Origin of the sequence: Ruegeria faecimaris, from assembly GCF_900182615.1 — a bacterium.
Classification (GTDB): domain Bacteria; phylum Pseudomonadota; class Alphaproteobacteria; order Rhodobacterales; family Rhodobacteraceae; genus Ruegeria; species Ruegeria faecimaris.
Genome location: NZ_FXTE01000015.1, coordinates 1 through 55,939 on the forward strand (window position 1 = coordinate 1; position 55,939 = coordinate 55,939).

Consider the following 55,939-nt stretch of genomic DNA (forward strand, 5'->3'; position numbering starts at 1 on the left):
GCCCACCGTCTCTCCAGTGTGTCCGGCCGTCTCTCCAACCCGTCCCACCGTCTCTCCAGTGTGTCACAAGCGCCTCAGCAGCGCCGGTGAAGGGGGTTCTAAGCATTACAAACATACACCGCAAGCAGAAAATTCCCGAAACTCTCGAAAATCTTCAAAACAATTATTTACTGAAATAAAACAAATGCTTACAAATAGAACCGCGCCCAAATACGGCGACCAACCGCCAAGATGCGTACGAAAAATTGTGTTTCGCACAGGCTTGCTGGCAGACTCAGGCCGAGTCGGGCGGAATCGCACCTCGGAATCGGCTCATCAGGGTCGAGATCGGTAGGCGCAAAGCAAGCAAAGCCAAAATCACGGACAAATAGATCAAGGGTTCGATCTGAAATCCTTTGGCCTGCATTACATAATGCACGCCCCCCAGAACTGCTGCCGGATAGACCAAACGCTGAAGCGCGCGCCAGCCCGGGCCAAGCTGCCGTACTGAAAAGTTGTTCGACGTCACGGCCAGTGGCAGCGTCAGAACAAATGCCGCCATACCCACAGTTATATAGGGGCGCTTCAGGATGTCCGCCCAGATCTGCCCGGGGGCCTGCACATCCAATACCAGCCAAACCAAAAGATGCAGACTGATATATATAAATGTCAAAACGCCCAGCGCCCGCCTGAACTTGATCAGGTTCACGCCGACAAACCTGCGCAGGGGCGATATAGCCAGAACAACAATCAAAAACTGCAATGCCAGTTTGCCGTACTTATGCTCAAGAGCCTCAATCGGGTCGGCACCCAAACCTCCGGTCAGCCCTTGATAGAACAGCCAGGGTGCCGGCAGGACCCCCAGCAAATAGACGGCCCAATCAGGGATCCGACGGAATATCTGGTTCAGCGCGCTCATACTCTCAATAATGCTTGGACAGATCCATGCCTTCGTAAAGCCCGGCGACCTCGTCCTCGTAGCCATTGAACATGAGCGTCGGGATGCGCTTGGCAAACAGCCCACCGCCGATTTGGCGCTCCGAGGCCTGCGACCAGCGCGGGTGATCCACATTGGGGTTCACGTTACTATAGAAACCATATTCGCGCGGACCGGCCATGTTCCAGCTTGTCGGCGGCTCAACATCTGACACCGTAATGCGCACGATCGACTTGATGGATTTGAACCCGTATTTCCACGGAACCACCAGACGCAACGGTGCGCCGTTCTGGTTCGGGATCGGCCGGCCATAAATACCAGTGGCCATCAGGGTCAGCGGGTGCATTGCTTCGTCCAGCCGCAGACCTTCACGGTACGGCCAGTCCAGAACCGGATACTGAACACCCGGCATTTCATCTGGACGATAAGCGGTTTCAAAGGCCACGTATTTGGCGCCTTCCTGAACACCGGCCATGTTCAGCAGGTCGGCCAGTTCAAACCCGTTCCAAGGGATCACCATCGACCATGCCTCGACACAGCGAAACCGGTATATCCGTTCTTCGACGGTCATTTCGGACAGGATGTCCTTGAAATTGTAATCGCCGGGCTTGTCCACCAGACCGTCAATCTTGATGCTCCACGGCTCAGTAACAAGAGTATAGGCGTATTTTGCAGGATCTTCTTTCCGCGTACCAAACTCGTAATAATTGTTATAACCGGTGATCTCTTCCCAGATATTCGGCTCCAGCGCCTCTTGCGCGGCTGCCCCCTGCGCCAGCCCTGCCAATCCGACACCCGCCATCCCGACCATCATCTGGCGCCGGTTCAGAAACGCCGCCCGGGGGGTGACGTCGGCATGTGTCAATGTGTTGGTCCAGCGATGCGCCATCTAAGTCTCCGTCTTCATACATCCTCTGAGGTGAGGTAGTCCGCTGATAGCACAGAGCCAAGGAAACAGGCCTCACGATTGAGCGACCAGTTTGTAACGTATCAAGGGGGTGAGGCTGTTGCCGCGGCACCACCTGTGGTCACCACCTTTACAACGCAGGCCTCAAAAATGCAGGCTGGGCCGCAGGTATTACCAACAAGGGAAAAGATGGACGACCCATCCAACGATTGAAATCCACCAGTGGGAGAAGAAGAATGTGTGACATCTGCGTTATGAATGCCGTCAAAGACAGAATGCTGTCGCGGCGGAGTTTCTTCAAAGCTGCTGCCGCCACGAGCGTTGCGGCTGCGACCACCGGAGCGATTGCACCAGCAGCGCTGGCCGCAGGTCATGGCGGGGTCGAGGACATGACCCATACGCTCAGCCCCGACTTTCCGACCTGGGGAGGCGAACCCGGCATTTCCGCCGAACAGGCGTTCAACTTCGCGGATCACGGCTTTAACCTGTTCAATCTGTCGATCAACGAACATACCGGCACGCATATAGATGCGCCCCTGCATTTCTCCGCAGATGGCATGTCAGTTGATGAGATCCCGGTGACCGATCTGGTCGCGCCGCTTTGTGTCGTCAATATCGCCGCCCGCGCGGTCGAAGACGCCGACACCCGCGTTACCCCGGACGATCTGAAGGCGTGGATTGCGGCCAACGGAGACATCCCCGACGGCGCTTGCGTAGCGATGCATTCCGGTTGGTCCGGCAAGACCGCCACGGACGGGTTCCGCAATTTCGACGGTGAGGTGCAGCACTATCCCGGGTTTCACGTCGAAGCGGCGCAGATGTTAATGGAAGACACCGGCGCGCGGTCGATTGCGGTGGATACCCTGTCGCTGGATCACGGCATGTCTGCTGATTTCGCCACCCACTATGCCTGGCTGCCCTCGGGCCGGTTTGGCATCGAATGCCTTGCGGGCCTGGATCGGGTTCCGGCCGCGGGGGCCACGCTGGTCATCGGCGCACCGAAACATGCTGGCGGCACCGGAGGTCCGGCACGGATATTCGCGTTGGTCTAAAGCCACGATGCACTAGTGATGCAGCATACCTTCAAAGCACGGACCGATGCCCAAACCCATTGCCGAAATCACGCATCGTTACGATACAGCCGCGCCCCGGTGGCGGGACAAGATGCGCGCGCTTGGGTACTATGATGGCTACCTAGAATTCCTGACCTCGGGATTGCCTGTCGCTGACGAAGCGACACATGTGGTCGATATTGGGGCTGGCACTGCGTCCTTCGCCGAGGCCTGGGTAGCGGTCCACGGAAAACCGGCCAGGTTAACCTTACTTGAACCCAGCGCGGGGATGATCAGGCAAGGCCAAAAGGCTCTGCGGGCGCGGGGGGTCGAACCAGAACTAGCCCAAGGGGTGCTAGGTAATGTCAATCTAGACCCCGTGAGCGTAGCTCTTGCGGCCCATGTGATTGAACATTGCGCAGATCCGTCCCAAGCCTTGCAAGACATTCACAGACTGCTGCGCCCGGGTGGTCGCCTGTTTTTGGTAGTATCAAAGCCACATTGGTGTAACGCCATCATCTGGTTGCAATGGCGACATAGAACGTTTCAGTGCGCGGAAATCTTAAAGCTGCTAGATGAAGCAGATTTTGATTGCGAAACGGTCTATTCTTTCCCATCTGGCCCACCCTCTCGGACAAGCCGGGGGTTAGTCGCAAAAAAACGCGGGTAAATTCAAGAATGGACCCACCAGTCAAGCGGGTCCATTCAACAATCAGTTTAGGTTCAATGCACCACGGCATCATCCGGTCGTGGTCGCTCAGACGTGCCCAGCCGATCGCCTATGATCAGGCCCTCGGCCCCGGCGGTGACCGGAATAGACTCGCCATCCTTGATCTCACCCGCCAGCAGCGCCTCGGCCAGCGGGTTCTGCAAGGCGCGTTGGATCACGCGTTTCAGTGGGCGAGCACCGAAGACCGGGTCATAGCCCTCGTTGGCCAGCCATTCCTTAGCCCCGTCGTCCAGAACCAGCTCGATCTTCCGCGCGGCCAGGCGTTTTTGCAGGCGTGCCATTTGGATATCGACAATGCCATCCATATCACCCCGTTTCAGGCGGTCGAAGATGATCGTTTCGTCCAGACGGTTCAGGAATTCGGGCCGGAAATGCGCCCGGACCGCATCCATCACATCCCGCCGCGCTTGTGCACTGTCGGCACCGTCGGGCAACTGGCTGAGCGCCTGAGAGCCGAGGTTCGAGGTCAGGATGATCAGCGTTTGCTTGAAGTCCACGGTACGGCCCTGACCATCGGTCAGCACACCATCATCCAGTACCTGCAACAGCACGTTGAACACATCCGGATGCGCCTTTTCGACCTCGTCAAACAGCACGACTTGATAGGGCCTGCGCCGCACGGCTTCGGTCAGCACACCGCCTTCGTCATAGCCGACATAGCCTGGAGGGGCGCCGATCAGACGGGCAACCGCGTGTTTCTCCATGAACTCGGACATGTCGATGCGCACCATCGCGTTGTCGTCGTCGAACAGGAAGTTCGCCACCGCCTTGGTCAGCTCGGTTTTCCCCACGCCGGTTGGTCCGAGGAACAGGAACGAACCCAGCGGACGGCCTTCGTCGTTCAAACCTGCACGAGCACGGCGCACAGCGTTGGACACGGCGGTCACCGCTGCATCCTGACCGATCACGCGTGAATGCAGATCGTCTTCCATCCGCAGCAGCTTTTCGCGCTCGCCTTCCAGCATTTTCGAGGTCGGGATACCGGTCCAGCGTTCGACCACCGAAGCGATCTGTTCCGGACGCACCGTTTCCTCGGCCATCATCTGGCTGCTTTCGGCGTTTTCGGCTTCGGTCAGCTTCTTCTCAAGCTCGGGGATGACGCCATAGGACAGCTCACCCGCCTTGGCGAGGTTGCCTTCGCGCTTGGCGATTTCTAGATCGGCCCGTGCCTTGTCGAGCTGTTCCTTCAGATCGCGCGCACCAGCCAGCTTGTCACGTTCGGCTTGCCACTGGGCAGTCATCTCGGCAGATTGCTCCTGCAGATCGGCCAGATCCTTTTGCAAGGTTTCCAGACGATCCTTCGATGCCGCATCATCTTCGAGCTTCAGCGCCTGTTCCTCGATCTGCATCTGCAGAATCTGGCGATCCAGCTGATCGAGTTCTTCGGGCTTGCTGTCCACTTCCATCCGCAAGCGAGCCGACGCTTCATCGACAAGGTCGATAGCTTTATCGGGCAGGAAGCGATCAGTGATGTAGCGATGCGACAGGGTCGCTGCCGACACCAAAGCCGAGTCCGAGATGCGCACGCCATGGTGCAGCTCGTACTTTTCCTTGATACCGCGCAGGATGCTGATCGTGTCCTCGACAGTCGGTTCCTGCACAACAACCGGCTGGAACCGGCGCGCCAAAGCCGCGTCTTTTTCCACGTATTTGCGATACTCATCCAGCGTGGTGGCACCGATACAATGCAGCTCACCCCGGGCAAGCGCAGGCTTGATCAGGTTGGCAGCATCCATCGCGCCGTCGGATTTGCCCGCACCCACTAGCGTGTGCATCTCATCAATGAACAAGATGATCTCACCGGCGGCTTCAGTCACTTCGGTCAAAACCGCCTTGAGACGTTCTTCGAACTCACCACGGTATTTCGCACCTGCGATCAGCGCACCCATGTCGAGAGCGAGCAGCTTTTTATCCTTTAGCGATTCCGGCACATCCCCATTGATGATGCGCAGGGCCATACCTTCGGCAATCGCGGTTTTACCCACGCCGGGCTCGCCGATCAGAACGGGGTTGTTCTTGGTGCGGCGCGACAGAACCTGCATCGAGCGGCGGATTTCCTCATCCCGCCCGATAATCGGGTCGATCTTGCCCTCAGCCGCCGCTTCGGTCAGGTCACGCGCGTATTTCTTGAGCGCATCATAGCCCTCTTCCGCCGAGGCGGTGTCAGCGGTGCGCCCTTTGCGGATGTCATTGATGGCTTCGTTCAGTTTCTGCGCCGTCACCGCGCCATCTTCCAAAGCATCCTTGGCTTTGGATTTCACCATGCACAGCGCCATCAGAATTCGTTCAACCGGCACGAAACTATCGCCTGCCTTGGTGGCGATCTTTTCAGCTTCATCCAGAACTTTGGCGGTCTGACCATCCAGATAAACCTGGCCCGCATCGCCGCTGACCTTGGGAATTTTGGCCATGGACGCATCCAGTGCGTTAACGACACGGCTGGGCGCTCCGCCTGCGCGGGTGATCAGATTGCTGGCCAGCCCCTGATCATCGTCCATCAAGGCTTTGAGTATATGTTCAGGGGTCAACCTCTGGTGCCCCTCGCGCATCGCAATCGTTTGCGCTGCCTGCACGAAACCTCGTGCCCGCTCGGTGAACTTGTTCAAGTCCATTTTTTGCTCCTTCTCTAAGCGCCCTGTTTTGACGCGCCCGCCTGGCAGCGCGCGTCGGTCTGGGCCTCACATTCAATCTGGGAAATATCTTGCTCGGTTCAAGGGGTCTGCCAACAGAATCCAACCTACCGACGCGGCACAGAATAAACTGTATACCCCCCAGTTTTCGCGACAGAACGCGCGCCGTACATATCGACAAGCGATTGCGCCGCATCGCTGCCCGTCGGGCAGGAAACCAGATCGGCGGCGTCATCCAGAAAATCCACGGTAAAGGCGGATTCCCCTGTAACCTGACAGTCATCATCCATCGAACGATAACCGCCAATCAGCCGGAGGTTGTCGTTTGTCGGAGACCTCAGGACTGTATCGGCAGCCTCTTTTTCCAGCGCCATGTCCTGACACCCGGCCAGCATCAGCCCCGCGCAGATTGCGATAGTGGGTTTCGTAAACTGTCTCATTCCGAATTCCGTCCCAGTTGCACAACGCGATAATAGCACAGTTGGAAACCTCTGCCGTGATCTGAATCACGCAAGGCGCGCATGGACAGAAGCGCACGAAACCGTTAGGACGCAGACGTTTGCCAAAAAGGAGCCCCCAATGTCCGATGACCGCCTGATTGTAGCCCTTGATGTCCCCAACGCCCTGGACGGTCTGGCCTTGGCCGAGAGGTTGGGGGACAGTGTCTCATTCTACAAGATCGGTCTGGGAATGCTGACAGGGGGCGGGCTAGCCCTGGCGAACGAGTTAAAGCAGGATCAGGGCAAGCGCATCTTTCTGGACATGAAACTGTTCGACATCGGTAATACGGTGGAAAATGCGGTGCGCGGTCTGGCACAGTTCGATTTGGATTTCCTGACCGTACATGGTGACCCGCACGTGGTGCGGGCCGCCAAAGAGGGTGCGTCTGGCAAAGACCTCAAGATACTGGCCGTGACCATCCTGACCTCGTTGAACCGGGATGATCTGGATGCCAGCCTGCTGAAGTCGGGCGATGTCCGGGACCTGGTTGTCGAACGCGCAGCCAAAGCGTTGGAGGCGGGTGCCGATGGCGTCATCGCCAGCCCGCAAGAGGCCGCGCTGATCCGTGCCCTGCCCCAAGCCGAAAACCGCTTGATCGTGACACCCGGCGTTCGGCCCGCCGGTGCCGCTCTGGGAGATCAGAAACGGGTCGCAACCCCGGCAAATGCCATCGGTGATGGTGCCGATCACATCGTCGTCGGGCGCCCAATCTATCAGGCGCAAGACCCTAAAGCCGCCGCAGAGGCGGTGCTTGCAGAGTTAAATTCCTTATCCCGACACTAGGGCAATCCGGCTAAATCAGGCTAAATTTTCGCAAGAACAACCCGCAAACAGTTGACCTTAGGTCACTTTTCACCTGATCCGCGCCAAATCGTCCCTGTGCCCCAAAACACACATGCAAAACACGAGTTTCCACTGTGTGAACTGGGTTCTATCGAAAAATTCGATTTTGAGAGAATCTAAGTAGGTGATACTCCCCGCGGACCATCTCTTCCTGAGGTCCGTCACCTCCCCCCGCCACTTTGCGGGGGGCCTTCTTTTGGCAGATCTGGTTCCTACCCTCACTGTGCGGGTTTTGCCCGTGGCATGCGAATGATATAGTCACCGAACCTTACGGACCGCATGGAAGACGGGAAAAGAAAATGCCCGGCCTCTGCCGAGATTGCCTGACAGAACTGACGAAGGAACGCCGCTGCCCGGACTGCGGCAGCCCGCGCGTCAAAACGCATCCTGAATTGTTTGACCTGTCCATCGCACATATGGATTGCGATGCCTTCTACGCCTCTGTCGAAAAACGGGACAATCCGGAGCTGGCCGACAAACCTGTCATTATCGGGGGCGGCAAGCGCGGTGTTGTGTCTACGGCTTGTTATGTAGCCCGGATTCGCGGCGTCCGTTCGGCAATGCCGATGTTCAAGGCGTTGCAACTATGCCCCGACGCTGTCGTGATCAAACCGCGCATGTCGGTCTATGCCGAGGCTTCGCGCCAAATCAGGTCGATGATGGACGAGCTGACTCCGATTGTTGAACCGCTGTCCCTGGACGAAGCGTTCATGGACCTATCCGGCACGCAACGTCTGCACGGCGCTCCACCCGCCGTCATGCTTGCAAGATTGGTCAAGCGGATGAAGGACGAGTTGGGGCTGACCGGGTCAATCGGGCTGTCACATAACAAGTTTCTGGCCAAGGTCGCATCCGATCTGGACAAGCCGCGCGGATTTTCGGTGATCGGCGAGGAAGAGACATCCGCGTTTTTGAACGACAAGCCAGTGCGCCTGATCTGGGGCATAGGCCCTGCGGCGCAGGAATCGCTGGACCGCGCAGGCATACGCTTGTTCTCGGACCTACTGCGCTGGGACCAAGAGGATCTGACCGCGCGGTTTGGCTCCATGGGCTACCGGCTGTGGCATCTGGCCCGCGGTCAGGACAAGCGCCGGGTTTCGGCACATGAACCGATGAAGTCCATCAGCAACGAAACGACCTTTTTTGAAGATACGGCCAATGCCGACATTCTGGATGGGCACCTTTGGCGGATGGCCGAAAAAGTCTCGGATCGGGCCAAGGCCAAGGGGGTGGCCGGGCGGGTTGTGACGCTCAAACTGAAACGGGCCAATCACAAACTCATTACACGACGCGTTTCTCTTCGCGATGCGACGCAGATCGCCGATCGGATCTATCGCACAGCACGGGCGCTGTTCGATCAGGTTGGTGATCAGGGCCCCTATCGGCTGTTGGGGTGTGGCCTGTCGGATCTGTGCCCCGAGGATCAGGCGGATATTTCAGGGGATCTGCTGGACCCGGATGCCTCGCGCAGATCGCAGGCCGAACGCGCAACGGATGAGATTCGCCGCCGCTTTGGGACGGATGCCATCGTCAAAGGACGTGCCCTTCGCTGAGGTTATTCGGCTGCAAGCTGCAGCGGCTCAGGCCCGATCCGCGCAATATCCATGATGATTTCGCCCAGGGTCTCTTTGAAGGCAGCGAAATTGTCATTCGGCTCGATCCTGCTTTCATCCATATACAGGGATCTGTCGATCTCGATCTGTACAGCATGCTGGTGGCGGCTGGGGCGTCCATAGGTCTGGGTCACATAGGCCCCGGCAAACGGCGTATTTCGGGCCACACTCAGACCCGCCGAGACGAAAGCGGCCTCTATCTGTTCGACGACCTCTGGCGCTGCAGAGGCACCGAACCGATCCCCCAGCACGATCTCGGGACGTCTGGAATTGACTGTTGACGCAAGGGCCACGGCTTCGTGCGGCATCGAATGACAGTCGATCAGAATCGCCTGCCCGAATTCCTGATGCGACTCTGCCAACAACGATTTGATCCGGGCATGATAGGGACGCCAACAGGTATCGATTCGCAGACGCGCCTCATCCATGGTCAGCTTACCGCGATAGATTTCTCGACCATTGGCGACCACACGCGGAATCACCCCCAGCCCGGACGCTACCCGCGGGTTATGGCCTTGGCGGCGCGCGCCCTGAATAAGGGCTGGATCCAGCTCTTCTGCGCTGCGGTTCAGATCGACATAGGCGCGTGGCATCATCGCCGAAATCAGTGGCGCACCATGGTCCGCCGCTGATGAAAACAACTGATCCACAAAAGCATCCTCGGAAGAACGAATCACATCTTGGCTGAGAATCGATCGCTTCATCAGCCCATTTGGATAGTTTCGACCGCTATGCGGAGAGGAAAAAACCACACAGGACGTGCGCTTGGCAGGCATATCCAGTAGGTAAGCAGCGTTTTGCATGGCGACTCCTTGTTCGCACCAAACATAGACCGGAAAATAGTTCTACCAAACCCCTTGAACCCTTTTGCGACTCCTTTTATAGACCCCGCTACCGGCGCGGGGTTCCGCGCCCCATTTCGTTATGGGGTTGGCCACGCGACGGTTTCATGGGCGGTTAGCTCAGCGGTAGAGCACTTCGTTGACATCGAAGGGGTCACAAGTTCGATCCTTGTACCGCCCACCATGAACTCACTGCTTCGGATTTCCGGGGCACCCGCAAACCCAGGCGCTGGCCACGTCCTTGATGAAGGCGCCGCAGATTGGAGACAGACCCATGAAGGTCAAGAACTCGCTCCGCTCGCTCAAGAACCGGCACCGTGATTGCCGGGTTGTGCGTCGCAAAGGCCGCGTCTACGTGATCAACAAGACGCAGCGTCGGTTCAAAGCTCGTCAGGGCTAAGAACTGCACATACTGAATTCAAAGAACCGCGCCTTCGGGTGCGGTTTTTTTTGTCCGGCATTTCAACCAGATGTAATGCGGACGGAACTGCAGGAATTCGCTCAGAAAGTTCGGTTCTGAGATTCAACGTTGTGATAGGACGATCTCGTGCTACGCTTTCCGTGATTTTATGACGGGAGGTCGGATTGGCCAACGATGATCTGGACAAGATATTCGGAACAACTCTGACCGACATGGTAGCCGATATAGGCCGCAGTGTGGCCCAGGCGGCCGAACAGCTTAGCGTTGATCAGCTGAAAGCGCTGAAGAACTACCCCCAGGAACTGCGCGATCTGGGCATCCCGCCGGTCTTTTACCACATGCAGGATGTCGACGTGGAACTGAAGGTTGTCATGGAGATGAGCAGTTCCACCGAAGAAGGCCAACGCAGCAGGATTGGCACCTTTATTTTTGGCCCAAAGCTGACTCAGACAGACACGCTCGATTCCAAAAGCGCGTCCACGATGCGAATGCGTTTCGCGCCCGGTCCCGTAGATGAGAGCAGATCTTTGGATGGCAATGATGGCAACTAAGAAAGTCAAAGCCCCCAAAAGAGCGCCCATAGATGTCCGCGTCACCGAGATGCCCGAGGCATTCACCACTCTGCTTCAGTCACTTGAAAACCGCATGACGGCAATGGAGGCGCGCGAAGTCGCGCTGCTCGAGACGATCAACGACCTCCAAGAACGGATCGACGATCTGGAAGAAGGCAGCGGCGGCATGTTGATGGGCGCGGGTAACCCGGTGATGAACCCGATGGCCGAGGGCCGCGCGGCAATGGGAGCGGACGATCCTGACACACAGGTCGTCAACGCGCAGGAATTCTCGCAAGCCCTGGGTGAACAGATCCTCGCCGGGTCTGATGGGAGCAGTGATTTCACCATCGACAACGTCAAAGTCGAAGCGGTTGTTGGGTTGGGTCAGGACGGCACCAAAGCCCAAATCGCGACGAATGCCCGAAAGCAGGCGATCAGCCAGAACGCATCCAAAGTCACTTTTTCCGTCAGGAGGCGGACCGCCACGCAAATTATTGAGAAAGACTGAATTAACAGAGGAGATTGGAAATGAGTATCGGGCAGGAACTGCTAAACGTCCCGTTTGCGGAAATGGTTCAAAAGCTTGCGCTTTCCGTTGCCGAGTCGCAGACCGAGTTGGATCGACATTCTACAGATGTCGCCAAATATATGGCCGATCAGAAGATCCAGCTTCCGGACCTGTCCAATCCCAATGGCCCCCCCAAAGAATTCAGTTTGGTTTCCATGGGCTTTCTACCCGCATTCTACGCGGTGCAAGAAGCCGAAATTGAGGTCAAAATGGCGATCTCAATGACTAAGCAAACCGAAAAAGCGGGCAGCGCTTCGGTCAAAGGTGGTTGGGGCCCTGTCGCAGCGCAGGTCAATGCCAGCTATTCCTCGCGCTATGCTTACAACCAAGAAGGCGCAAGCAGGCTGACCATCAAACTGGCCCCGGCCGATCCTCCGGTCTTGCTGCAGAAATACATGGAAGCTGTCACACAGGTCATGCTGAAAAAAGAACCGGTGTTGACCGACGACCCAGACCCTGAGCCGGCCCCCGCACCTGTCCCGGACCCGTCTCCACCTGAACCTGAAAAAAGACAGCGAAAGCGCTAAGCAGCATCTCTCGATCTTTCAGTTCTTAAATCAACACGACTAGGTCAGCCATGACGGCGTAGCCAGGATCGGCTTTGCCGACCCTCAGGCCCCGCTGTGCAGTACCACTTGGTCGGGGCCAGCGACATGTTGGCAGTGATTTGACCAACTAATTTTGTCGGAATTTCTTGCATCCCCCTGAGAATCGTTTAATTGACCATTTCAGTCGGGTTATTACCCGCGCCGATTTTCAATGTTGGGACACATGATGCTGAAATCCTCTACCTGCGTTGCCGCCGCCCTGACGGCCCTGATCGCGACCTCTGCCGCTGCCGAGGGCGAACTGAACCTTTATTCTTCGCGCCACTACGACACTGACGAACGCCTCTATTCCGATTTCGAAGAGGCCACCGGTATCACCATCAACCGCATCGAAGGCAAAGCGGACGAGCTGATTGCTCGGATGGAGGCCGAGGGCGCGAACTCACCCGCAGATATCTTGCTGACCGTTGATACCTCGCGTCTGGCGCGTGCCAAGAACGCGGGTATCCTGCAGCCGGTCGAAAGCGCGGTTCTGGAAGAACGTATTCCCGCCAACCTGCAGGACGAAGACAACCAGTGGTATGGCTTTTCGCAGCGCGCGCGGATCATCTTCTTTGACAAGGCCGATGTGACCAACCCGCCCGCGTCTTATCTGGATCTGGCCAAGCCCGAATACAAAGGTTTGGTCTGCATCCGGTCGTCCAGCAACACCTATAACCAGACCCTGCTGGCCTCGATCATCACAAACCACGGCACGGAAACCGCCAAGACCTGGGCCGAAGGCATGGTCGCGAACATGGCGCGCGAACCGCAAGGCGGCGACACTGACCAGCTGCGCGGCATTGTTTCGGGTGAATGCGAGATCGCCGTTTCGAACTCCTACTACTTTGCCCGTGCAATGCGTAAAGACGTCAAAGGCCTGAGCGCTGAGATTGACATGATCGGCGTCCAGTTCCCAGCGCAAGAAGCCGAAGGCGCACATATGAACTTGTCCGGTGCTGGCGTTGCCGCAAATGCTCCGAACAAGGACAACGCGATCAAGTTTCTGGAATACCTCGCCAGCGATCAGGCACAGGTTTATTTCTCGAATGGCAATGACGAATTCCCGGCGGTCGAAGGCGTCGCCCTTGCGGATAACGTGGCAGCGCTGGGTGAGTTCAAAGCCGACGAGATCAACCTGTCCGAGGTTGCCAAGAACATCCCCGAGGCACAGAAGATCTTTAACGAGGCCGGCTGGAAGTAATCTTTCATTCTATCGAGCAGAAGGGCGCAGTTTTCTGCGCCCTTTTTCTATTGTGAAATTATGTTTTCTGGTCAATAATCTCATATACGGAAATGTTTCCCATATACGAGCTATGCCTAATACCCTATCCGGCCGCCTTGCAAACCACCTGAATCAACTTCGCCAAACGCGGAGATGGTCGCTGGATCAGTTGGCGGAACACAGCGGTGTCAGCCGGGCCACTCTGTCGCGCTTGGAAAAGGGGGATGTCAGCCCAACCGCAGAAACTCTGGGCCGGTTATGTGCGGCCTATGGGCTGCCGATGTCGCGTCTATTGATGATGGTCGAGGACAGTTTCGCCCCCCGCGTTCCCTTCGAAAATCAACCCGAATGGCGCGACCCCGAAACCGGCTTTACCCGCCGATCCGTCTCCCCTCCGGCCGCGGGCCTGAGCGGAGAGGTCATGGAAGGCCATCTGCCCCCTGGCGTTGTGATCACTTATGACACGCCGCCAAAACACGGGCAGGAGCATCATCTGATCATGCTGGACGGTGGCCTGACCCTGACCGTGGATGGAACCGCGCATCATCTGACCAGCGGGGATTGCCTGCGCTATCACCTGTCTGGCCCGACACGTTTCGAAACCCACGCCGAGCGCGGTGCGCGGTATTTGATGGTGCTGATATGATATCGCGACTGACAGCCAATGACCTGAACAACGCCCTGGATGACCTGACAGAGATACTGCACGCCTGCGTGCATGACGGGGCGAGTATCGGGTTCATTCAGCCATTTCTGTCGGACGACGCGCAGCGCTATTGGCAGTCCCATGTCTGGCCAAACATCCAGACCGGCGCGGCCGAGATATTCGTCTATCGTGATGGCGAACGGATTGTCGGCACCGCACAGCTGGTGCCTGCCGCGATGCCCAACCAAGCGCATCGCGCCGACGTGTCCAAGCTGCTTGTTCATCCCCGCGCGCGACGGCGGGGCATTGGGCGGGCGCTTATGGCGGCGGTTGAGGCGCGGGCACGCGAACTGGGGCGGTCCCTTTTGGTGCTGGACACGCGCAGCACGGACCCGTCGCTCCTCCTCTATCAAAGCCTTGGGTTTGAAATTGCCGGAGAGATTCCGAACTACTGCCGCAGCCCGGAAAATGATCGGCTGGAACCAACAACCTTCATGTTCAAAGACCTTAGCTGAGAGGGCGATCAGTCCACGGTGCTAACGGCAGTATAAAGCCGCCGAAACCGCCCCAGGCGTTCAAATAACGCATACATTTCAACAGGCTCGAACCTGTCCGTCGTCGCAGGTTGCTCGGCCAAATCAGCTATGGTCAGCGCACCGTCAGCACAGGCCGCCAGCCGGGCGGCACCATAGGCCGGGCCGGATTCCGCCCCCACTGATCGCACTATGGGCTTCTCGGTTACGGCTGAAATCAGACCCAGCAACAGATCAGATCGACTGCCCCCGCCAATCGCTGCAAGCTCTGGCAAACTGCCAATGGTGTCGCCAAAACTCTGTGCCGCATCAGCAAAACAAAAGGCAATTGCCTCGACCACCGAGCGGCAGATCTCGGCACGCGTTGTGGCGTCCTCAAGGCCAAAGAAACAGGCTCGGATATGCGGGTCCCCCAGGGGGCTGCGCTCACCTGTCAGGTAGGGCAGGAATATGGGCACACGATCACCACTGACGGTTTCAGCAAGCCCGACAACCTCGGCAGCGGACAGCCCCAGCTGATCACCAATCCACGAAATGGGCCTTGCCCCGTTCAGCATCGCCGCCATTTGATACCAGCGGTCGGGCAATGTATGCGCAAACGCATGGACATAGCGTTCGGGGTTGGGCTTGTATTTACGATCCGCAACAAACAACTGACCAGATGTCCCCAACGAGATAAACCCACGTCCAGGTTCGGTTGCGCCCAATGACACCGCACCGGTTGCCGCATCCCCTCCCCCGGCCACGACAGGCACGCCCGAGTTCAATCCGGTCTCAGCTGCAGCCCGAACTGTTACCGTGCCAACGACATTGTGGCCGTCGAACATCTGCGGCAGCCAGTCAACAGCGACATCCGTGGCTTCCGCCATTCCGGTATGCCAGCGGCGTGAAGCCTGATCGAGCCACATTGTTCCTGCGGCATCGGAAGTATCGGTTGCAAGCTCTCCATGCAGACGTAGGCCGACATAATCCTTGGGCAGCAGGATATGGGAGAGTCGGGCATAATTGTGCGGTTCATGCCGTTTCAGCCAGGCAATCTTGGGGGCCGTAAAGCCGGGCAAAGGCAGGACGCCTGCGATGTGACCAACCTGTGGCTGTGCCGCGCGAATGTCGTCGCATTCGCGGACCGCGCGGCTGTCATTCCACAGAATTGCCGGACGGATGGGGCATTGGTCGCGGTCCAACAGCACGGCCCCGTGCATCTGCCCCGACAATCCGACTGCTTTCACATCCGACAGGGAGATTTCGCCAGCAAGCAGGCCCAACGCATCGCGCGTCGCCTGCCACCAAATCTCCGGGTTCTGCTCGGACCAGCCGGGCTGTGGCGACGACGTCCCGATGCCGACTGACGAGGTCGCAAGAATTCGGCCGGCATCCGCGCAGACAAGTTTGACCGCTGACGTTCCGATGTCGATCCCAAGATACATTCACACCCCTTGCCTTGCATAATTCCGATATCACCGGCCAGGCTATTGATTTTTTTTGCGCGCGCAAAGAATATGTAAAACTATGATAAGATCAAGGCGGACGAACAGACTGGCATGACGAAGATCAGGAACATGGAAGAGTTTGCGGCCCTCAGCGGCATCTCTCGGCCCACAGTATCGAAATATTTCCAGGACCCAGACAGTGTTCGGCCCACAACACGGCTCCGTATCGAAGAGGCGCTTGAACGGTTCGACTATCGCCCCAACATCTATGCGGTGAACCAGAACCGGAAACTGACCAAGAATATCGGCATCGTGGTCCCCTATCTTGCCGATCCGTTTTTTGCCGAAATCGCACGCTATCTTGAACAAAGCTGTATTGCTGCGGGGTATCGCCCGTCCCTGTTTAGCTCGCATGGCGATCCCAAGCTGGAAAACGAAATTCTCGACGGCCTGAAATCCATGAAGCCCGCCGGAGTGCTGTTGGCACCTTTGGGGCGCACCTCGGATCGGACGGCGATCGAGAAATTCTGCGCCAATGTTCCAACAGTCCTGTTTGACAGCAATCTTGAAGGTTTGGGTGCAGCCTTTATTGGATCGGACAATTTCAGTTTTGTCTCGCAGACAGTCGAATACATGACCCGCACCGGCGAACCGCCTTCATTCTTCGAAATGCGCACCCCCGCCAACCCAAACGCCAACAAGCGACGGAAGGCCTATATCGAAGTGATGGAGCGCCTTGGGTTCGATCCTCATATCATCAAAGTCGACGGCAAGGGTTGGGCATTTGAGGAAATCGGTCACAGGGGGGCGCTGAAAGTTCTGTCAGATCGCGAGCTGAGGACGGACTCGGTCTTGTGCAGCAACGACCGTTTGGCCATCGGCTTTCTTGCTGCTTGCTATGAACAGGGGATTCGGGTCGGTCGCAAAGACGATTCTACGCTGCGCTTGGCCTCAAATGATGACCATCCCTTTGCAAAATTCACATGCCCATCCCTGACTACAGCAGCACATGATTATGACAACGTAGCCGGGCGCAGTGTGGAGACTTTGTTTGAACTCATTGAAAACGGGGGGAAATTTGACACTCGAACCGAGACTCTTTTCCCCGCAAGGTTGGTTTTAAGGGATTCCGCGTGACCTCATATTTTTAACGCGCGTAAAGTTTTTATTGACGGCGCGACAATTTTAAAACTACCTTCTCTGCACGACATCCAAGCTCAGGGAGGACAGGGATGTATCTCAAGAACGCACTTCGTGCGGCGACAGCAATGACTTTCGTCGCCACGGCAGCAGCCCAAGCGGATACCTTAACAATAGCGACCGTGAACAACGGCGACATGATCCGGATGCAGGGCTATACCGATAAATTCACCGAAGCGACCGGCATCGATGTCGAGTGGGTTACGTTGGAAGAGAACGTGCTGCGCCAGCGCGTGACAACGGATATCACCACCAAAGGTGGCCAATTCGACATCATGACCATCGGAATGTACGAGACGCCGATCTGGGGCGCGAACGGCTGGTTGGTTCCCCTAGACGGGCTGTCGGATGAATACGACGTAGGTGACATCCTGCCCGCCATGTCAGGCGGCCTTAGCCATGATGGAACGCTCTACGCGGCTCCGTTCTACGGCGAAAGCTCGATGATCATGTATCGCACTGACCTGATGGAAAAAGCGGGTATGGAAATGCCGGACGCTCCGACTTGGGAGTTCATCCGCGAAGCGGCTGCTGCGATGACCGATCGCGACGCTGATATCAACGGTATCTGCCTGCGCGGCAAGGCCGGTTGGGGCGAAGGCGGTGCTTTCATCACAGCGATGTCCAATTCCTTTGGTGCGCGCTGGTTTGATGAAGATTGGAAGCCGCAGTTCGATCAGCCTGAATGGGCTGACACGTTGAACTTCTACGTAGGTATGATGAACGAGTCCGGCCCCGCAGGTTACGCCACTAACGGATTTAACGAAAACCTGTCGTTGTTCCAGCAGGGCAAATGCGGCATGTGGATCGACGCAACGGTTGCGGCTTCTTTCGTGACCAACCCGACAGACTCGACAGTCGCGGATAGCGTCAGCTTTGCACTTGCACCCGACACGGGGCTTGGCAAGCGCTCGAATTGGTTGTGGGCGTGGGCTCTGGCAATTCCGGCTGGTACGGAACAGGCAGACTCGGCCAAACAGTTCATCGAGTGGGCAACATCCAAAGACTACATCGAACTCGTAGCCGAAAACGAAGGCTGGGCCAACGTGCCTCCGGGTGCACGTACGTCGCTGTACGAAAATCCGGACTATCAGGCGGTTCCGTTCGCCAAGATGACATTGGACTCGATCCTGTCGGCTGATCCGAACAATCCAACTGTAAAGCCAGTGCCTTACGTTGGTATTCAGTTTGCAGCGATCCCGGAATTCGCAGGTATCGCCACGCAGGTGAGCCAGGAGTTCTCAGCAGTTTATGCCGGGCAGCAAACGGTAGAAGAAGCTCTTGCCAAAGCGCAAGCCTTCACTGCCGAAGAAATGGAAGCCGCAGGCTACTAAGGCCTCCTTCCCTGCGGGTGGACAGAGGTCTGTCCCCCGCTTCACCCTTCCACAACTCGCGTTTTTCTCGCAGGCTGAGCTATGCCTGAACAGAGAGGTTTTGCGTCATGGCTACTCAACATTCCCGATCAGTTGCACGCCTGATGATGGCACCTGCAGTGATCCTGCTTCTTGGCTGGATGCTCGTGCCTCTGACGATGACGCTGTATTTTTCCTTCAAGAAATACCTGCCCCTGCGCGGCGGTGATCTGGGATGGGTCGGCTTGGACAACTACGTCCGGTTCGTCTCCTCCAGTTCCTTCTGGCCCGCGGTTCAGGCCACGCTGATGATCGTCGGCGGCGTGCTTGCCATCACGGTTGTTCTGGGCATCCTTCTGGCAATGCTGCTGGATCAGCCGATGTGGGGCCAAGGCGTTGTCCGCATCCTAGTGATCGCACCGTTCTTTGTGATGCCGACCGTTTCCGCATTGGTCTGGAAAAACATGTTCATGGACCCGGTCAACGGGTTGCTGGCTCATCTGTGGCGCTTTTTCGGGGCTGAGCCAGTTTCCTGGCTATCCGAGGCGTCGATGACGTCAATCATCATGATCGTATCGTGGCAATGGCTGCCGTTTGCGACGCTGATCCTGCTGACCGCGATCCAGTCGCTGGACAGTGAACAGTTGGAGGCCGCAGAAATGGACGGCGCGCCACCGCTCAAGCGCTTTTACCATATCATCCTGCCGCATCTAAGCCGCGCGATTACCATCGTGATCCTGATCCAGACGATTTTCCTGTTGTCGATCTTCGCCGAAATCTTCGTGACCACCGGCGGCGCCTTCGGCACCCGTACACTCACCTACCTGATCTTCCAGCGCGTGCTAGAGGGCCAGAACGTCGGCCTTGGATCAGCCGGAGGTGTCTATGCAATCATCCTTGCCAATATCGTTGCGATCTTCCTGATGCGCATCGTCGGCAAGAACCTGGACGCGTGAGGAGGTAACGATATGAGCCGCTCAGTTACACCCCGTCGCAAGTCGCTTAACACCGCCCTGGCATGGGCCGTTGGTCTGCTGATCTTTTTCCCGATCCTCTGGACCATCCTGACCAGCTTCAAGACCGAAGCACAGGCCATCGCCAGCCCGCCGCTGTTTCTGAACTTTGACTGGACGCTGGAAAACTATGCCATCGTTCAGGAACGCTCGGACTATATGCGGTTCCTGTGGAATTCGGTGATCATCGCGGGTGGTTCGACCATATTGGGCGTGATCATCGCGGTGCCCGCCGCCTGGGCGATGGCCTTTGTGCCATCAAAACGCACCAAGGACATCCTGCTGTGGATGCTGTCCACCAAGATGCTGCCTGCGGTCGGTGTTCTATACCCGATCTACCTGCTGTTCATCCGGCTTGGGCTTTTGGACAGTCGCGCAGGTCTGGTTGTGGTTCTGATGCTGATCAACCTGCCGATCATTGTATGGATGCTCTACACCTATTTCCGCGAAATCCCCGGCGAGATCCTGGAAGCCGCCCGCATGGACGGGGCAACGCTGAAGGAAGAAATCCTTTACGTGCTGACGCCGATGGCGGTGCCCGGTATCGCCTCGACCATCCTGTTGAACTTTATCCTCGCCTGGAACGAGGCGTTCTGGACCCTCAACCTGACCGCAGTTGACGCGGCACCGCTGACGGCCTTCATCGCCAGCTACTCCAGCCCCGAGGGCCTGTTCTTTGCCAAACTCAGCGCGGCATCGACCATGGCAATCGCACCAATCCTGATCCTTGGCTGGTTCAGCCAGAAACAACTTGTCCGCGGCCTGACCTTCGGCGCCGTGAAATAAGGAAAACTCCGCATGGGACGCATTCAACTCAAATCCGTGACCAAGAAATTTGGCGACGTTGAAGTCATTCCGCCGCTGGACCTGACCATTCAAGATGGCGAGTTCACTGTCTTCGTCGGCCCCTCGGGCTGTGGTAAATCCACCTTGTTGCGGCTGATTGCCGGGCTGGAGGATATCACCTCGGGCAATATCGACATTGACGGGGCGGACGCCACCGATGTCCCGCCCGCAAAGCGCGGTCTGGCCATGGTGTTCCAATCCTACGCGCTCTACCCGCATATGACGGTGCGCAAGAACATCGCCTTTCCGCTGCGTATGGCCAAACTGGATCAGGCCGAGATTGACCGCCGCGTCGAGGGCGCTGCCGATGTTCTGAACCTGACCGATTACCTGGATCGCCGACCGGGCCAACTGTCCGGCGGTCAACGCCAGCGCGTTGCCATTGGCCGCGCCATCGTACGTGAGCCTGCGGCGTTTCTGTTTGACGAGCCACTCTCGAACCTCGACGCCGCCTTGCGCGTTGGAATGCGGCTTGAAATCAGCGAGCTACACAAGCGTCTTGCAACCACGATGATCTATGTGACCCATGATCAGGTCGAGGCGATGACGATGGCCGACAAGATCGTCGTGCTGCAGGCCGGTGTGATCGAACAGGTAGGCAGCCCGCTCGAGCTGTATAAGACTCCGCGAAACCTGTTTGTCGCGGGCTTTATCGGCTCACCCAAAATGAACTTCATTGCGGGCGAAGAGGCCGCGAAACATGACGCCCATACGATCGGGGTCCGCCCCGAGCATCTGGAGGTATCCGACAGTTCCGGCACCTGGTCCGGGGTGGTTGGGGTTTCCGAACATCTGGGCTCGGACACGTTCTTCCACATTCACGAAACCGGCCTTGCGGACACGATCACCGTACGAGCGGGGGGTGAAGTTGGCTTCAACCATGGCGACCGTATCTATCTGACGCCACGCGCGGATGTGATCCATCGGTTTGACGCAAAGGGCCTGCGGATCGAATGACACGTCTGGTCGGTAAAACCGCCCTGATTACCGGGGCCGCGCGTGGCATCGGACTGGCCTTTGCCAAAGCCTATGCTGCCGAAGGGGCCCGTGTCGCGCTGGCCGACATTGACGGCGCGCGCGTGCAAGCCGCGGCCGCCGAAATCGGTGAGGCCGCTTTGGCTATCGAGATGGATGTGACCAACCAGCAGAGCATCGATGCAGCGGTGGCAAAGACGGCTTCACATTTCGGTCCCATCGACATTCTGATCAATAACGCCGCCATCTTTACTGCAGCACCAATGGTTGAAATCGAGCGTGCCGACTACAACCGAGTTTTCGACATCAATGTCTCAGGCGCCTTGTTCACGATGCAGGCCGTCGCGCGCCACATGATCGAACACGGGACCAAAGGCCGGATCATCAACATGGCATCGCAAGCCGGACGACGGGGCGAGCCTCTGGTCGCCGTCTATTGCGCAAGCAAAGCCGCTATCATTTCGCTTACCCAATCTGCAGGGCTGAACCTGATCCAACACGGCATCAACGTAAATGCCATTGCTCCGGGGGTTGTCGATGGCGAACACTGGGATGGTGTGGACGCCTTTTTTGCAAAGCATGAGGGCAAAGAGCCCGGGCAGAAAAAACGCGAAGTAGCCGCAGCGGTGCCGCACGGTCGGATGGGCCGTGCCGAGGACCTGACCGGAATGGCCGTGTTTCTGGCCTCAGATGAGGCGCAGTATATTGTCGCGCAAACCTATAATGTCGACGGCGGGAACTGGATGAGCTGATGGATCCTCTGGCAAACGCAAATCCCCCGGTGCGGCTGCGGCGCGACAGCCTTGCAGATATGCCTGCGACTGTCAGGACACCGAATTACCTGCCCACAGACCTGAAACCCGGCATCGTCCATATCGGGCTGGGCAATTTTCACCGCGCGCATCAGGCCTGGTATATCCACCAGTTGATGCAACAGGGCCAAGCACTGGACTGGGCGATCATCGGGGCCGGTGTCCGCAGCTATGATGCCGAAATGCGAGAGAGGTTGCTGGCGCAGGACTGTCTGACAACACTGATCGAGCTGGACCCAAAGGGAATATCCGCCGAAATTGTCGGAGCCATGATCGACTACCTGCCAATCGAAGAGGGCAATGCGACGCTGATCCGGCAGATGGCCGATCCGTCCATCCGGATTGTGTCGCTTACAGTGACCGAGGGCGGCTATTTTCTGGACGCCAATACCGGCGCGTTCAACGCCGATCACGAAGACATTCGATACGATGCCGCCCATCCAGACCAGCCGCGAACCGCGTTTGGCGCCATTGTCGCAGCTCTTCGACAGCGCAAGAAGGAGGGTTTGAAACCCTTTACCACGCTCAGCTGCGACAACCTTCAGGGCAACGGGGTGATCCTGCGAAACTGCATTGTTGGTTTGGCGCGTATGTCTGACCCGAATCTAGCCACATGGATCGACCAATATGGCGCATTTCCCAATTCGATGGTGGATTGCATTGTACCCGCTACGACAGAGCAGGTTGTTTCGCAATGCCACGGACTTGGAATCGATGACCGCGTCCCTGTCTCACATGAAAACTTTCGCCAATGGGTGATCGAGGACAATTTTTGCGCAGGGCGTCCGCCGCTCGAACAAGTCGGTGTCATACTGACCCACGATGTTCATAGCTATGAGACGATGAAACTGCGTATTTTGAACGGCGGTCATCAGCTGCTTGCGAATGTCGGAGAAATCCTGAACGTCCCGACGATTTCACGATGCATGCAGGACTCTGATATCCTAGCGTTTTTCGCTAAAGTTCAGGCAGAAGAAATCCTCCCGCATGTCGCTGCTGTCCCCGGCGCTAAACCAAGTGAATATCTTGATCTGGTCGAAAAGCGATTTGCAAACACTGCCATCCATGACACCACGCGCCGTGTCGCGTTTGACGGATCCTCACGGCATCCCGGGTTCTTGCTGCCTTCGCTGCGTGACGCAGTTGCCTCGGGCCCTGCCCCCAGCGGGCTGGCCCTGGCCGAGGCATTCTGGTGCCGGATGTGTGCAGGCAGGCGCGAGGATGGGTCTGAAATTGCGCCAAACGACCCCCATTGGGACGCTCTTCAGCACATCGCGCTGGCGTCCAGAGATGATCCGAAACTGTGGATCGAGCAGGATCAATATTACGGCGAGATTGGCCGTGATACCCGCTTTGGTCAGGACTTTTCTTTTTGGCTGACCAAGATCTGGAGACATGGTAGCCGCGCTGCGATAGCAGACTACGTCGCGCAGACGTCCACGTCAGAGTAACCGGTCAAAACACATGGAGATCAGTCGCGGGCCAAGACCGCGCAGTTCCGTGACGTATCACGTGCAAACGCGGCGCAGGGGTTCTGACACTGCAAATTGGCGCGCACCCATAAAAATTGTAGGTGTTCTCATAACGCTGCATCGCCGCCATCGATTTTACTCACAAAAATTGAAGACTTTTGCGCACAAGTTTGCACGATTTGCCCATAACATTGCGCGGTTCGAGAAACGCGCTCAATTGATCGTAGTCACCACACATCTTCTTCAACTAGAACCGGGCGTTTCTCAATCAAGAGTAAATTCTTATTGGAAATATTCGACCCTGATCATAGGGAAGCAGTTCTTTCGAGGGCTTGTGATAGATCCTCGCTTCAAGAATGGATATTCCCGTAATTGCCAAGTGAGCGCGTCCAAACCGACGCGCTCACTTTGCTTGGTATTGCTTGTCACTACGGAGTTAAGAGCGATGTATCACTCTGCGGCAACAGCTTTCTCTTCCAGTACCGGGTAGTCGGTGTACCCTTTTTCATTGCCGCCGTAGAGCGTGGTTGGATCGAGCTCATTCAGAGCGGCGCCTTTCTCCAACCGGTTGACAAGATCAGGGTTGGAAATAAACGGCCGGCCAAAGGCCACCAGATCGACGGCTCCGGTTTCAACCGCTTCAATCGCCATGTCTCGGTCATAAGCGTTGTTGCCCATTTTCGCGCCATCAAACAGATCATAGAGCATCTTCAGATCGCCACCTTCCGGAATATCGCGCGGGCCGCCGGTCTGTCCTTCCACGAGATGGAGATAGGCCAGCCCATACCCATTCAGCAATTTGACCGCATGAGTGAATGTCGCCTGCGGGTCGCTGTCGGAGATGTTGTTGGCGTCCGAGAACGGGCTTAGGCGGACACCAACACGGTCGGCGCCCCACACGTCAACAACTGCGTCCATGACCTCTTTCAGAAACCGTGCTCTGTTCTCGACAGGACCGCCGTATTCGTCTTCACGCTTGTTGGACTCGTCCCGCAGGAACTGATCGATGAGGTATCCGTTGGCTGCATGGACCTCGACACCGTCGAAACCGGCCTCCTTGGCGTTTTCCGCGGCCCTCCGGTAGTCGGCAACAATGCCAGCAATTTCTTCGACGGCCAGAGCCCGCGGCTCAGATGTTTCGACGAACTGCTCACCATCAAAGGTCTTGGCCTTAGCGCCGATCGCAGATGGCGCAACAGGGGCACCGCCATCCGGCTGTAAGCTTGTATGCGAAATCCGGCCCACATGCCAAAGCTGGATCACAATCTTGCCACCCTCAGCATGGACGGCCTCAGTCACTTTTCTCCAGCCGTCGATCTGCGTTTCGGAATAAATGCCAGGCGTCCAGGCATAGCCTTTGCCTTGGGGCGAGATTTGCGAAGCTTCCGTGATGATCAATCCAGCACCCGCCCGTTGCACGTAGTACTTGGTCTGCAATTCATGGACGCTGTCATCTTCGGCTCTTGCCCGGTTGCGGGTCAGTGGCGCCATGACAACGCGGTTTTTCAGCTCGATTGCACCAGCTTTGATGCCGGAGAACAGTTTTTCATCAGCCATTGCTGCTTCCTTCTTTGGTAAACTTCGTTCAGATATTATTGGACCAATTAGTCCAATATTAGGGTCACCGTCTCTTGTTTGAGTTTGTGTTACGTTTCATACCCTTATTTTTAGGGGAGGCCTTATGGCGAAATCACCAACCGGGCTTGTTTCAGGGTTTGTGATATCTGATCCGCGGGAACACCCGCTTTGCGCAAGGCTAGTGTGCCGATTGCAAGGGAGGCAAAGGCGCGTGCCTTGTTGAGTACCTGTCCCGGATCCGAAGGCTCAAGCGCTCTTGCAATAATCTCGTCAATACTCTCCAAATGCTGTCGCCCGAGAGCCGCCACTTCATTGTCATGCGGGGCAAGTTCCGTAAGGCAATTGATCAGCATGCAGCCGTCACGACCGCCTTGCGGGTTCGCCAAAGCTTCCATAATCGCACCAACGGGGTCATTTCCGCCCGCATCTGCAACGTCACGCAGATTTTTCAAACCACGCCTTGAATAGTGCCTGAGGGCTTTGTGAAACAAAGTCTGCTTGTTGACGAACGTTCCATAGAAGCTGGACCGGCTCAAACCCATGGCCTTGGTCAGATCATCCACAGATGCGGCCTCGTAGCCCTTGTGCCAAAAAACGCACAAGGCTTTTTCCAAAGCCTCAGCTTCGTCAAAGGCGCGAGGCCTACCCGGGCCTGCGGGTGATTTGATGTCGCCAACTGCGAGAGTTTCTTTGCTCATGAGCAAGATGTGGAATGGTTGGCCCAGAAATTCAAGGTGGCGGTAGGGAATTTTTGGAATGGTCAGTCCGTATTGTGACCAGAGAAAGGATTTTAGGTCCGTGGAAATGCAAAACCTCCCCGGCGCGCTTGGTGTCACGCTAATCTTAGGATCAGGACTGTTAGTCTTCTTGCGGGAGTGTCAGACGAAGAGGATCGTGTTCGTAGAAAAGAGAGGCCACGCTCGGTACTCGTTTCCAATACTTGACAGAGTGACTGGCGGCTTTGTCCAATACGTAGATGTTGATCACTCACAAACCAGAGATTGGTTCGGTAGATCCATGGCCAATGCCCTCAAATTGTGAGGATTACTACCCCAATGAGTAACAAAGCCACGAATTCAGAACTGGTTTTATGAGCCTCAGTACGGCGGGCCGTTGTAAGCAAACCAACAATAATTTCAGCGCGCTAGGTTAAAATAGCGAGGTTAGCTGAAGTTTAATTCGCCCAATGTGAACTTCTTAACTTTGGCTAGAACGATTTCTTGTCAGTATCGTTTCATGAGTTGTTAGTGAGTTCGGTGAGTAAGTAGATGTATTTGCATAGTTTCGAGGGACATTGTAGCGCAGTCAATGACATCCGGATGGATGATTTTGCGCTTGAGTATCCGTTGTTGGACGATGCCGGCGTGCACGCACAATGGCAAAATGGCTCCTGGCAAATCACGCGGATAGCCGATATCTGGACAAGAACCGGGAAGGTACTTTCTTTGCCTTACAAAGGGGCCAACGCCTATCCATCTTTCCAGTTTGCTGAGGATGGAACCCCGCTTCCTTTGATGGAAAAAGTGTTGAAAGCCCTGCCACGTGAAATGACGCCGTGGCAATGCGCGTTCTGGTTAACCTCACCCAAATTGGAACTCGGAGGGGAAAGCCCGGCAATTCGCATTCAGACCGGCGATGACTGCATAGTCGATATCGCAGGCGAAGCTGGTTGTCTGATGGCAGCTTAGTTTTAGCTTTTGGTCACTCATACGTCGTACAACATCTGGCAAATTCGTGACTCCCCTGCTTTTTCTGCCACCGGCAAGAAAAGCAAGATCAGGGCACTCAATGCAGCACTCTTTAGCGTACTTAACTGAGTGTCTGACGTCAGCGCCAATGGGACAGTTTAGGTTGATTTGATAAGAGAGGGTTTCTGGCTCATCGTAACCGCCAAGGAGTGGAGATGGGAAAGAAACCCAGAACCAAGCAGAGCCACGGCGAGAAGGTTGTTAAAGACATCCGCCGCGCGACGCACAAACAGTATTCTGCCGAAGAGAAGATCAGGGTCGTTCTGGATGGCCTGAAGGGCGAGGACAGCATTGCAGAGCTATGTCGTCGCGAAGGCATTGCTCAGAGCCTGTATTTCAGCTGGTCCAAGGAGTTCCCGGAAGCCGGAAAGAAACGTTTGGCTGGCGACACGGCACGTGCTGCGACATCAACCGAGGTCAAGGATCTGCGCCGTGAGGCGCGCGATCTGAAGGAGGTTGTTGTTGAACAGGCCCTTGAGCTGCGGCTTCTCAAAAAAAGCATGATCGCGGATGGGGACGACGACGAATGAGATACCCCGCATCTGAGAAGCTGGAGATCATCCAGCTGGTCGAACAATCCCATCTGCCGACCAAACGCACTTTGGAAAAGCTGGGTATCCCGAAGACTACATTCTAACGCTGGTACGACCAATATCTTTCCGGTGGTCCTGAGGCGCTTGAAGACCGCTGCCCCCGGCCGTCACGGGTCTGGAACCGCATTCCCACGCCAGTGCGCGAGAAGATCAGGGATCTGGCCCTGAAGGAAAGTGAGCTTTCCCCGCGTGAGTTGGCTGTTCGCTTCGACGGGCCGCGCTGCACCATTCCGATAGAAGGGTGAATGTCCGGTAAGGGCCGAAACACCAGTTCGGCAGATTGCCACGAACCGCAGAAAAGTCCGCATCTCGGAAACTGCAAAGACTAGTTTTGGATGTCCGCTTCGGGCTAGTAGCGGCTATCCGAAAATCTTCCCCGGTACTACGATTATGCTGCGAAACCAGCCAAGAATGAGACCCGAAGATATCGAACCTCAAACCAAAAAAGTTGTAGGTTAATGCGCCCAATGTTTTGGGCGAGTTGCAAAGCTATGGGCGCACCAACAAAAATTGTAGGGACGCGCATAACGCTGCGCTTCTGCTATTGATTTCAATCATTAAATTCAGATGTTCTTGCCCATAACTTTGCGTGGTATTTGCGCATAATTTTGCACGATTTACCCAAAAGTTTGCACACCCTCCCTATCTGTGTCCAACTACATCCTTCCGAAAGCCTCTTTGAGTTCTGCGACTTGTTCTACATCCAACATCCGGTTTGACATACCCTGCAGTGCCACGAGCAGCTTGGCTGTTTCTTCCAACTCTTCCGCTGCACAGACTGCTGAAAAGAGATCCTTTCCTGATACGACGGGACCGTGGTTGGCCAGCAGAACAGCACTATACTTGCCGCCCAGTTCGCGGATCAAATCACCGGATTTTGGATCACCCGGCTTAATGTATGGAACCAGTTTAACCGTGCCTACGCGCATGACCACGTATGGTGTAAGCGGCGGAATACAGTCATTGGGATCGGTGTCTTCCAGACACGACAGCGCGGTCGCCCAAGTCGAGTGCAGATGAACCACGGCGCCCACTTCAGGTCGCGTCTCATAGAAGGCTTGGTGCAGAAAGATCTCCTTGGTCGGCTTGTCACCGGACAGGTGGTTGCCATCCAAATCAATCTTGGCAATTCGCTCGGGGTCAACATTGCCCAAAGTCGAATTCGTTGGCGTCATGAGAATCCCGTCCGGTAAACGCGCAGAGACATTGCCCGCAGTGCCAACGGAAAAGCCACGCACAAACAGCGAGGCGCACAGCTCGGACATCTGCCTTCGCAGTGCCTGTTCTTCAGAACTCATTTGCCTGCCTCCATCATTCTCAGTGCCTTCGAGAAGAAATCTGGAGCGCCAAAGTTGCCGGATTTCAAAGCCATTGTAATGGGTTCAGTTTTTCCAACGCTCAGGACAGGTACGCCCGGGTCAATCTCTGGCCCGATTGACATAGCCGGTGACCCCAGTGCCTCAGAGACAGCCTGGGCGACAGCTCCCGACGTCTCACCTCCAGCTACAACCAACCGCTTGTAGCCCTTTTGGACAAGTTCTCGCGCGGTATCTTCAAAGAGATTGTCCAGCTTTTCCGCTACGGCTTCCTGACCAAACTGACCTTGGATCGCACGCACATCATCCGGGCTCCCCGATGAATACGCGAGCGGCGCCTGACCCGAATGCTCTTCAAAGAAATCCAGAAGCGTTTGCGTGGTCACATCCCCGAACATAACACCTGAAACATCAATTGCGAAAGTCGGATGGGACTTCGCGTGAATTTCAATCTGCCTGCGGGTCGCACCTGAACAAGAACCCGCAAGGATCGCGGCAGGCCCTGCGATACCAGTGAACACAGTGCCAGCACTTTTGGATGAAGTCTCTCTCAGGAAGTTTCTTGGTAGTCCCAGTGCTATACCCGATCCCCCAGTAATGAGCTTGGCATCCTTTAGAGCTTCTCCCCAGGCCAACAAATCTTCATCCGAAATCGCATCGCCAATTACAAATCGTTCGCCGGCCTTCTGCAAAGCATCAGCAATCGCCTCTGATCCTTGCTCCACGGCGTCAATTGACACCAACCCGACCGCTTCTTGGGTCTGATACTGCAACCATCGCCTGATGTTAGCATCCGTCATCGGAGTAAGAGGGTGATTTTCCATCCCAGACTCGTGCAACAGCTTACCGAGCACAAATAGGTGACCGTGATAGACGGTGCGCCCGGTTGTCGGAAAGGCCGGGCAGAAAACCACCTTTTGCGCGTCCAGCTCGTCGGCAAGCGCTTTCGCAACTGGGCCGATATTTCCTTTCGTCGTGGAATCGAAGGTCGAACAATACTTGAAGATGAACTGCTGGCATCCTTGATCCGCGAGCCACCGCAAAGCACTCAGACTGTCTGCAATGGCTTCTTCAACCGGTGCAGTGCGGCTTTTGAGTGAGATCACACCCGCTTCGATCTCTTCGTCGACCGGGATATTAGGAACACCCGGAAACTGCGCGGTTCGTATCCCACCTTCTGGCTCCATGCCCTTCGCCAAGGTGTTCGCAATATCACTCGCACCAGTAAAATCATCCGCTATGACACCAATTTTCATAGTTCGATGTCCCTCGTCGGCCCTGGGTCTAGCCTATAGATATGCGGCGCTGCACCGACTGGAAAAACCTCACGCACAAGTGGATCATGGCCGGGCACGATAAGTCGAGGATGCGAGGCCAACCTCTCGAGTGTCTCGAAACCATCCATCATGTCCTGTAGGTCGACGACAATGGGAAAGGCTTTGCGCGCCATGAAATTCTCATAGTAATGCGAGGCATCAGAGGCGAGCACCATCCACCCGGCTTCCGTCCTTACGCGAACGCATTGCAACCCTCGCGAATGCCCACCAATGCAGTGCACCGTGACCCCATCTATAATCTCGGCTTCTCCATCGTAGAACACGACGTTCCCTGAATAGAGACGCTTTACGACCTCGCAAATATGGCTAGCCGTGAAAGGTGCGCGCAGATGGTCGTGGCACATGCAGGGGCCTGTGGCGAAGGCCATCTCCGCCGATTGCATATGCAACTTCGCGTTCGGGAACATATGCAGCCCCCCCGCGTGATCATAATGAAGATGGGTCACGATAACCTCGGTTACCGCTTCCGGTGAAATGCCTAGGGGCCGCAGAGCCTCGCGAGGATCCATCGCAATGGGACGACCACGGGCGGCGGCCTCATCGGAGTCGTAGCCAGTATCGACCAGAATGACTTTGTTGCCGCGTTTGAGCACCCAAACGAAGTAATCCATCGCATGAGGCGCGCTGTGATTATCATCGATGATGAAACTATCTGCTCGCGTCCGCGCATTTCGATCCGCGTATTTCACGGCGTGGATTTCCCAATCGTTCATCGGATGACCTCGGAGTACTGGTGAACTACCTTGGTAGCGATCATATCAGCCACTGCCGTATCGAAGGCCTGAAAATGCGCGCTTTCCAGGTGGGCGGAGAACGCAGCGCTGTCATCATAAACCTCATAGAGAAAAACTGTATCGGGATTGCCGCCGAGGCAAACGTCAAACTGCTGGCATCCGGCTTCTTCACACAAAGAGGTCGAAGCGTTTTCGACCATCAGCGGCAAAAAGGTGTCTCTCGTACCGGGCTTGAGAGTGAAGGTGACAGTAACCACAAACATCAGACGGAAAATCCTTTCAGACGTGAGAAAGCGCGCTTCGCAACGGGCAGTTGGCTGAGGATCAGGCCAATGTTGAGCACCAGCAGAATGGCCGCACCCGGGCGTGAAAAGAAGACCGAAAGATCCCCGTCCGACAAGAACAGCGACCGGCGGAAGGTTTCGTCAAACAGGCTGCCCAGAATAACCCCGATAACCAATGGCGCGATTGGGTATTTCATCAGGTTCATGAAATAGGCAACGGCGCCGACGCCAAGCATCAGGTAAAGATCATTGATGCCACCACCGACGCTGAAAGACCCAATTGTTGTTAGAACCATCACAACCGGCAAGAAGATAGTCTGCGGGATGGCGAGTATTCTGATGAAAACCCGAGCAGTGAACAGGCCCATCAGGAACATTGTTAGGGAGGCCAAAACAAGTATTGCAACCACGCGCAGAATGATCTCGGGGTCTATCGTCGGACCTGGGATCACGTTGTTGATCTTGAAAGCCCCCATCAAAGCCGCGGCGGGTGGTGAACCGGGAATGCCCAACACCAAAAGCGGGATTAGTGCGCCCCCAATGCAGGCGTTGTTTGCCGTTTCAGAGCACAGCAGACCTTCCAATGACCCTTTTCCAAACTTATCGCCCTCAGCAGATACGGTCTTACCGACACCGTAGCTGACCCAACCGGCGACATCTTCGCCGACGCCGGGAAGTGCTCCTACCCCTGTCCCGATCACCCCTGACCGGCCAATGGTGGGCAGGTAGCGTCGGATGGAGCGTAGATTCGGAAGGATGCGACCTTTCAGGGCCAGAGCTTTCCCGGCCTCAACGTGCCTTAAACCGTCGATGATTTGGGGAATGGCAAATGCCCCCATCAAAACCGGCACGACCTGAAACCCGCTCATCAAGTAAGACCAGCCGAAGGTATAGCGCGGTTCAGACAACAGAGGGTCAAGCCCCACCATGGACATCGCAAGGCCGATCAGACCGGCGATCCATCCCTTGATCACCAGGTCTTCGCTCATCAAAGTGCCAGAAAGCAGAATGCCGAACAGGGCAAGCAGTGCTTTCTCCGGGCTTGCGATGTTTTTTGAAACCAAAAGCAACGCCCAGACAAAGATCAAAAGCGTGATGGTCCCGATAACTGTACCAATGAAACTGGCCGTTGTGGTCAGCCCTAGTGCTTCGCCCCCTCGACCCGCTTTAGCCAGAGGGTATCCATCCATGGCCGTCGCCGCACTGGCCGCCGTGCCCGGAATGTTCAGCAGGATTGACGGATAAGAGCCACCGTAAATCGCGCCGACATAGGCCCCGAGCAAAGCGATCAGCGAATAGTCCAATGGGATCTTGTTGCCGAAGAAACCCGTCAGGATCGTCACTGCCAGCGTTGCGGTCAGGCCGGGCAATGCGCCAAACGTTATACCCAGGAACACGGATGCAATCAAATACAGATAGGTCAGCGGGTCTACTGCCAGGCCCACGAATGTGGTCCCAAATCCAGCCAGTTGCGAAAGGATAAAGTCCATCCGGTCAATCTTTCCATAGCGGACGAAGCGTCACGTAGTAGTGGTACTCGATTTGCTTGAAGATCAGCCCGCCGCGCGCGGGCACGTTCTGCCGGAAAACAAAGGCCATCGCACAAACGAGGATGAGCGGGGCAAGTATTGCCACCAACGGAACGAACCGCAAAACGTGTTCGGAAACCGCCTTGCTCAACACCAAAAGTGTAAGCGAGACCCATAGAGCCAGTGTAAACCAATCATCACTGAGTGCGTTCCAGTCCGCCTGCGCGGGGAAAACAGCAAACGCAAATAGCCCGGCAGAGACAACCGCGCTACAGGCCACCAAAGCACGCCGCGCATGACCCCCGTAGTAGCCGTAAGTCAAAGCTGTAATCAGCAACCCAGAACACAGAATGAAGTCCACTCTGGGAACCAGTCCGACGACATATGCAAGAAGGATCAGGCCTATTGTAGAAGCTCGATAGGCTTCCGACTTATCCCATCCGATGCCCAAAGCACTAAGCGCGTTTTGGGCACCACCTGAGCGGATTGAAATAGCAAGCAAAACGAAGGACAAGCCAAGCAATCCACCGAAGATGAACAGCGGTACAATTGCAGCCGAGTTGTACCAATCCGATCCACTTACACCTGCGCGGTTTTCGCCCCAAAGTGGAATGTCCGATGTCTTCCAAAGAAAAAAGACGGACACTGTTATAAGAACAATTGCTGCCCAAAAGTCGCGCGACCGCATGACCAGTGTTTCGTCAGGTTTGTCCATTGCCTGCCTCCTGAGGGAAAGGGCGCGATCAAGCGCGCCCCTTCAAAATTGATCGGATTAGGGCTGCTCGATACCCAGCGAGGCCGGATCCACTGTGGCAGCGCCAAGGTCTTGCAAGGTATAGGCAAAAGTAGCCTCGAGGTTCGCAAACAGTTCTTGAGCTTCTTCACCGTGTTGACCACCGACATCATAATTGTTTGCAGAGGCCCATTCGGCGACGGTGTCGGAGGCAATAGCTTGCTCGAAGGCATCACCAAGCGCGGCCTTTACATCGTCCCCGGCTGAACTGTGAACTGCAAACCCGATGGCCTGTTTGAGCGGCAAATACTGATCAAGACCGTCATAGATGCCAAAGGCAGAAGGCACTGTAGCCCCTGCAATCTGCGCATCTTCGGGCGTCAACATCGCGAGCGGTTTAAGTTGACCGCCTTCAATCAATGGAGCCTGTTCAGCCAGTGACGTCACAACCAACGCGACTTCGCCCGCTATCGCAGCTTCCTGACCGGGCGCTGAGCCTTTGTATGGAACAAACTTGAATTCTGCACCGGCCCCTTTTTCGATGGCCAGAAGATTCAAGTGGTGGATCGAACCCGCGCCGGAAGCCGCGGCTGGAATAGTGCCAGGAGCAGCTTTTGCAGCGTCAACCAATTCTTCCAGCGTATTGTAAGGGCTGTCCGCCGGGACCGAGATCAGATCAGGTGATCCACCAACAATGAACGGATACCAAAAATCAAATTTCTTATCCCAACCACCCTGCACAGCAGCGGTGACGTTCGACTCTGACAGACCAACCAATGTATAACCATCGTCTGGTTGGTTCATGACATAGACCATCCCGTTGGAGCCTGCGACACCACCTGTTTGATTGATCACATTGATCGAGACCGGAAGGTGTTTTTCCATCTCGGCCATGATCATTCGGTTGATCGTGTCCGTGCCGCCACCGGCCCCCCAGACCACAGCTGTAGTAATGTCACGATAGGGATAATCCTGCGCAATAGCTGCCCCTGTAATCCCGGTCGCCATCACGGCTGCGGCCGCCAACCGCCCTAGCTTTAGTTTCATTTCCAAGTCCTCCCAAACAACTTTGCGTTTATTATTGCATTTATTTGCGTATACATTAAAGAATGCGTTGTCAACGGACTGTAGTGAGAGCTGCAATCGCGCTATGAATGCGAAACGGGAAGGAAGCGGGCTAAGATGAAGAAAAATTATGATGTGGCAGTGTTCCAAGGGGACGGAATCGGCCCGGAAATCATGGCCCCTACGCTTGAAATTCTGCGCCAGCTTTCGCGCGGCAGTCCTTCCTACGAACTGGCGTTTACAGACGCACCAGCAGGCGCAGGCCACTACACCAAAACTGGAGAATCGTTTCCGGCTGGGTCACTCGAAACTGCACGCAACGCCGACGCGATTCTGCTGTCTGCAATGGGCTTGCCGGATGTTCGATACCCTGACGGAACCGAGATTTCACCGCAGATTGATTTGCGAAAGAAACTGGGACTTTTCGCTGGTGTGCGTCCTGTAAAAGTAAGCAGCGGACAAATTACCCCCTTGGCGCTGCCCCCCGGAAAAGAGATCGACTTTGTCTTGATACGCGAAAGCACAGAAGGACTGTTCTTCACCCAAGGCGCTGGCGAAGTTACGGAACACGAAGCACGTGAAACTCTGCTGATCACTCGTGAGGTGTCCGAAAAACTGTTCCGTTTCGCGTTTGAACTCGCCAAGAACCGCAAGGCATCCGGTCGCGGCCAAGGACGGGTTACATGTGTCGACAAAGCCAATGTTTTTAGGGCCTTTGCATTCTTCAGATCTATCTTTGACATGGAGGCCGCACGCCATCCCGATTTGAAAGCTGACCATGCCTATGTTGATGCCACCGCTCTATGGATGGTTCAAAAGCCTTGGGAATTTGACGTTTTGGTCACTGAGAACATGTTCGGAGACATCCTCTCAGACCTTGGTGCGGGTCTCATGGGTGGACTAGGACTGGCGCCATCAGCGGATATCGGGTTGAATCACGCTGTATTCCAACCCTGCCATGGTTCCGCCCCGGACATTGCGGGACAGGGTATTGCAAACCCTTTTGCGATGATCCTGTCCGCAGCAATGATGCTTGAATGGTTGGGGTTCACCCATGATCATCCAGACCTGTCCAGCGACGGCGAACGATTGCGTGAAGCCGTGGAAAAGGTGACGGCGAACGGACAGAACCTGACCCGTGACCTAGGTGGAACGGCCGGAACGAAGGGTGCCGCCGCATCGGTATTGGAAGCAATGCGGGCATGAATACTCAACAAGCCATCAGTGTCGCGTGTGTGGGTGCGGGGTATTTCAGCAGGTTCCACTACGAAAGCTGGTCCCGAATGCCCGGAGCGGTTCCGATTGCATCCTGCAACCGTGATATCAACAAGGCGAAAGAAACAGGACTGGCCGCTTACGATGATCTGTCAAGAATGTTGGAGGCGGAAAAACCAGATCTCGTGGACATCATCCTTCCACCTGTGGCGCAGGCCGAGGCAATCCGCTCGGCATTGCGGTTTGGTATCAAGTGGCTGATCTGCCAAAAGCCATTTTGCTTATCTCTGGATGAAGCTGAGAAGATTGTTTCAGAGGCTGAGGCGGTAGGTGCAACTATTGTCGTGCATGAGAATTTTCGCTTTCAGCCCTGGTATCGTGCGATCAAGGTGGCGATGACCGAGGGTCGAATTGGTACACCTCTCCAAGCTACTTTCCGGCTTCGGCCCGGCGACGGACAGGGACCACGAGCCTACCTAGACCGGCAGCCGTACTTTCAGGAAATGCCGCGTTTCCTGGTTCATGAAACAGCGGTTCACTGGGTAGACACGTTCCGGTTTCTATTCGATGCGCCAAGCGCCGTTTATGCGGACTTGCGCCAAATTAACCCCGTTATCGCGGGCGAGGATGCAGGTTTCATCCTGTTTGACCACCCAAACGGTTTGAATGCTCTGTTCGATGGCAACAGATGCCTTGACCACAGCGCCAAAAACCTGCGTCAGACCATGGGCGAAGCGCTCATCGAAGGAACGGAAGGATCACTGGTTCTTAATGGCGATGGTTCAGTAGAACTCCGCGGTTTTGGAAAACAGGAGCGACAGCAGATTCTACCTCCAAGCGATCATGATGGATTTGGAGGAGACTGCGTCCACGCCTTGCAAAGTCACGTCATTTCGGGCCTTCTACGGGGCACGCCGCTGGAAAACACGGCCCGAGAATATTTGGATGTGATCCGCATTGAAGAGAATATCTATCTCTCAGCTGCGGAAGGACGAAAAATCAACCTGGAGACCCCGTGAAGGATCAGGACGCAAAAACTCTTTCTAATACACAACGCGCTGTCAGGGATTTGCGACAGATGATCCTGTCCGGCGAACTTGCAGCCGGAACTGATCATCTGGAATCGGAACTCGCCGAAACCCTTGGCATGTCCCGCACCCCGATACGGGAAGCTGCGCTGATGTTGGAAAGTAAAGGGTTGCTTGAAATGCGGCCCCGAAAGGGCGTTCGGATACTGCCTGTTTCATCAGATGATATGCGCGAAATCTACGACATCCTAACGGAACTCGAGAGTCTCGCAGCACAGCGCGCTGCCGAAGCGGGCTACTGCGAAGATGAACTGGCGGTACTTGCCGGATCAATTGCAAAGATGGACCAAGCCATCGAAGCCGAAGACCTTGAAGCCTGGGCCGAGGCCGACGAGTTGTTTCACCAGGAGCTCGTTCGGTTAGGCGGCAACAAACGAGTCGAAGCGATTGTCGCCATGATGAGCGACCAGGTACGTCGCGCGCGCGCAACGACGTTGTTCATCAGGCCCCTGCCCGTTAAATCTAATGAAGATCACCGGGTTGTTTTTCAAGCGATCAGTGAAGGTCGTCCAGATGCCGCCCGTGAACGTCATCGAGAACACAGGCTGCAAGCACAGGCTATGCTTTGCGGGATACTCGAAAAGCATCGGCTCAATAGCCTCTGATCTTCTCGTATCCGGTCGTTAATCACCTAAAATAACTGCCTATTTTCGGCATTAAAGGCGCTCCGAATACTTGTCTTCAACGGCAGTCCGCAGGTGCGTCCGGCTGCAGCCCTAAGGTATATGCTGATCTTGTGGCGTATTGCACGCGCGACACCTGGGCAATGGTCGCAATTCATCAGGAATTGCTGGCGATGTGAGCTGTGGCGCGTATCCGCAGGAATTTGAAGCCTAATTTATTTGATCACGCGGGCTTTATCAGTGTTTCCAGATATTCTCGAGTATCGGCGTCCCACGAACTAGGATCTTCTCCATGGGCGACTACCGTGTGCAGTTCCATGAGTTTCCATACTTCGTCCTTAGTCGCTGCAACCACTTTGCCTGGGCAGGCCTCCATACCCTCGCAATCCTTGCAGGCATATGAGTATGCAGTGTTCATCGCTTTCTCCTCCGTGCGCTCGGAAAGTTGGTTAGAACTCAAGAAACGTCGGCAGACCGTCGTCGAGTTTTATCCATGGCTGCTGATGTGACACGAAGACGTGGGCCTTGGGTTTCGCAATCGATGGGTCGTCCAACGTTACAGCAGAAAACCAAGCGTCAGCGCTCCAGTCTTGGCCCTCAACTTCATTTAGGGCGGCATAGGTCAACGTCGTTCCACAGTCCCGACAAAACCCGCGACGAATACCCGGAGTTTTCTCCATGTGTTGGATTTCGCCTTTGATAACGGCGAAGTCTTCGGCGGCTACCTTAGCCCAAGTTGCAAAGGCGCCACCAAGGGCCATTTGGCATGAACGACAATGGCAATGTCCCGACCAGACAGGTGGTGTCGCGATCTGGTATCGAACAGCACCACAGTAACATCCACCTTGAAGTTTTTCCATCGTATCAAAATCTCCTGGCATGCGGCTAGGTTGACATGGGCACTAAAGTATCCGCTCCAATATTTTATAATAGAAGCGCAGATTACACTGTGAATAATGTCAAGAATGCCGATATCATGCGACTCAAATAGTCTGACTAAACAATAGAAAATCTACAGTATGGATTGGTTGCACCTTCCCCCGATGAACGCTTTGCGCGCTTTCTCAGCAGTTGCGGAAGCAGGGAGTTACACAGTGGCGGCTGAACGCTTGAACGTGACCCAAGCGGCTGTCAGCCAGCAGGTGAAATCGTTGGAAAGACATTTGGGTGTAGCTCTCGTTGCCAGACGTGGGCGCAGCATTGAATTGACAGAGCCAGGCATCATTCTTTCACGTGAACTGGGTATCGGCTTTGAAATTATCGGAAGGGGTGTCGAACGACTGGCGGAACATGCAGCACACCGTCCCGTTCAAGTGACCATGTCACCAGCATTCGCGGTGGAGTGGCTATTGCCGAGAATGGCAGAGTTTCAACAACAACATCCAGAGATCACTTTGATGCTGAACCCAACTTCTGAACTGGTTCAGATTAAGCCAGGTGGTATCGATGTCGCCATTCGGTATCACGATAGACGCATGCCAAGAAAAGAAGAGGATACTGTCCTTGTATCCGACATGGTCGTGATCGGAGCACCTTCACTGGTGGAAGGCCAAGATCTGCGTGACCCGGCCTCATTAACGAAGCTGCCCTGGTTGCAGGAACTAGGCACCAACGAGGCGGCCGACTGGCTCACCTATCATGGGGTCGTACCTCCCGAGCCATTGACCATAAATCACATGCCTGGGAACCTGATCATGACTGCGGTTCGCCGGGGTGACGGTATCACGTATTCTGCCCGAGCTTTTTTCGAGGACGATCTGTCATCTGGTCGGATGATTGAGTTGTTCTCTGAGCCACTCTTCGGCGTCTATTACATCCAGACTCAAGCAGAATTTCAGCGTCCCGAGGCTAAGGTGTTCGTCAACTGGCTTATATCTCAGTCGCAAGTCGTATCGAGACACAACTCTGGAAGCTGAGACGTATCTAATTCCCCCCCCTGCTCTGTTTGCTCAAGACCGTTGGTTTCGCCGTTTCTTAAGGCTGCTCTGTGGAGGAGCCGGCAGCGATCAGAGCCGCCATCCCTCCATCGATGAACTGCACGTTTTGAAAACCCATAGCAGCCAATACATTTGCCGCTGCCGCGCCTCGGTAGCTTGGAGTTCCGCCACAAGTGGTGAAAATTCGCCTTCCACGATCCTGTAACTCTTGAGATCTGTATTCACTTTCAAGGACTGCCATCCAAGCGACGGCTCGACCTGGAGCCGGAATGGCTCTGGGGCTGATACCTGTGGCCGCCGTTTCAGCGCTATCCCTCACGTCCACCACAAGTGCGTTGGGGTCTTCGATCAGTACTGCCAGCGCGTCAGTTGCTGAAATCGGATTTGCTTTGGATATTTCCTGAGCTTCCATTTGTGCGAGTGTTAAGACCATGTTGCCCCCCGACTGCAAATCTTACGCTATGCTACCATGCGGCTGATTTACCGCAAAACGGCATCCAAGCGATGCTTGGCAGTCTTCTGGTCGCCCAGACGGTTGCCATCAACGAAGTTAAACAAGTCCCGATCAACGGCAGAAGCGGGCCTCGCAAATGCCCCAGCCATTGCTGTTGATCCGAGATTACTCGGCGGCCAAAGCCTTCTGCCTGCAATAACACGACGCCTTTATCGGCACCTCGGCGCGGGCAGCGGCCTTGTCCAGTTGTAGCTTAATATGGGCGGCTTCGACCGTTTCACCGCGCCGGGTGAGACATTCGTGCAAACCATGCAGGCTCCAGACGTTGCCCGGATGCTGACAGGCCCGGCTAAGCGTTGCATCCAGGCCAAGGTCTGCACGGTAAACAGATTCGGCTTCCTCCATCTGGCCTTGTTCAAGAAGAAGAGCACCCAGCGCATGACGGGTGGGTTGCATCCAGCCCCAGGGCTCGTCGTATGGTAAGTTGTCGTCGATCTCGACTGACTTTCGCAGGTGGTCAAAGGCCGTTTCGTGCTCTCCTGTGTGATAGGCCAACTCACCCAGCATCATTTGCTCAGCGACCTTCAGAATGTCCCGGCATGTGTTGTTGAACAGCATTCGGGTCTCAGGAACTCTGGCCAGAGCATCATAGAACTTGGCTTTTTCACTCTCGGCTTCGGCGACCCTGTGTAGGTTGGCCAAGGCAACCGTCCTTGCATACCGCATCATGGCAATGGTCACGCTGTAAAGCTCTTCATCCTCTGGCAGATCCTGATTGAGAATATCCTGCCAGCGACCAAACCTGATCAGCACATGTTGCTTCATTGGAATGAAGCCTTCAAACCAGTCCGCCATCGGCTGAAGAGTGTCTGACGGCAAGGTGTCGATCAGCTCATCGGCAGCTTCGATTGCTGCCGATGGTTGCCCCAAGAACATCGCACCGTATATTTTAAAGTGATAGTTGTGGCACCGATAGACGGAATAGAAATTGTCAGGGCCTTCGCGCTTCAGATACTTGCGATCTGCCAATATGGCTTTGTGATTGCGCAGTACCACGTTCATATAGTCTCCGCACAACACGTCGATATGGGTCGGCATGTGCAACAAATGCCCGGCCTCGGGCACCAGCGTGCTGAGCACATCGCCCTGACGCAGTGCCCGTTCGGGGTGGGGCGACATTTCCATAAGGTGAATGTACATGTGCAATAGTCCTGCGTGCTCCCATGCTCCGGAAAGTGTATCGAACGCATTTTCGAGCACGGATATTGCCTCGAGCGTATCGGCCCCTTCGGCGGGCTTTCCGGTCGGCAAATCCCAAAGTTGCCAGGGTGTCCGGTTCATGAGCGACTCGGCCAGAATCGCAGACACGTCCAGGTCCTGATCGAATTCGGTGTGAACCTTTCGCATCGCATCAGCGAAGGCGTAATTCCACGGGCTGAAATCCTCAATATCCGACGAGGATGGATAACGCGCTGGAATGGCATCGATTAGCGCGCGTTCAACAGGCGTCAGCCGGTCCTTTAACGAGGCAGCAGCCTCGATTGACGCTTTCGCCAAGGCGATACAGTCAGGCTTCTCGTCTTCTTCGAATGTTTCCCAGGGCTTGTTGTAGTTCGGCCCAATACAATACGCGATGCCCCAGTGCGCCATTGCGCAATTTGGATCCGCAGCCACGGCATTCTGAAAGCATACAATCGCTTCTTCGTGGTTGTACGCGTAAGTCCAAGCCAAACCACGATCAAACCAAAGCTGGGCTTCGTCCGACGAGGTTGTGATCTTTCGGCTGTAGCGACCGAGATCATAGTATTCCATCACAATAACCCCCTAATTAAAGGGAGGAGTTTACCACAATGGGCTGTTTCTCGATACTGGCGACATCAAAGCCGACCAAAGGCATAGACCCGACTTATATGAGCCCCATTTGATCGAAGCACTCTTCTTGGCAACTGATCAACTTGTCGGCCGCGTGAGTGACGGGCGGTCCAATCCCTCCACAGTAGCCCGCCGACAAGACCACAATCACCGCTTGCACACCTAAGACGGGCATTTGAGAAAGCTGATGTCAGCAGTCAGATTGTTCTTTTCCGCCAACTAACACTTTTGGGACCTAGTAGCGTCGTGCGACAGCTTACGTTCAAAGTGGCGTTGAAAACCTGTAATTTGCGCTCATTGCGGGCGTCAAAAATACGGGGGACCCTATTCTTCTAGCGTGGCAACTGCATGGTCGTGAGAGGTATGCGGTCGATGCATGTTGAGAATGCGTTGAGCTTCATTCGATTGTCCCGAAATTGCCAGCGCATGCGCCAATGAAAACTCAATAATGTCGCGTTGCGCCCGGCTACCACCAAGGCGTTCGTGCTCAGACATGACACTTACGAATTTCTCAATCGCTTCATCCGCATTTCCATCCGCCAACGCACGGAATGCGCCTGCGACAGAAACAACGGTGGGGCCTGCGGGTCCCTTTGCGCCGTCAATGGTTGATTCCAGACGCTCTCTGTTTCCAGCCATCGCATGCGCAAGAGCAGCGTGAACATCCGCAAAAGCCAAGCCAGGTGAAGGAAAGAACTCAACAGCATAGTCGCTGAGTTGTTGCCAACGCTCCTGGGGAATTTGCTCGCCAGCCAAAAAGGCGCGGTGAACAATTGCCACACTATCAGTCAGAACGTTCAGTGGTGGCGCAGGAGGTCGGTCGGGGGAAACATAATCATCGAACAGCTTCCACATACCCGCCACATCGCCGCTCTCAAGCGCCCACAGAGCGACGTGCCAACTGAGATGGCAGTGCAGATACGCTGTGGAGGGATAGTCTTGCCAAAACTCGCGCAGATAAGCGTAGCCAGCGTCCGTCTCACCGTTCTCATAGTAGAGATGGGCCCTGACATGTGCAGTGTGTGCGCTGTCTGGCTTCAACTCAAGTGCGCACTCGATGTTTTCCGCGGCCGGGCCAATCTGTCCGGCCTCCATCTGGGCAAATGCATGCTGACAGAGAAACCACCAGTCGTCGCCATAGTGTGGCTTTAACATGGTCGTGTACGCAAGCTGCTCCGCCTCGCGTCCAGCCTGACCTGAAAACCCTATTAAGCCAAATACGCTGGTACAGGTCTGAGCAAGCAAAATATCTCGTGGATGGTCAGCGACGTGATCCCGGATGCGCCTGTAAGCCTGCGGTGCACGCCCCTCAATGAGGTCGCTGATAATGTCGATCTGGGCGGCTTCGCGCGAGCTGACGCCATGCGACAGTTCCTTTGCGACGGCTATTTCACGCTTTGCATCTTGTCCACGCCCGACGGTAACAAGGTATCGCGCAAGCCCAACATGGGGCATGGCAAAACTATCATCTGCCTGCATTGCAGAACGGTAAGCTTCTTCAACATCATCAAAAGCACCCAGAAAACGGTCGATGCCTTCAACGTAGGCGTCTCGCGCAGCTTGTGATGTGGTCGTTAGCGGGCTTCCGTACCGATCTTCAAGCATCCAAACCTTCCACTATCTGTACCAAACCTGTCCGTCAGTGAGCTATATGAGCATGCCTAGCCATAAACGAGTCAAAGGAAATCGACGTTGCGAGGCGCCCTGATTTCAGCATCCGTTTCTTTCAGAAGTCTCATGAAATCATCGAAATGCCATTCAAACCATAGTTGCTTCATCAAATCCCAATTTCCTAAAATTGGACTCCGAAAGCAATTTTGGGGATTATTCCATACGGCCCGGCCCGCGTCCGGTTAGAGGAGAACGTAGGTATGACAACCCAAACTCGCCCGCTCATTGATACGGCTTGGTTGGCAGATAACCTGACTGACCCGAAACTACGCATCATTGATGTTCGCTGGAAGTTTAGGGAGGAAAACGGCAAAGGCTTGGCCTATGACGATAGGAGCGAGTTCCAAGCCGAGCACATTCCCGGCGCCGTGTATGTAGGCATGTCGACGGAGCTTGCAGACAGCAATCAGAACGTTCCCGATATGATGCTCGGGCCAGAGGATTTTGGGAAAAAGATGCGCGAGTTGGGTGTTTCCAACGACAGTCATGTCTTGGTCTACGATGATTCCGGGCTTCCGTTGGCTTCAGCGCGTCTTTGGTGGGCACTTTCGCACTATGGCCATAAAAACGCGCAGGTCTTGGACGGCGGCTTGCAGCAATGGAAACTCGAAGGTCGACCCACTGAAACTGGCGATCCATCCGTTGAGCCTGGCGACTTCGCTCCCAAGGTGCAGAGCAATTGGATTGCCAGCAAAACTGACGTTCTGGACGCGATAGGAATGCCTGAGGTCAGAGTTGTGGACTTTCTGCCAAACGACCTCTTCCGAGGCGACGGTGTTCACACATGGGGAGGTCGCTCGGGACATATCCCCGGTGCAGTTAACATACCGGCGATATCGAACATCGATCCGGATTTGGCACACACACCCATTGCTGAGCGGGCAGCGAAACTAAAGGAACGAGGCTCATTCAGGTTGGCGGATCGCCTCCGCCTCCTTCAGCACTATCAGGACAAGGGAATTCAAACCGACGACGAGGTTATCGCGTATTGCGGTCGCGGTATTGCCGCCTCTTGCGGTCTCCTTGCGCTTCGCCACATGGGGTTCGACAAGTCGCGCCTCTATGATGGTTCCTGGGCTGAATGGAGCGCCGATGAGAGCCTGCCGGTTGAAACCTCGTGAGACTACGATTTTGGGTCACTTTGGGTGATCCAATTATTGACGCGTTGCTAGGAGGATATTTTTGATGACGGACAATTTCCGGCTGACCAAAGAAGCTGCGCAGAAGTACAACAACCATAGTGTGCCTGCGATGTTCGGCCCATTGGCTGAAGCAACAATGCAGAAGGTTCAGCTTCGAAGCGGCACTTGTGTTATCGACATTGCATGCGGCACCGGGGCTTTGACGCGAGAGATTGCAAGGAAACTGACGGGCGAAGGCCGGGTTGTTGGCGTAGATCTGAACGAAACCATGATTGAGGTCGCGCAGTCCAATCAGCTGGATTGTCGTCATGTGCTCGAGTGGTATGCAGCAGATGTAACCGAGTTACCTTTCGGAGACGCTACGTTTGACTATGCCTTCATACAACAGGGGCTTCAGTTCTTCCCCGACAAATCCGCCGCGTTGAAAGAAGTTCATAGGATCTTGCGCAATGACGGTCAGCTGTTTTTGACATGTTGGCGCGCTGTGTCGCCCTTCAATGGAGCACTTGCAAAAGCTCTCGAACAGCATGTTGGAACAGATGCCGCAATCAAGGCCAGAGCGCCTTTTTCGTTTCGAGATGGGGACCTCATTTCGAACTTGTTGGTCGATGCAGGCTTTAAGATAGCTCGTCACGAGCCATTGGTACTAGAGCGAAGATTTATTGACCTTCGTGCGCAAATCATGGCGCTGCCAATCGAAACTGATCTTAGGGATGCAGGTGATGACGTCACCAACAAGGTCGTGGAAGAGGTTGCAGACGTTTTGTCTAGATATGACAATGAAGGCGTATTGCACGTACCGCAAGAAGCGCACCTTTTTGTCGCCGCGGCATAGGTCAACGACCACTGGCTCAGTTCTCAATTACGATCTTTGCCATAGTCGAATGACAATGCGGCATTAGTGGCTGCCGAGCGTGGCTCCGCGTTGACGGTTGAGTGTGCATCAAACTATACTTTTGCCATGGCCAGCGGAAAATACATCGACGATTTGTCGGTTGGCGAAACTTTCGAAACCGGTGGCGTTACGCTGACCGAGGGAGCGATTGTTGACTTCGCACTGGTTCATGACCCGCAGCCCTTCCACGTTAACAAAGTGGCTGCCGCAGAGTCGATTTTCGGCGGCCTCATCGCCAGTGGATTTCAAACAATAGCGCTTACTTTCAGGTTGTTCCGCGACACTGGTGTACTTACCGGCACCAATCTGGGTGGACATGGTATGGACGAGGTACGGTGGCTGGCTCCGGTGTATTCCGGTGACACGATCAGCGTGCGCGTCACGGTTGAGGCAATTACACCATCACGTTCGAAGCCAGACCGGGGAACGGTCAAATTCCGATACCAGACATTTAACCAGAACGATGTTGAAGTTCTTAACCTGGTCATGCACCACGTGATGGCATGTCGGAGTTAAGGCGGTTTGCAGCGACTTGGGCGCGGCGATCAATTCGACCTCCCTTTGTCATCTTCAAAAGTATCCTTGGGCTCGCCACATAAGGCTTCTATTCGCAATTGCGGTCGTGGCGTACATGCAAACTAGCTTGTTCGCGTGTTCTCAATCCTTTTTTGCCTAAATAACTACTTGTAGATTGCCGCATAGCGAGGTGCGAAGAACTTAACGAAGGCTCTAACCTCTGGCCGACGATAGGCTTCCGGCGAAATGAGCATTAGGTGCGGCACCGCAAGTTCGGGGATTTCGTCGAAACATCGGATAAAAGACATGTCTGTTTCCACCAGCTTGACATTGCTGATCCCAAGGCCTTGCCCTGACCTGATCGCCGCATGCATTAGCTCCAGTTCAGTGAAAGACATGACGATCTGGTCCGGCTCCACGTGATTGGTCAACCATTCGTGGAATACATTTGGTACATCGTCCCGCTGAAAGGTAACAAACTGATGCCCGGCCAGATCATTCGTTGACCCCGGTAAGCCAAATTTGTCCGCGTAATTTCTGCTGCCGAACAAAGACCAGCGGGCCGTGCTGATCTTACGACAGATCAGGTCAGGATCAGGTTCAGTTCTTGCAAGGCGCAAAGCAATGTCGGCCTCGCCCGCCATCAGGTCCAGCGCCCGAACGCTGGACAAAAACTCGAATGCGACATCCTGATTGTCGGCGGAAAACTCGTTTACGATTTCAATCATGCGTGCAGAGAAGTTTGCTGAGTAAGCGGTGATACGGATGGGTTGTGTCGACGTCAATTCTTTCGCGCAATCGGCAAATTCAAGGACTGAAGTCTCGATTGCTTCGGCGAGGGGAACGAGGCGAAGGGCTTCTGGGGTTGGTTTGAACCCGTGCGTACCGCGCTCAAAAAGCGTCAAGCCTGTTTCTCTTTCGAGAACATCAATGCGTCGGGCAACCGTTGGTTGGGAGACCTTTAGCTTTCTAGAGGCCGCAAGCGTCGACCCTTCTCTGAAGACAGAGAGGAACACACGAATATCCGACCAATTTCGGAACCCGTTCTTCATTTTTGTAGAACAGCACAATTTTGTGCCGGATACCAGAAAAACGGGAGAACAGTTACTGTTGTTGCGACAGCGCAATTAACTCGGAAAGGACCATGAGATGGCTTCCCATACAATGTCACCCAGCCTCTGGGCCGTATTTGGTGGACTGTTCGGTTGGACCAAAAGAGCCTTCCCCGAAACCCGGAAGCTGCGGCCTACAGCCAACGATCTTCACGCGGAACGCGACTATATTAATGACGTGATCTGGAGTAATCCCGATGCGTTTTCGAGTGAGCTTGACGTGCATAACATGATGAACCTGTATCCAGGAAAGTTCTGACAACACTTGGTGACAATCGGCCGAATAAGGCGATTAGATCGCACCAAAATGCAGCTGCAAGCTGGAAGTGACAGCCACGCACCTGTGTTGTCGCCATAGAGTAAGTAGCAACACGAGACCTTCTGTCATCACACCTATCGCTGCGGTCGTTCGAACGTCTGATCAATGCCTGCACGTCTGGCACTTCCTTGGGGCATCACCGACGACAATTAAGTATGGACAAAAGATTTGCAGCACCAATTGGGGCGACTGTGACACCAATGGGGGTCTCTTCAACCGCGACTTTCATGAAGCCCGCGAAAGAACCTAGGCCGACTTACTTCGCTCAATCACCCCTTTTTGCGCACCACGACGATAAATTGGGTCAAGGAAAAAAAGAAGCGGACAAAGCAGGAATTCGAAGACTGGTCTCGCGACCCACAAGTCAACTATGGTCGGAGTTCATCTTGCGATAGTCAGAGGGCGCCAGTCCCGTCAACTTCCTAAATGCACGGCTGAAATTGTTTGCGGTTTCATATCCTAGCATGGAGGAGATACTGGAGACTGCCTCGCGCGTATCCGTTAGGAGTTCCTCGGCCCTTGCTACCCTAACATCGTTGACGATTTCGCGAAAACGAACCCCTTCGCTTGCTAACTTCCGTTGTAGTGTGCGAACGCCAAGATCGAGCGAACGCGCGGTGGCATCAATCGACATTTCCTCCCGATGAATTTGTTGCCAAACCACCTCTTCGACTTGTCCTCGAAGTGTTTGGGGGGGGCCGCCCAATCGTTCACGAGAAATATCTCCGACAGTTGTCGAGCCGCCGCTAAGTTTTTTGGGCGTGGCTTCGGCTCGCAAAGTCGATGCATCAAACTCAACCCCAAGCCGGGTGGCGTTCCAGATTACAGGACAAGCGTAGGTGTCTTCTGCCTCGACAAATCCAGGAACCTTCGGGAAGTCCAAGAGCACGGCCGATGGCTTCCAGTCGTTTCCTAAATACGCGCGGAATATGCTCAGAAAAACCCCAACGGCCGAGAAACCGATGTCCGGATACGCGAAATGCGAGCGAAGTCCAAAACGATAACAGTAACGCGCGCTAGTGCCCGAAGTTTCAAGCCACGCGCGATCCGCGGACGAATGAAATGGCATGACGGCAGAAGCTCGTATTAGCGCTGCCCCCAGCATTGGAGCAGAAAGAACGTAGCTCCCCCAGGCGCCGTAATCAGCGACGGTGAGATACGGTGACCACAACAATCCGATGTTTTGTTGTCCCGCGGATCGTGCGGCTTCGTGCACAAAGGTCGCCAAGGCATGCTCCGAGATGTAACCGCCTCTTTCCTCAATGAAGTGAACAGGAAGATCGGCCGAGTCAAAAGCACGCAACAGGCGCCTTTCCCCTGCGGCCTCAAGCACAAACTGGGGCATCGCGCCCAAGGCCTTGGCCGAAATCATCGGTGGTAGGTTCAATCCGTCAACCCGCTTGTTCGCCCGCGTGTCGTGAAATGATACGCATCGGCTGAACGGATGTGCAAGCTTTCCCTAAACAGCAGGGAGCATTGCAATATGAAAATACTTCGGCCATTACACGGCGGTTTTTCGATGCATTTTTTGGGAATGGTGCTCGGCGCAGGGATTTCTGCTTCACCAGTTTTCTCCCAGTCCTTCAACGACACGGGCGACATCCTTGCACGATCAGCCGAGGTCGAGGACATCGAGTACAAGATCATGGTGCAGCGCGCCACTCAGACGGCCATCTGGGGAATGCCCGCCGCTGGTATGATCGATTTTCTGAAGGGTATTCGCCGCGACCTCGGTGGCGACTACAACGACATCATTTATCTCAACAAGCCGTTCGATTCCAAACATGGGTTTCTTACGGCTAACGATGTTACGGCCTATGCTTGGGCTTCAATGACCTCCGAACCCGGTCCCCTTGTCATTGAAGTGCCCGCAGCTACCGACAAGGTGAACTACTTCGGTACAATCGTGAATGCTTGGGATGTTCCTATCGTGGACGTTGGTCCCGATGGTTTCGATGAAGGTGCCGGCGGCAAGTACCTCATGCTACCCCCAGGCTACGAAGGGGATATGTCCCTAGAGGAATTAACTGAGGCGGGATACCTTCCCTTTGAAACAGATACCTACGAGTATGGTTTTTCGTTCCGGCCAAAACTGACGAATGGCGGAACGGACGCCGATGCGGCCGACTACGCTCAGACAATAAAGGTCTACTATTTGTCTGAGGCCGACAATCCACCGCCAAACAACTATTTCGAAGCGTCCGAAGTCCCGTACGACTCGCTTCCTTACTACAACGAGACCTTCTTTCAGGACTTGAACGATTACGTTCAAAACAACCCGATACGTCCACAAGACAAGGTTATGGTAAATTTTTTGAAAGATCTCGGGATCGAAAAGGGAAAGCCTTTCGAGCCAAGTGAACTTCAGATGCAGGCAATGAACGAGGGCTTGCTGCTCGCATATGCCTCGATGCAGAATTACTTTGTGACGCCTGGGAAAGCCATGATCCCACTTTGGGTCGACGATAGCGGCGAGATGAGGAGCCAGTGGCTGATTTGGGAATTCGCCGAAGGTCAACCGGAGGCTGGTTTCCCGTATGAGACAGAGACCGAAGTCCTTGTGGATGCGCGTGCGGGCGGCAGTTATTTCTGGATTACATACCTGCCGAAACAACTGGGCGGAGGTACATTTTATCTGACAGGTCTGCGCGACAGCGACGGAGAAATGTACGATCACAATCAGACCTATAGACTGAACGTCCCAGCGGACACACCTGCCGACGATTTTTGGTCCGTGATTGTTTATTCGATGGAGACCAAGAGCTTCATTCGGAACGTTGATCCTGTCGGTTTGTCCGAGCGCGACACTGATGCGATGCAGGCTAATGAAGACGGCTCCTACGACATTTATTTTGGCCCAGAGGCTCCGGACGGAAAGGAAAGCAACTGGATACCAACCACAGAGCCGTACTTCCTGTTATTCCGCCTTTACGGGCCGCAAGACGGTTGGTTGGAAAGTGGCTGGATGTTGGGAGATCTCGAAAAAGTAAACTGACCACAAAACCAAAAAAACCAATGGAGGTAATAGTGAAAGCAAAGTCAGTTGCCTTGCTGTTCGCACTAGTAGTCGGATCGCAATCTACAGCCCAAGAGTTCAAAGCCGACGTGCCTGACAATATTCTAACTCCAGACCGAGTCGAGACCCAGACGCTTGGTGATCTTGAATTCTTCGATGGTATGCCATCGCCCGAGACGGTGGAGAAGGTCTTCGATAACCTTGATCTGATTAGGGCTACGACGGCGTTCTTAGATGGTATGAAAATCGCTTCGCTTCGGGCTATGTTTCAGGGGTACGAGGACTTAGGCGTCAATCCTAATGACGTCGTGATTGCAGAAGACCTGCTGGACGCGCGATCCATCTGGCTGACGCCCAATACCACCACAATCTACATTGGTTCGAATGTCGATATCTCTGATGGCCCGATGGTGATTGAGGTTCCGGCAGGTCTGCTTGGGTTGCTGGATGATGCCGCATTTGACTACGTGACGGATATCGGGGCGCTCGGCGCGGATAAGGGAGAAGGCGGCAAATACCTACTCTTGCACAACGATGATGAAACGCCGGTGCCCGACGGGTTCTTCGAGCTTCGCACCAAGACAAACGAGCACTGGTTGTTGCTGAGACGCTCACCGGACGCAGACGGAGATACAGCTGGGCCCGTTGCCGAGATCAAGGCGGGTCTGAATGTATATCCGCTTAGTGAAGCAGATAATCCACCCGCGGAAACTTTCCTGAATATCTCAGGCGTCCAACACAACACCGTTCACGCGAACAACGAAGACTTTTTTGAAGAGATCCACGTCGCGCTCGAAAACAATCCAATTGGTGCGTTCAGTCCGGAAATTGTAGGAACGTTTGCTTCCATAGGGATCAGGAAGGGCGAGCCCTTCGAACCCGAAGCCCGTATGCAGGCCATTTTCAAGGAGGCAGCAGCGATAGCAAACGCCACGGCGCGAGCGATTACGTATGCCTCGCGCGATCCGGGAGTTTTCTTTTATGAAGACCGGCAATGGAACTCACCGTTTCAACGTCAGAGCTATCTGTTTCTTGAGGACGGTGCACGCATACTCGATGACCGTTCATACTTTTTCTATATGGCGACGGGCATAACGCCTGCGATGACCTCGCCACCGGTCGGTACGGGGTCTGTCTATGCGATGACGGCGCGAGACAACAACGGACAGTACCTGGATGGCTCAAAAACCTACAAGGTAACTCTCCCGGCACCCGTTCCCGCGAAAAACTTTGCGTCGTTTATGTTGTATAGCGGACAGACACGGTCGATCCTTGAAACTGACCTGGAATCCGGTGGTATCGACTCTAATCGACCGGGGATAAAGCCGAATGAGGATGGGAGTACCAGCATCTATTTTGGCCCGGAAGCCCCAGAAGGTTGGGAGAACAACTGGACGCAAACCATGCCCGGGCAAAGCTTCAACGTGATGATGCGCCTCTACGGACCGCTCGAGCCTTGGTTCGACAAGACCTGGCGTCCTGGTGATCTGGAACTGGTAGAATAAAGCGACAGCCGCGACTATCGGGCGACGCTACTTTTTGGCGTCGTCTTGCATTTTCTTCGGTGTCGGTTTTGGGCTCAAAGCGGTCGTCGGCGGCGGCGTGTCAGAATGGCGGTCTGGACAGTCTTACGAGGGAGCGTGGTGTGGGGAATGGACTTCTACCGCGGATCTGGACGTACTAGGCAACGCAAGGAGCGTGCCAACGGATCGAAGGCAAATGTTGTGATAGCACGACATGCTTCACGCCTGTCCTAAGCGGCGCTAGTCTCCCGTCATAGCAACGCTGAAAGGAGCCGCCCAATGTCCCTCTTCTCTAAAATCTTCGGTGGTGGTGAAAAGTCGGAGCCGGAGCCAGTCTCTTACAGAGGGTTCGAAATCTTTCCGGACCTGATGCCCGAAGGTGGCAAGTACCGCCTTCTAGCCCGTATCGAAAAGACCATCGGCGGAAATCGCAAGACCCATACAGTGATCCGGGCGGATGTTTTTGAGACCCGGGATCAGGGCGAAAGCTTCAGCATCGCAAAGGCGAAACAGGTGATCGACGAGCAGGGCAACCGCATTTTCGATTAAGCAAACAGACAGCCTAATTTATGCGATGCAATCGACGGATGGTTCCGCAAATTAGACATCCGCCCCGATCTGGCGAAAGAACGCTAAGCAAGCCAAGCAGTCATTGGAAGTCTTAGATGCCCGATACATGCAGCTGCAATCTGGGTCCCAATTTCGTCTATTTTACAGCATGTGCTACCCTGTTGCATTTATCGTATGCAATTGAGGGCTGAAGATATGTGGAACATGGAACAGTTTGTAGCGGACTGCCGGACCGCAGTAGATCAGGACGCGTCTCACAAATCGGTGGCTGAGGTGGTGGACCGGGCGATGCGCGATCCCGCGGGCGTGACGCAAGCCTTGGGAGAGCCGACCGAAAGCGGTATCTTTCCCATTTACAAGTCAGGTGATCTGACAATCGTCAACGTCGTATGGAAGCCAGGAATGACCATAATGCCCCACAATCACGAAATGTGGGCCGTGATCGGTATTTATGGTGGCCGAGAAGATAACATTTTTTGGCGGCGCGTAGCAGATGACCCTAACGGACGCATTGAAGCGGCGGGGGCTCGAGCATTGTCGACGGGTGAATATGCTCCGCTTGGTAAGGACCTCATTCACTCGGTTACAAACCCTATCCCCAAGTTGACCGGAGCAATCCACGTATACGGCGGGGATTTTTTTGAAGCTGAGCGAAGCGAATGGGATCCTGAAAACCTGACGGAACATGCCTATGACATGTCGAAGGTTCGCGCGTTATTCGAGGACTAGTTTGCAGTTTGACAATCTGCGCTGGCAATGCCTTAGGCATGTTCCGTCTATACGTCAGGCTTCGCTGATAGCCGATTACTATCTCGTTGAATTGACACGGGGTGATGATCTCGGATTATGGACAGATGAGCAAATTACAACGCCCCCCGAAGCCTCGGCCACGCCCATTTCTTCCTAATCCGGACCGCTACGAGCAAATGGTCTATCGCCGTTGTGGGCAGTCTGGCATAAAGCTACCCGCGATAAGCCTTGGGCTATGGCACAACTTTGGTGGGGATACCCCGCACCAGACAAAGCGCGATCTCTGCCGCACTGCTTTTGACTTGGGTGTAACGCACTTTGATTTAGCAAATAACTATGGCCCACCACCGGGATCGGCGGAAGAAGCATTCGGTGAAATTTTAAAAACTGATTTCGCAGGCTATCGGGACGAACTCATCATATCTACCAAGGCAGGGTATGATATGTGGCCGGGCCCCTATGGGGAGTGGGGATCACGAAAGTATCTTGTGGCCTCTTGTGATCAGTCGCTCAAGCGGATGGGGTTAGAATACGCAGATATCTTTTATTCCCACCGTTACGATCCAGATACCCCTCTGGAAGAAACTATGGGGGCCTTAGACTATATAGTGCGCTCTGGGCGCGCACTTTACGTCGGAGTTTCAAGCTACAACTCGCAACGAACGCGCGAAGCGCTGGCCATCTTGAAAGACCTTGGCACGCCGTGCCTGATTCATCAGCCGTCGTATAACCTACTCAACCGTTGGGTTGAGCGGGACGGGCTGTTGGATACGCTTGACGAATTGAACGTGGGATCGATTGCGTTCACGCCACTTGCCCAGGGTATTTTGACATCGAAGTATCTGAACGGCATTCCCGAAGACAGTCGTGCGACCCAAGGCAAGTCTTTATTGGACGGCATGATCAACGAACGTTCATTGACGAGTGTCAGGGCTCTAAACGACATAGCGGCGTCACGCGGTCAATCATTAGCTCAGATGGCGCTTGCTTGGGTGCTGAGAGGTGACCGGATTACGACAGCCCTTGTTGGCGCTTCGCGACCTGAGCAGATCGTGGATTGCGTAGGCGCGGTCCAGAATTTGGAATTTACCGAAGCGGAACTCGCTAAGATTGACGAGGTAAGCTCGGAAGAGGAAATCAATCTCTGGGCGCGATCCTCGGAAATTGAGTAAGATTGTTGACCACTGATTTTTGGTGCTAGCAGGTTCTTCTGCTTAATCGCATGGCGTTTCTGCTTTGGGCTCGAAGCAGACGTTCGGTTAATTCCGCTGAATGTCCGCCTTGCGGACCAAGCCGCCCTCAGATGGTATCGCTTGCATGTCTGCGTTACATTGGAACGGTCGTCGCCTAGAACAGCTTGCAATTCTATCGCGACGGAAACCCGAATAGTGGATGTCCATGTCCGACACAATCCTAGCTGCTGAACCAACTATCCGCATTATTGCCTTCCTATCCGTCCTGGCGGCGATGGCACTTTGGGAAGTGGCCGCACCCCGGCGAAGTCGGGATATTCCGCGCGTTATCCGATGGACAAACAACCTTGCGCTCGTGGTGCTCGACACCGCCATCCTGCGGCTGACCTTTCCAATCCTCGCAGTTGGTCTCGCAGCCATGGCCGAGGATCGCGGATGGGGGCTCTTCAATAACATCGAGGCGCCGGTTTGGGTTGCCATCGTGGTCTCCATGCTGCTTCTAGATCTCGCTATTTATCTTCAGCATGTGATGTTCCACGCCGTACCGGGGCTTTGGCGTCTGCACCGGATGCATCACGCCGACCTTGATTTTGACGCGACTACTGGCTTGCGTTTCCATCCGGTAGAAATCCTCATCTCGATGGGGATCAAGCTAGCGGTCGTAGCAACCTTGGGGCCGCCCGCTGTCGCCGTGCTCCTTTTCGAGGTGACCCTGAACGCTACCGCGCTCTTCAATCACGCAAACATTGAATTGCCGCGTCCGGTGGATCGAATTCTCAGATGGATCGTCGTCACTCCAGACATGCACCGAGTCCACCATTCAGTCGATCCAAGCGAGACCAACTCGAACTTTGGCTTTAATCTACCGTGGTGGGACCGACTTCTAGGCACTTACGTTGCGCAACCCAAGAAGGGGCACAAAAGCATGGAAATCGGCATCAAGCAGTTTCGCACACGCCGAGACCTCTGGCTCGACCGAATGCTGATTCAGCCGCTGCGCGGCCCGGCGAGCGGAGGTGCCCTCGACGCCGCGAGCCAACAGATGCGATCTTCATCTGTCTCGTCCGGGCAAACCAAGCTTGGCAATGACCAAATAGACCAATAGCGCTGAACCAAAGACTGCTTTGCCGCGCTTGAGTGTTATGCGCAAGGCTTTAAGCGTCGGCAGAAAAGTCCGCAAAGTGGACATACATCGCGATATTGCAAATGACCGCGTGGAGCCCATACCTGTGTAGTTTGCCCTCCGCAGCGAATGTCAGCTTGTCCCAGCTGTTCTATGCTCATGCGCTGCTTCCTCGTGCCGTTCCTCAAGAGCCTGACGAATGATCTGGTACGAAGATGACAAGAAGAGGCTTGCCATGATCGCAGCAACTATTAGGTCAGGCCAACCTGTTGCCGTGCCCCAGACGCCTAACGCGGCAATCATAACAGCTACGTTGCCGATGGCGTCGTTCCGCG

General features: G+C 55.0%; 55 protein-coding genes, 1 tRNA gene and 2 pseudogenes (1 of these 58 cut by a window edge). 35 read left to right on the forward strand and 23 right to left on the reverse strand.

The features are described 5' to 3' along the window. Positions 1-274: 274 nt before the first annotated feature. Together msrQ and msrP are read right to left on the reverse strand one after the other, a co-directional pair. Entirely contained in the window at positions 275-898 is a 624-nt protein-coding gene (msrQ, locus tag FN806_RS17440) for a protein-methionine-sulfoxide reductase heme-binding subunit MsrQ (RefSeq protein ID WP_142639507.1), read from the reverse strand. A gap of 4 nt (positions 899-902) precedes the next feature. Further along, positions 903-1,805, reverse strand: a complete 903-nt coding sequence (gene msrP / locus FN806_RS17445) for a protein-methionine-sulfoxide reductase catalytic subunit MsrP (RefSeq protein WP_142639509.1) — start codon at positions 1,803-1,805, stop codon at positions 903-905. 254 nt (positions 1,806-2,059) lie between these two features. On the opposite strand from msrP, the gene FN806_RS17450 reads away from it, so the two are divergent. Together FN806_RS17450 and FN806_RS17455 are read left to right on the forward strand one after the other, a co-directional pair. Further along, the gene (locus FN806_RS17450; RefSeq protein WP_142639511.1) at positions 2,060-2,875 is read left to right on the forward strand and encodes a cyclase family protein; all 816 of its coding nucleotides are present in this window, start codon (positions 2,060-2,062) and stop codon (positions 2,873-2,875) included. A 46-nt stretch (positions 2,876-2,921) separates the two neighbouring features. Next, on the forward strand, positions 2,922-3,545 hold the full coding sequence (locus FN806_RS17455; RefSeq protein ID WP_246097320.1) for a class I SAM-dependent methyltransferase: 624 nt from the start codon (positions 2,922-2,924) through the stop codon (positions 3,543-3,545). A 53-nt stretch (positions 3,546-3,598) separates the two neighbouring features. On the opposite strand, the gene clpB is transcribed toward FN806_RS17455, so the two are convergent. Continuing rightward, a complete protein-coding gene (gene clpB / locus FN806_RS17460) occupies positions 3,599-6,217 on the reverse strand; it encodes an ATP-dependent chaperone ClpB (RefSeq protein WP_142639513.1) in 2,619 nt (872 codons plus the stop codon). Positions 6,218-6,342: 125 nt separating this feature from the next. Continuing rightward, positions 6,343-6,675 (reverse strand): hypothetical protein, encoded by a 333-nt coding sequence (locus FN806_RS17465; RefSeq protein ID WP_142639515.1) that lies wholly within the window; start codon positions 6,673-6,675, stop codon positions 6,343-6,345. A gap of 139 nt (positions 6,676-6,814) precedes the next feature. Here FN806_RS17465 and pyrF point away from each other — a divergent pair, with 139 nt between their 5' ends. Together pyrF and FN806_RS17475 are read left to right on the forward strand one after the other, a co-directional pair. Next, positions 6,815-7,519, forward strand: coding sequence for an orotidine-5'-phosphate decarboxylase (gene pyrF / locus FN806_RS17470; protein WP_142639517.1), 705 nt, complete (start codon positions 6,815-6,817; stop codon positions 7,517-7,519). 359 nt (positions 7,520-7,878) lie between these two features. Next, positions 7,879-9,132, forward strand: coding sequence for a DNA polymerase IV (locus FN806_RS17475; protein ID WP_142639519.1), 1,254 nt, complete (start codon positions 7,879-7,881; stop codon positions 9,130-9,132). A 2-nt stretch (positions 9,133-9,134) separates the two neighbouring features. Here FN806_RS17475 and FN806_RS17480 read toward each other — a convergent pair whose 3' ends face one another. Further along, complete coding sequence (locus FN806_RS17480) at positions 9,135-9,995, reverse strand: N-formylglutamate amidohydrolase (protein ID WP_142639521.1); 861 nt, start codon at positions 9,993-9,995, stop codon at positions 9,135-9,137. 148 nt (positions 9,996-10,143) lie between these two features. On the opposite strand from FN806_RS17480, the gene FN806_RS17485 reads away from it, so the two are divergent. The 8 genes from FN806_RS17485 to FN806_RS17520 all read left to right on the forward strand — a co-directional run bounded on the left by FN806_RS17485 (position 10,144) and on the right by FN806_RS17520 (position 14,550). After that, positions 10,144-10,218, forward strand: a tRNA-Val gene (locus FN806_RS17485). 90 nt (positions 10,219-10,308) lie between these two features. Next, positions 10,309-10,434: a type B 50S ribosomal protein L36 gene (ykgO, locus tag FN806_RS17490; RefSeq protein ID WP_008562923.1), complete on the forward strand. Its 126-nt coding sequence runs from the start codon at positions 10,309-10,311 to the stop codon at positions 10,432-10,434. Between the two features lie 185 nt (positions 10,435-10,619). Next, on the forward strand, positions 10,620-11,006 hold the full coding sequence (locus FN806_RS17495; RefSeq protein ID WP_142639523.1) for a hypothetical protein: 387 nt from the start codon (positions 10,620-10,622) through the stop codon (positions 11,004-11,006). Beyond that, positions 10,996-11,517: a hypothetical protein gene (locus FN806_RS17500; protein WP_142639525.1), complete on the forward strand. Its 522-nt coding sequence runs from the start codon at positions 10,996-10,998 to the stop codon at positions 11,515-11,517. The genes FN806_RS17495 and FN806_RS17500 overlap by 11 nt, the downstream gene beginning before the upstream one ends. A gap of 20 nt (positions 11,518-11,537) precedes the next feature. Then, a complete protein-coding gene (locus FN806_RS17505; RefSeq protein ID WP_142639527.1) occupies positions 11,538-12,104 on the forward strand; it encodes a hypothetical protein in 567 nt (188 codons plus the stop codon). A gap of 247 nt (positions 12,105-12,351) precedes the next feature. Then, complete coding sequence (locus tag FN806_RS17510; RefSeq protein WP_142639529.1) at positions 12,352-13,368, forward strand: Fe(3+) ABC transporter substrate-binding protein; 1,017 nt, start codon at positions 12,352-12,354, stop codon at positions 13,366-13,368. Between the two features lie 112 nt (positions 13,369-13,480). Continuing rightward, on the forward strand, positions 13,481-14,035 hold the full coding sequence (locus tag FN806_RS17515; protein ID WP_142639531.1) for a helix-turn-helix domain-containing protein: 555 nt from the start codon (positions 13,481-13,483) through the stop codon (positions 14,033-14,035). Beyond that, a complete protein-coding gene (locus tag FN806_RS17520) occupies positions 14,032-14,550 on the forward strand; it encodes a GNAT family N-acetyltransferase (RefSeq protein ID WP_142639533.1) in 519 nt (172 codons plus the stop codon). Before FN806_RS17515 ends, FN806_RS17520 begins: the two co-directional genes overlap by 4 nt. 8 nt (positions 14,551-14,558) lie before the next feature. Here FN806_RS17520 and xylB read toward each other — a convergent pair whose 3' ends face one another. Beyond that, entirely contained in the window at positions 14,559-15,995 is a 1,437-nt protein-coding gene (gene xylB / locus FN806_RS17525) for a xylulokinase (protein ID WP_142639535.1), read from the reverse strand. A gap of 114 nt (positions 15,996-16,109) precedes the next feature. On the opposite strand from xylB, the gene FN806_RS17530 reads away from it, so the two are divergent. From FN806_RS17530 to FN806_RS17560, 7 genes are all read left to right on the forward strand, one after another. After that, complete coding sequence (locus tag FN806_RS17530) at positions 16,110-17,135, forward strand: LacI family DNA-binding transcriptional regulator (RefSeq protein WP_142639537.1); 1,026 nt, start codon at positions 16,110-16,112, stop codon at positions 17,133-17,135. A 95-nt stretch (positions 17,136-17,230) separates the two neighbouring features. Then, positions 17,231-18,532 (forward strand): ABC transporter substrate-binding protein, encoded by a 1,302-nt coding sequence (locus FN806_RS17535; RefSeq protein WP_142639538.1) that lies wholly within the window; start codon positions 17,231-17,233, stop codon positions 18,530-18,532. A gap of 107 nt (positions 18,533-18,639) precedes the next feature. After that, positions 18,640-19,506, forward strand: coding sequence for a carbohydrate ABC transporter permease (locus FN806_RS17540; protein WP_142639539.1), 867 nt, complete (start codon positions 18,640-18,642; stop codon positions 19,504-19,506). Positions 19,507-19,518: 12 nt separating this feature from the next. Next, positions 19,519-20,349: a carbohydrate ABC transporter permease gene (locus FN806_RS17545; protein ID WP_142639541.1), complete on the forward strand. Its 831-nt coding sequence runs from the start codon at positions 19,519-19,521 to the stop codon at positions 20,347-20,349. A gap of 12 nt (positions 20,350-20,361) precedes the next feature. Continuing rightward, on the forward strand, positions 20,362-21,366 hold the full coding sequence (locus FN806_RS17550) for an ABC transporter ATP-binding protein (protein ID WP_142639543.1): 1,005 nt from the start codon (positions 20,362-20,364) through the stop codon (positions 21,364-21,366). Then, complete coding sequence (locus FN806_RS17555; protein WP_142639546.1) at positions 21,363-22,136, forward strand: L-iditol 2-dehydrogenase; 774 nt, start codon at positions 21,363-21,365, stop codon at positions 22,134-22,136. Before FN806_RS17550 ends, FN806_RS17555 begins: the two co-directional genes overlap by 4 nt. Beyond that, the gene (locus FN806_RS17560) at positions 22,136-23,647 is read left to right on the forward strand and encodes a mannitol dehydrogenase family protein (protein WP_142639548.1); all 1,512 of its coding nucleotides are present in this window, start codon (positions 22,136-22,138) and stop codon (positions 23,645-23,647) included. The genes FN806_RS17555 and FN806_RS17560 overlap by 1 nt, the downstream gene beginning before the upstream one ends. Positions 23,648-24,118: 471 nt before the next feature. On the opposite strand, the gene FN806_RS17565 is transcribed toward FN806_RS17560, so the two are convergent. After that, positions 24,119-25,225, reverse strand: a complete 1,107-nt coding sequence (locus FN806_RS17565) for an alkene reductase (protein ID WP_142639550.1) — start codon at positions 25,223-25,225, stop codon at positions 24,119-24,121. Between the two features lie 122 nt (positions 25,226-25,347). Beyond that, entirely contained in the window at positions 25,348-25,944 is a 597-nt protein-coding gene (locus FN806_RS17570; protein ID WP_142639552.1) for a TetR/AcrR family transcriptional regulator, read from the reverse strand. A 621-nt stretch (positions 25,945-26,565) separates the two neighbouring features. Here FN806_RS17570 and FN806_RS17575 point away from each other — a divergent pair. Together FN806_RS17575 and FN806_RS17580 are read left to right on the forward strand one after the other, a co-directional pair. After that, positions 26,566-26,934 carry a hypothetical protein gene (locus FN806_RS17575; protein WP_142639554.1) on the forward strand — a complete coding sequence of 123 codons (369 nt, stop codon included), beginning with the start codon at positions 26,566-26,568 and terminating at the stop codon, positions 26,932-26,934. 215 nt (positions 26,935-27,149) lie between these two features. Continuing rightward, positions 27,150-27,808: pseudogene (locus tag FN806_RS17580) on the forward strand (transposase); the annotation flags it as partial. Between the two features lie 435 nt (positions 27,809-28,243). Here the strand turns inward: FN806_RS17580 and otnC are convergent. Genes otnC through FN806_RS17615 form a run of 7 tightly spaced genes read right to left on the reverse strand, consistent with a single transcriptional unit; the run spans position 28,244 to position 34,567 of the window. Then, positions 28,244-28,885, reverse strand: a complete 642-nt coding sequence (gene otnC / locus FN806_RS17585) for a 3-oxo-tetronate 4-phosphate decarboxylase (protein WP_142639556.1) — start codon at positions 28,883-28,885, stop codon at positions 28,244-28,246. Next, on the reverse strand, positions 28,882-30,159 hold the full coding sequence (gene otnK / locus FN806_RS17590; RefSeq protein ID WP_142639558.1) for a 3-oxo-tetronate kinase: 1,278 nt from the start codon (positions 30,157-30,159) through the stop codon (positions 28,882-28,884). Before otnK ends, otnC begins: the two co-directional genes overlap by 4 nt. Further along, positions 30,156-30,953 (reverse strand): N-acyl homoserine lactonase family protein, encoded by a 798-nt coding sequence (locus FN806_RS17595; RefSeq protein ID WP_142639560.1) that lies wholly within the window; start codon positions 30,951-30,953, stop codon positions 30,156-30,158. Before FN806_RS17595 ends, otnK begins: the two co-directional genes overlap by 4 nt. After that, complete coding sequence (locus FN806_RS17600; protein ID WP_142639562.1) at positions 30,950-31,237, reverse strand: putative quinol monooxygenase; 288 nt, start codon at positions 31,235-31,237, stop codon at positions 30,950-30,952. Before FN806_RS17600 ends, FN806_RS17595 begins: the two co-directional genes overlap by 4 nt. Continuing rightward, positions 31,237-32,748 carry a tripartite tricarboxylate transporter permease gene (locus FN806_RS17605; protein ID WP_142639564.1) on the reverse strand — a complete coding sequence of 504 codons (1,512 nt, stop codon included), beginning with the start codon at positions 32,746-32,748 and terminating at the stop codon, positions 31,237-31,239. Before FN806_RS17605 ends, FN806_RS17600 begins: the two co-directional genes overlap by 1 nt. A 4-nt stretch (positions 32,749-32,752) precedes the next feature. After that, the gene (locus tag FN806_RS17610; RefSeq protein ID WP_142639566.1) at positions 32,753-33,502 is read right to left on the reverse strand and encodes a hypothetical protein; all 750 of its coding nucleotides are present in this window, start codon (positions 33,500-33,502) and stop codon (positions 32,753-32,755) included. Positions 33,503-33,559: 57 nt separating this feature from the next. Beyond that, positions 33,560-34,567 (reverse strand): Bug family tripartite tricarboxylate transporter substrate binding protein, encoded by a 1,008-nt coding sequence (locus tag FN806_RS17615; protein ID WP_142639568.1) that lies wholly within the window; start codon positions 34,565-34,567, stop codon positions 33,560-33,562. 135 nt (positions 34,568-34,702) lie between these two features. Between FN806_RS17615 and FN806_RS17620 the strand changes: the two genes are divergently transcribed. Genes FN806_RS17620 through FN806_RS17630 form a run of 3 tightly spaced genes read left to right on the forward strand, consistent with a single transcriptional unit; the run spans position 34,703 to position 37,493 of the window. After that, complete coding sequence (locus FN806_RS17620) at positions 34,703-35,791, forward strand: isocitrate/isopropylmalate dehydrogenase family protein (protein WP_142639570.1); 1,089 nt, start codon at positions 34,703-34,705, stop codon at positions 35,789-35,791. Then, positions 35,788-36,819 carry a Gfo/Idh/MocA family protein gene (locus FN806_RS17625; protein ID WP_142639572.1) on the forward strand — a complete coding sequence of 344 codons (1,032 nt, stop codon included), beginning with the start codon at positions 35,788-35,790 and terminating at the stop codon, positions 36,817-36,819. Before FN806_RS17620 ends, FN806_RS17625 begins: the two co-directional genes overlap by 4 nt. Continuing rightward, positions 36,816-37,493, forward strand: coding sequence for a GntR family transcriptional regulator (locus FN806_RS17630; protein ID WP_142639574.1), 678 nt, complete (start codon positions 36,816-36,818; stop codon positions 37,491-37,493). Before FN806_RS17625 ends, FN806_RS17630 begins: the two co-directional genes overlap by 4 nt. Positions 37,494-37,734: 241 nt before the next feature. On the opposite strand, the gene FN806_RS17635 is transcribed toward FN806_RS17630, so the two are convergent. Both FN806_RS17635 and FN806_RS17640 read right to left on the reverse strand, forming a co-directional pair. Beyond that, a complete protein-coding gene (locus FN806_RS17635; protein ID WP_142639576.1) occupies positions 37,735-37,929 on the reverse strand; it encodes a DUF1059 domain-containing protein in 195 nt (64 codons plus the stop codon). Positions 37,930-37,960: 31 nt separating this feature from the next. Beyond that, entirely contained in the window at positions 37,961-38,392 is a 432-nt protein-coding gene (locus tag FN806_RS17640) for a GFA family protein (RefSeq protein ID WP_142639577.1), read from the reverse strand. Between the two features lie 162 nt (positions 38,393-38,554). Between FN806_RS17640 and FN806_RS17645 the strand changes: the two genes are divergently transcribed. Continuing rightward, positions 38,555-39,427: a LysR family transcriptional regulator gene (locus FN806_RS17645; RefSeq protein WP_185956738.1), complete on the forward strand. Its 873-nt coding sequence runs from the start codon at positions 38,555-38,557 to the stop codon at positions 39,425-39,427. Positions 39,428-39,485: 58 nt separating this feature from the next. Here FN806_RS17645 and FN806_RS17650 read toward each other — a convergent pair whose 3' ends face one another. The 3 genes from FN806_RS17650 to FN806_RS17660 form a co-directional block, all read right to left on the reverse strand. After that, entirely contained in the window at positions 39,486-39,881 is a 396-nt protein-coding gene (locus FN806_RS17650; protein WP_142639581.1) for a rhodanese-like domain-containing protein, read from the reverse strand. A gap of 186 nt (positions 39,882-40,067) precedes the next feature. Next, the gene (locus tag FN806_RS17655) at positions 40,068-41,714 is read right to left on the reverse strand and encodes a tetratricopeptide repeat protein (protein WP_142639583.1); all 1,647 of its coding nucleotides are present in this window, start codon (positions 41,712-41,714) and stop codon (positions 40,068-40,070) included. Between the two features lie 384 nt (positions 41,715-42,098). Beyond that, a complete protein-coding gene (locus FN806_RS17660) occupies positions 42,099-43,379 on the reverse strand; it encodes a tetratricopeptide repeat protein (RefSeq protein WP_142639585.1) in 1,281 nt (426 codons plus the stop codon). Between the two features lie 266 nt (positions 43,380-43,645). On the opposite strand from FN806_RS17660, the gene FN806_RS17665 reads away from it, so the two are divergent. From FN806_RS17665 to FN806_RS17675, 3 genes are all read left to right on the forward strand, one after another. Then, positions 43,646-44,566, forward strand: a complete 921-nt coding sequence (locus FN806_RS17665; protein ID WP_142639587.1) for a sulfurtransferase — start codon at positions 43,646-43,648, stop codon at positions 44,564-44,566. Between the two features lie 64 nt (positions 44,567-44,630). Continuing rightward, positions 44,631-45,422, forward strand: coding sequence for a class I SAM-dependent methyltransferase (locus FN806_RS17670; RefSeq protein ID WP_142639589.1), 792 nt, complete (start codon positions 44,631-44,633; stop codon positions 45,420-45,422). Positions 45,423-45,488: 66 nt separating this feature from the next. Then, positions 45,489-45,998 carry a MaoC family dehydratase gene (locus FN806_RS17675; protein ID WP_221929497.1) on the forward strand — a complete coding sequence of 170 codons (510 nt, stop codon included), beginning with the start codon at positions 45,489-45,491 and terminating at the stop codon, positions 45,996-45,998. A 164-nt stretch (positions 45,999-46,162) separates the two neighbouring features. Here the strand turns inward: FN806_RS17675 and FN806_RS17680 are convergent, their stop codons facing one another. After that, positions 46,163-47,125 carry a LysR family transcriptional regulator gene (locus tag FN806_RS17680; protein WP_142639591.1) on the reverse strand — a complete coding sequence of 321 codons (963 nt, stop codon included), beginning with the start codon at positions 47,123-47,125 and terminating at the stop codon, positions 46,163-46,165. Positions 47,126-47,147: 22 nt separating this feature from the next. On the opposite strand from FN806_RS17680, the gene FN806_RS17685 reads away from it, so the two are divergent. Beyond that, positions 47,148-47,369, forward strand: coding sequence for a hypothetical protein (locus FN806_RS17685; RefSeq protein WP_142639593.1), 222 nt, complete (start codon positions 47,148-47,150; stop codon positions 47,367-47,369). 424 nt (positions 47,370-47,793) lie between these two features. On the opposite strand, the gene FN806_RS17690 is transcribed toward FN806_RS17685, so the two are convergent. Next, on the reverse strand, positions 47,794-48,801 hold the full coding sequence (locus tag FN806_RS17690; RefSeq protein WP_142639595.1) for a helix-turn-helix domain-containing protein: 1,008 nt from the start codon (positions 48,799-48,801) through the stop codon (positions 47,794-47,796). Positions 48,802-48,912: 111 nt separating this feature from the next. Between FN806_RS17690 and FN806_RS17695 the strand changes: the two genes are divergently transcribed. The 6 genes from FN806_RS17695 to FN806_RS17720 all read left to right on the forward strand — a co-directional run bounded on the left by FN806_RS17695 (position 48,913) and on the right by FN806_RS17720 (position 55,586). Next, complete coding sequence (locus FN806_RS17695; RefSeq protein WP_221929498.1) at positions 48,913-50,424, forward strand: DUF1214 domain-containing protein; 1,512 nt, start codon at positions 48,913-48,915, stop codon at positions 50,422-50,424. Positions 50,425-50,456: 32 nt separating this feature from the next. Then, a complete protein-coding gene (locus FN806_RS17700; RefSeq protein WP_142639597.1) occupies positions 50,457-51,950 on the forward strand; it encodes a DUF1254 domain-containing protein in 1,494 nt (497 codons plus the stop codon). A gap of 297 nt (positions 51,951-52,247) precedes the next feature. After that, positions 52,248-52,517: an HlyU family transcriptional regulator gene (locus tag FN806_RS17705; RefSeq protein ID WP_142639599.1), complete on the forward strand. Its 270-nt coding sequence runs from the start codon at positions 52,248-52,250 to the stop codon at positions 52,515-52,517. 225 nt (positions 52,518-52,742) lie between these two features. Beyond that, positions 52,743-53,267: a cysteine dioxygenase family protein gene (locus tag FN806_RS17710; protein ID WP_246097323.1), complete on the forward strand. Its 525-nt coding sequence runs from the start codon at positions 52,743-52,745 to the stop codon at positions 53,265-53,267. A gap of 125 nt (positions 53,268-53,392) precedes the next feature. Next, the gene (mgrA, locus tag FN806_RS17715) at positions 53,393-54,460 is read left to right on the forward strand and encodes an L-glyceraldehyde 3-phosphate reductase (RefSeq protein ID WP_142639603.1); all 1,068 of its coding nucleotides are present in this window, start codon (positions 53,393-53,395) and stop codon (positions 54,458-54,460) included. Positions 54,461-54,686: 226 nt separating this feature from the next. Further along, positions 54,687-55,586, forward strand: coding sequence for a sterol desaturase family protein (locus FN806_RS17720; RefSeq protein ID WP_142639659.1), 900 nt, complete (start codon positions 54,687-54,689; stop codon positions 55,584-55,586). A 150-nt stretch (positions 55,587-55,736) separates the two neighbouring features. Here FN806_RS17720 and FN806_RS17725 read toward each other — a convergent pair. After that, positions 55,737-55,939 (reverse strand): annotated as a pseudogene (locus FN806_RS17725) (cation efflux transmembrane domain-containing protein) (its annotated part continues 55 nt past the right edge of the window); the annotation flags it as partial.

What these genes read in the sequence shown, in the direction of transcription:
- msrQ (WP_142639507.1), bottom strand. Translation starts at nt 898, where the DNA reads ATGAGCGCGCTGAACCAGATATTCCGTCGGATCCCTGATTGGGCCGTC.
- msrP (WP_142639509.1), bottom strand. Translation starts at nt 1,805, where the DNA reads ATGGCGCATCGCTGGACCAACACATTGACACATGCCGACGTCACCCCC.
- FN806_RS17450 (WP_142639511.1), top strand. Translation starts at nt 2,060, where the DNA reads ATGTGTGACATCTGCGTTATGAATGCCGTCAAAGACAGAATGCTGTCG.
- FN806_RS17455 (WP_246097320.1), top strand. Translation starts at nt 2,922, where the DNA reads ATGCCCAAACCCATTGCCGAAATCACGCATCGTTACGATACAGCCGCG.
- clpB (WP_142639513.1), bottom strand. Translation starts at nt 6,217, where the DNA reads ATGGACTTGAACAAGTTCACCGAGCGGGCACGAGGTTTCGTGCAGGCA.
- FN806_RS17465 (WP_142639515.1), bottom strand. Translation starts at nt 6,675, where the DNA reads ATGAGACAGTTTACGAAACCCACTATCGCAATCTGCGCGGGGCTGATG.
- pyrF (WP_142639517.1), top strand. Translation starts at nt 6,815, where the DNA reads ATGTCCGATGACCGCCTGATTGTAGCCCTTGATGTCCCCAACGCCCTG.
- FN806_RS17475 (WP_142639519.1), top strand. Translation starts at nt 7,879, where the DNA reads ATGCCCGGCCTCTGCCGAGATTGCCTGACAGAACTGACGAAGGAACGC.
- FN806_RS17480 (WP_142639521.1), bottom strand. Translation starts at nt 9,995, where the DNA reads ATGCAAAACGCTGCTTACCTACTGGATATGCCTGCCAAGCGCACGTCC.
- ykgO (WP_008562923.1), top strand. Translation starts at nt 10,309, where the DNA reads ATGAAGGTCAAGAACTCGCTCCGCTCGCTCAAGAACCGGCACCGTGAT.
- FN806_RS17500 (WP_142639525.1), top strand. Translation starts at nt 10,996, where the DNA reads ATGGCAACTAAGAAAGTCAAAGCCCCCAAAAGAGCGCCCATAGATGTC.
- FN806_RS17505 (WP_142639527.1), top strand. Translation starts at nt 11,538, where the DNA reads ATGAGTATCGGGCAGGAACTGCTAAACGTCCCGTTTGCGGAAATGGTT.
- FN806_RS17510 (WP_142639529.1), top strand. Translation starts at nt 12,352, where the DNA reads ATGCTGAAATCCTCTACCTGCGTTGCCGCCGCCCTGACGGCCCTGATC.
- FN806_RS17515 (WP_142639531.1), top strand. Translation starts at nt 13,481, where the DNA reads ATGCCTAATACCCTATCCGGCCGCCTTGCAAACCACCTGAATCAACTT.
- FN806_RS17520 (WP_142639533.1), top strand. Translation starts at nt 14,032, where the DNA reads ATGATATCGCGACTGACAGCCAATGACCTGAACAACGCCCTGGATGAC.
- xylB (WP_142639535.1), bottom strand. Translation starts at nt 15,995, where the DNA reads ATGTATCTTGGGATCGACATCGGAACGTCAGCGGTCAAACTTGTCTGC.
- FN806_RS17530 (WP_142639537.1), top strand. Translation starts at nt 16,110, where the DNA reads ATGACGAAGATCAGGAACATGGAAGAGTTTGCGGCCCTCAGCGGCATC.
- FN806_RS17535 (WP_142639538.1), top strand. Translation starts at nt 17,231, where the DNA reads ATGTATCTCAAGAACGCACTTCGTGCGGCGACAGCAATGACTTTCGTC.
- FN806_RS17540 (WP_142639539.1), top strand. Translation starts at nt 18,640, where the DNA reads ATGGCTACTCAACATTCCCGATCAGTTGCACGCCTGATGATGGCACCT.
- FN806_RS17545 (WP_142639541.1), top strand. Translation starts at nt 19,519, where the DNA reads ATGAGCCGCTCAGTTACACCCCGTCGCAAGTCGCTTAACACCGCCCTG.
- FN806_RS17550 (WP_142639543.1), top strand. Translation starts at nt 20,362, where the DNA reads ATGGGACGCATTCAACTCAAATCCGTGACCAAGAAATTTGGCGACGTT.
- FN806_RS17555 (WP_142639546.1), top strand. Translation starts at nt 21,363, where the DNA reads ATGACACGTCTGGTCGGTAAAACCGCCCTGATTACCGGGGCCGCGCGT.
- FN806_RS17560 (WP_142639548.1), top strand. Translation starts at nt 22,136, where the DNA reads ATGGATCCTCTGGCAAACGCAAATCCCCCGGTGCGGCTGCGGCGCGAC.
- FN806_RS17565 (WP_142639550.1), bottom strand. Translation starts at nt 25,225, where the DNA reads ATGGCTGATGAAAAACTGTTCTCCGGCATCAAAGCTGGTGCAATCGAG.
- FN806_RS17570 (WP_142639552.1), bottom strand. Translation starts at nt 25,944, where the DNA reads ATGAGCAAAGAAACTCTCGCAGTTGGCGACATCAAATCACCCGCAGGC.
- FN806_RS17575 (WP_142639554.1), top strand. Translation starts at nt 26,566, where the DNA reads ATGGATGATTTTGCGCTTGAGTATCCGTTGTTGGACGATGCCGGCGTG.
- otnC (WP_142639556.1), bottom strand. Translation starts at nt 28,885, where the DNA reads ATGAGTTCTGAAGAACAGGCACTGCGAAGGCAGATGTCCGAGCTGTGC.
- otnK (WP_142639558.1), bottom strand. Translation starts at nt 30,159, where the DNA reads ATGAAAATTGGTGTCATAGCGGATGATTTTACTGGTGCGAGTGATATT.
- FN806_RS17595 (WP_142639560.1), bottom strand. Translation starts at nt 30,953, where the DNA reads ATGAACGATTGGGAAATCCACGCCGTGAAATACGCGGATCGAAATGCG.
- FN806_RS17600 (WP_142639562.1), bottom strand. Translation starts at nt 31,237, where the DNA reads ATGTTTGTGGTTACTGTCACCTTCACTCTCAAGCCCGGTACGAGAGAC.
- FN806_RS17605 (WP_142639564.1), bottom strand. Translation starts at nt 32,748, where the DNA reads ATGGACTTTATCCTTTCGCAACTGGCTGGATTTGGGACCACATTCGTG.
- FN806_RS17610 (WP_142639566.1), bottom strand. Translation starts at nt 33,502, where the DNA reads ATGGACAAACCTGACGAAACACTGGTCATGCGGTCGCGCGACTTTTGG.
- FN806_RS17615 (WP_142639568.1), bottom strand. Translation starts at nt 34,567, where the DNA reads ATGAAACTAAAGCTAGGGCGGTTGGCGGCCGCAGCCGTGATGGCGACC.
- FN806_RS17620 (WP_142639570.1), top strand. Translation starts at nt 34,703, where the DNA reads ATGAAGAAAAATTATGATGTGGCAGTGTTCCAAGGGGACGGAATCGGC.
- FN806_RS17625 (WP_142639572.1), top strand. Translation starts at nt 35,788, where the DNA reads ATGAATACTCAACAAGCCATCAGTGTCGCGTGTGTGGGTGCGGGGTAT.
- FN806_RS17635 (WP_142639576.1), bottom strand. Translation starts at nt 37,929, where the DNA reads ATGAACACTGCATACTCATATGCCTGCAAGGATTGCGAGGGTATGGAG.
- FN806_RS17640 (WP_142639577.1), bottom strand. Translation starts at nt 38,392, where the DNA reads ATGCCAGGAGATTTTGATACGATGGAAAAACTTCAAGGTGGATGTTAC.
- FN806_RS17645 (WP_185956738.1), top strand. Translation starts at nt 38,555, where the DNA reads ATGAACGCTTTGCGCGCTTTCTCAGCAGTTGCGGAAGCAGGGAGTTAC.
- FN806_RS17650 (WP_142639581.1), bottom strand. Translation starts at nt 39,881, where the DNA reads ATGGTCTTAACACTCGCACAAATGGAAGCTCAGGAAATATCCAAAGCA.
- FN806_RS17655 (WP_142639583.1), bottom strand. Translation starts at nt 41,714, where the DNA reads ATGGAATACTATGATCTCGGTCGCTACAGCCGAAAGATCACAACCTCG.
- FN806_RS17660 (WP_142639585.1), bottom strand. Translation starts at nt 43,379, where the DNA reads ATGCTTGAAGATCGGTACGGAAGCCCGCTAACGACCACATCACAAGCT.
- FN806_RS17665 (WP_142639587.1), top strand. Translation starts at nt 43,646, where the DNA reads ATGACAACCCAAACTCGCCCGCTCATTGATACGGCTTGGTTGGCAGAT.
- FN806_RS17670 (WP_142639589.1), top strand. Translation starts at nt 44,631, where the DNA reads ATGACGGACAATTTCCGGCTGACCAAAGAAGCTGCGCAGAAGTACAAC.
- FN806_RS17685 (WP_142639593.1), top strand. Translation starts at nt 47,148, where the DNA reads ATGGCTTCCCATACAATGTCACCCAGCCTCTGGGCCGTATTTGGTGGA.
- FN806_RS17690 (WP_142639595.1), bottom strand. Translation starts at nt 48,801, where the DNA reads ATGATTTCGGCCAAGGCCTTGGGCGCGATGCCCCAGTTTGTGCTTGAG.
- FN806_RS17695 (WP_221929498.1), top strand. Translation starts at nt 48,913, where the DNA reads ATGAAAATACTTCGGCCATTACACGGCGGTTTTTCGATGCATTTTTTG.
- FN806_RS17705 (WP_142639599.1), top strand. Translation starts at nt 52,248, where the DNA reads ATGTCCCTCTTCTCTAAAATCTTCGGTGGTGGTGAAAAGTCGGAGCCG.
- FN806_RS17710 (WP_246097323.1), top strand. Translation starts at nt 52,743, where the DNA reads ATGGAACAGTTTGTAGCGGACTGCCGGACCGCAGTAGATCAGGACGCG.
- mgrA (WP_142639603.1), top strand. Translation starts at nt 53,393, where the DNA reads ATGAGCAAATTACAACGCCCCCCGAAGCCTCGGCCACGCCCATTTCTT.
- FN806_RS17720 (WP_142639659.1), top strand. Translation starts at nt 54,687, where the DNA reads ATGTCCGACACAATCCTAGCTGCTGAACCAACTATCCGCATTATTGCC.